Annotated in this window: 49 protein-coding genes and 1 pseudogene; 25 read left to right on the top strand and 25 right to left on the bottom strand. The window is 71.1% G+C overall.

Annotated elements, in window-relative coordinates; all coding sequences use genetic code 11:
• Positions 1–298 precede the first annotated feature (298 nt).
• Entirely contained in the window at positions 299–1,414 is a 1,116-nt protein-coding gene (locus ACFV6V_RS22895; RefSeq protein WP_385567964.1) for a serine hydrolase domain-containing protein, read from the top strand.
• Here ACFV6V_RS22895 and ACFV6V_RS22890 read toward each other — a convergent pair.
• From ACFV6V_RS22890 to ACFV6V_RS22880, 3 genes are all read right to left on the bottom strand, one after another.
• The gene (locus tag ACFV6V_RS22890; protein WP_385567962.1) at positions 1,396–1,656 is read right to left on the bottom strand and encodes a Tn3 family transposase; all 261 of its coding nucleotides are present in this window, start codon (positions 1,654–1,656) and stop codon (positions 1,396–1,398) included. The two genes, ACFV6V_RS22895 and ACFV6V_RS22890, sit on opposite strands and share 19 nt — an antisense overlap.
• Positions 1,646–3,988 carry a SpoIIE family protein phosphatase gene (locus tag ACFV6V_RS22885; RefSeq protein ID WP_385567959.1) on the bottom strand — a complete coding sequence of 781 codons (2,343 nt, stop codon included), beginning with the start codon at positions 3,986–3,988 and terminating at the stop codon, positions 1,646–1,648. The genes ACFV6V_RS22890 and ACFV6V_RS22885 overlap by 11 nt, the downstream gene beginning before the upstream one ends.
• Positions 3,989–4,089: 101 nt before the next feature.
• Positions 4,090–4,290 (bottom strand): DUF6381 family protein, encoded by a 201-nt coding sequence (locus ACFV6V_RS22880; protein WP_385567956.1) that lies wholly within the window; start codon positions 4,288–4,290, stop codon positions 4,090–4,092.
• A 207-nt stretch (positions 4,291–4,497) separates the two neighbouring features.
• Here ACFV6V_RS22880 and ACFV6V_RS22875 point away from each other — a divergent pair, with 207 nt between their 5' ends.
• Together ACFV6V_RS22875 and ACFV6V_RS22870 are read left to right on the top strand one after the other, a co-directional pair.
• The gene (locus ACFV6V_RS22875; RefSeq protein ID WP_385567954.1) at positions 4,498–4,923 is read left to right on the top strand and encodes a CBS domain-containing protein; all 426 of its coding nucleotides are present in this window, start codon (positions 4,498–4,500) and stop codon (positions 4,921–4,923) included.
• A 159-nt stretch (positions 4,924–5,082) separates the two neighbouring features.
• Positions 5,083–6,216: a hypothetical protein gene (locus tag ACFV6V_RS22870; protein WP_385567951.1), complete on the top strand. Its 1,134-nt coding sequence runs from the start codon at positions 5,083–5,085 to the stop codon at positions 6,214–6,216.
• A gap of 138 nt (positions 6,217–6,354) precedes the next feature.
• Here ACFV6V_RS22870 and ACFV6V_RS22865 read toward each other — a convergent pair.
• From ACFV6V_RS22865 to ACFV6V_RS22850, 4 genes and pseudogenes are all read right to left on the bottom strand, one after another.
• Positions 6,355–7,245 (bottom strand): annotated as a pseudogene (locus tag ACFV6V_RS22865) (SigB/SigF/SigG family RNA polymerase sigma factor); the annotation flags it as partial.
• Between the two features lie 160 nt (positions 7,246–7,405).
• The gene (locus ACFV6V_RS22860) at positions 7,406–7,600 is read right to left on the bottom strand and encodes a hypothetical protein (protein ID WP_385568008.1); all 195 of its coding nucleotides are present in this window, start codon (positions 7,598–7,600) and stop codon (positions 7,406–7,408) included.
• A gap of 186 nt (positions 7,601–7,786) precedes the next feature.
• Positions 7,787–8,209: a DUF350 domain-containing protein gene (locus ACFV6V_RS22855; protein ID WP_385567948.1), complete on the bottom strand. Its 423-nt coding sequence runs from the start codon at positions 8,207–8,209 to the stop codon at positions 7,787–7,789.
• A 70-nt stretch (positions 8,210–8,279) separates the two neighbouring features.
• Positions 8,280–8,957: a TetR/AcrR family transcriptional regulator gene (locus ACFV6V_RS22850; protein WP_385567946.1), complete on the bottom strand. Its 678-nt coding sequence runs from the start codon at positions 8,955–8,957 to the stop codon at positions 8,280–8,282.
• 150 nt (positions 8,958–9,107) lie between these two features.
• Between ACFV6V_RS22850 and ACFV6V_RS22845 the strand changes: the two genes are divergently transcribed.
• Positions 9,108–10,526 carry an aldehyde dehydrogenase family protein gene (locus tag ACFV6V_RS22845; protein WP_385567943.1) on the top strand — a complete coding sequence of 473 codons (1,419 nt, stop codon included), beginning with the start codon at positions 9,108–9,110 and terminating at the stop codon, positions 10,524–10,526.
• Positions 10,527–10,540: 14 nt separating this feature from the next.
• The gene (locus tag ACFV6V_RS22840; RefSeq protein ID WP_385567941.1) at positions 10,541–11,017 is read left to right on the top strand and encodes an SRPBCC family protein; all 477 of its coding nucleotides are present in this window, start codon (positions 10,541–10,543) and stop codon (positions 11,015–11,017) included.
• Positions 11,018–11,104: 87 nt separating this feature from the next.
• Here the strand turns inward: ACFV6V_RS22840 and ACFV6V_RS22835 are convergent, their stop codons facing one another.
• The 6 genes from ACFV6V_RS22835 to ACFV6V_RS22810 all read right to left on the bottom strand — a co-directional run bounded on the left by ACFV6V_RS22835 (position 11,105) and on the right by ACFV6V_RS22810 (position 19,691).
• Complete coding sequence (locus ACFV6V_RS22835) at positions 11,105–12,586, bottom strand: alpha/beta fold hydrolase (protein WP_385567938.1); 1,482 nt, start codon at positions 12,584–12,586, stop codon at positions 11,105–11,107.
• 336 nt (positions 12,587–12,922) lie between these two features.
• Positions 12,923–14,281, bottom strand: a complete 1,359-nt coding sequence (locus ACFV6V_RS22830; RefSeq protein ID WP_385567935.1) for a carotenoid oxygenase family protein — start codon at positions 14,279–14,281, stop codon at positions 12,923–12,925.
• 43 nt (positions 14,282–14,324) lie between these two features.
• The gene (locus ACFV6V_RS22825; RefSeq protein ID WP_385567933.1) at positions 14,325–14,693 is read right to left on the bottom strand and encodes an SRPBCC family protein; all 369 of its coding nucleotides are present in this window, start codon (positions 14,691–14,693) and stop codon (positions 14,325–14,327) included.
• Between the two features lie 127 nt (positions 14,694–14,820).
• Positions 14,821–16,299, bottom strand: a complete 1,479-nt coding sequence (locus ACFV6V_RS22820) for an MFS transporter (protein ID WP_385567930.1) — start codon at positions 16,297–16,299, stop codon at positions 14,821–14,823.
• A 119-nt stretch (positions 16,300–16,418) separates the two neighbouring features.
• Positions 16,419–18,419 carry an ATP-binding protein gene (locus tag ACFV6V_RS22815; RefSeq protein ID WP_385567927.1) on the bottom strand — a complete coding sequence of 667 codons (2,001 nt, stop codon included), beginning with the start codon at positions 18,417–18,419 and terminating at the stop codon, positions 16,419–16,421.
• Between the two features lie 42 nt (positions 18,420–18,461).
• A complete protein-coding gene (locus ACFV6V_RS22810; protein WP_385567925.1) occupies positions 18,462–19,691 on the bottom strand; it encodes a cytochrome P450, cyclodipeptide synthase-associated in 1,230 nt (409 codons plus the stop codon).
• 187 nt (positions 19,692–19,878) lie between these two features.
• Here ACFV6V_RS22810 and panD point away from each other — a divergent pair, with 187 nt between their 5' ends.
• Complete coding sequence (gene panD / locus ACFV6V_RS22805) at positions 19,879–20,313, top strand: aspartate 1-decarboxylase (RefSeq protein WP_385567923.1); 435 nt, start codon at positions 19,879–19,881, stop codon at positions 20,311–20,313.
• 17 nt (positions 20,314–20,330) lie between these two features.
• Entirely contained in the window at positions 20,331–20,675 is a 345-nt protein-coding gene (locus tag ACFV6V_RS22800) for a GNAT family N-acetyltransferase (RefSeq protein ID WP_385567920.1), read from the top strand.
• A 541-nt stretch (positions 20,676–21,216) separates the two neighbouring features.
• On the opposite strand, the gene gndA is transcribed toward ACFV6V_RS22800, so the two are convergent.
• Positions 21,217–22,659 carry an NADP-dependent phosphogluconate dehydrogenase gene (gene gndA / locus ACFV6V_RS22795; protein WP_385567918.1) on the bottom strand — a complete coding sequence of 481 codons (1,443 nt, stop codon included), beginning with the start codon at positions 22,657–22,659 and terminating at the stop codon, positions 21,217–21,219.
• A gap of 311 nt (positions 22,660–22,970) precedes the next feature.
• On the opposite strand from gndA, the gene ACFV6V_RS22790 reads away from it, so the two are divergent.
• The gene (locus ACFV6V_RS22790) at positions 22,971–24,221 is read left to right on the top strand and encodes a transglycosylase family protein (protein WP_385567915.1); all 1,251 of its coding nucleotides are present in this window, start codon (positions 22,971–22,973) and stop codon (positions 24,219–24,221) included.
• Here ACFV6V_RS22790 and ACFV6V_RS22785 read toward each other — a convergent pair.
• Positions 24,102–25,103, bottom strand: coding sequence for a DMT family transporter (locus tag ACFV6V_RS22785; protein WP_385567912.1), 1,002 nt, complete (start codon positions 25,101–25,103; stop codon positions 24,102–24,104). The genes ACFV6V_RS22790 and ACFV6V_RS22785 overlap by 120 nt on opposite strands.
• Positions 25,104–25,296: 193 nt before the next feature.
• On the opposite strand from ACFV6V_RS22785, the gene ACFV6V_RS22780 reads away from it, so the two are divergent.
• The 3 genes from ACFV6V_RS22780 to ACFV6V_RS22770 all read left to right on the top strand — a co-directional run bounded on the left by ACFV6V_RS22780 (position 25,297) and on the right by ACFV6V_RS22770 (position 28,122).
• Positions 25,297–26,001 (top strand): (2Fe-2S)-binding protein, encoded by a 705-nt coding sequence (locus tag ACFV6V_RS22780; protein WP_385567910.1) that lies wholly within the window; start codon positions 25,297–25,299, stop codon positions 25,999–26,001.
• Positions 26,002–26,100: 99 nt separating this feature from the next.
• A complete protein-coding gene (locus ACFV6V_RS22775) occupies positions 26,101–27,597 on the top strand; it encodes an SDR family NAD(P)-dependent oxidoreductase (protein ID WP_385567908.1) in 1,497 nt (498 codons plus the stop codon).
• 354 nt (positions 27,598–27,951) lie between these two features.
• The gene (locus tag ACFV6V_RS22770; RefSeq protein WP_385567905.1) at positions 27,952–28,122 is read left to right on the top strand and encodes a hypothetical protein; all 171 of its coding nucleotides are present in this window, start codon (positions 27,952–27,954) and stop codon (positions 28,120–28,122) included.
• A gap of 66 nt (positions 28,123–28,188) precedes the next feature.
• Here the strand turns inward: ACFV6V_RS22770 and ACFV6V_RS22765 are convergent, their stop codons facing one another.
• Positions 28,189–29,649: a lipase maturation factor family protein gene (locus ACFV6V_RS22765; protein WP_385567902.1), complete on the bottom strand. Its 1,461-nt coding sequence runs from the start codon at positions 29,647–29,649 to the stop codon at positions 28,189–28,191.
• A gap of 339 nt (positions 29,650–29,988) precedes the next feature.
• Between ACFV6V_RS22765 and ACFV6V_RS22760 the strand changes: the two genes are divergently transcribed.
• The 4 genes from ACFV6V_RS22760 to ACFV6V_RS22745 all read left to right on the top strand — a co-directional run bounded on the left by ACFV6V_RS22760 (position 29,989) and on the right by ACFV6V_RS22745 (position 36,108).
• Positions 29,989–31,413, top strand: a complete 1,425-nt coding sequence (locus ACFV6V_RS22760; RefSeq protein ID WP_385567900.1) for a DUF6777 domain-containing protein — start codon at positions 29,989–29,991, stop codon at positions 31,411–31,413.
• Between the two features lie 69 nt (positions 31,414–31,482).
• Positions 31,483–33,570: a SpoIIE family protein phosphatase gene (locus ACFV6V_RS22755; protein ID WP_385567897.1), complete on the top strand. Its 2,088-nt coding sequence runs from the start codon at positions 31,483–31,485 to the stop codon at positions 33,568–33,570.
• Between the two features lie 213 nt (positions 33,571–33,783).
• Positions 33,784–35,175 (top strand): wax ester/triacylglycerol synthase family O-acyltransferase, encoded by a 1,392-nt coding sequence (locus ACFV6V_RS22750; RefSeq protein WP_385567895.1) that lies wholly within the window; start codon positions 33,784–33,786, stop codon positions 35,173–35,175.
• Positions 35,176–35,244: 69 nt separating this feature from the next.
• Positions 35,245–36,108: an Fpg/Nei family DNA glycosylase gene (locus ACFV6V_RS22745; protein WP_385567892.1), complete on the top strand. Its 864-nt coding sequence runs from the start codon at positions 35,245–35,247 to the stop codon at positions 36,106–36,108.
• Positions 36,109–36,117: 9 nt separating this feature from the next.
• Here ACFV6V_RS22745 and ACFV6V_RS22740 read toward each other — a convergent pair whose 3' ends face one another.
• Positions 36,118–36,804 (bottom strand): zf-HC2 domain-containing protein, encoded by a 687-nt coding sequence (locus ACFV6V_RS22740; protein ID WP_385567890.1) that lies wholly within the window; start codon positions 36,802–36,804, stop codon positions 36,118–36,120.
• Positions 36,805–36,969: 165 nt separating this feature from the next.
• On the opposite strand from ACFV6V_RS22740, the gene ACFV6V_RS22735 reads away from it, so the two are divergent.
• Positions 36,970–37,755 carry a LytR/AlgR family response regulator transcription factor gene (locus tag ACFV6V_RS22735; RefSeq protein ID WP_385567887.1) on the top strand — a complete coding sequence of 262 codons (786 nt, stop codon included), beginning with the start codon at positions 36,970–36,972 and terminating at the stop codon, positions 37,753–37,755.
• Between the two features lie 331 nt (positions 37,756–38,086).
• Here the strand turns inward: ACFV6V_RS22735 and ACFV6V_RS22730 are convergent, their stop codons facing one another.
• Complete coding sequence (locus ACFV6V_RS22730; protein WP_385567884.1) at positions 38,087–38,620, bottom strand: MarR family winged helix-turn-helix transcriptional regulator; 534 nt, start codon at positions 38,618–38,620, stop codon at positions 38,087–38,089.
• Between the two features lie 249 nt (positions 38,621–38,869).
• Between ACFV6V_RS22730 and ACFV6V_RS22725 the strand changes: the two genes are divergently transcribed.
• The 3 genes from ACFV6V_RS22725 (at position 38,870) to ACFV6V_RS22715 (ending at position 42,164) form a co-directional block, all read left to right on the top strand.
• Positions 38,870–39,940, top strand: a complete 1,071-nt coding sequence (locus tag ACFV6V_RS22725; protein WP_385567881.1) for an alkene reductase — start codon at positions 38,870–38,872, stop codon at positions 39,938–39,940.
• Between the two features lie 40 nt (positions 39,941–39,980).
• Positions 39,981–40,886, top strand: a complete 906-nt coding sequence (locus ACFV6V_RS22720; RefSeq protein ID WP_385567879.1) for an NADP-dependent oxidoreductase — start codon at positions 39,981–39,983, stop codon at positions 40,884–40,886.
• 132 nt (positions 40,887–41,018) lie between these two features.
• On the top strand, positions 41,019–42,164 hold the full coding sequence (locus tag ACFV6V_RS22715; protein WP_385567876.1) for an alpha/beta fold hydrolase: 1,146 nt from the start codon (positions 41,019–41,021) through the stop codon (positions 42,162–42,164).
• Between the two features lie 119 nt (positions 42,165–42,283).
• Here the strand turns inward: ACFV6V_RS22715 and ACFV6V_RS22710 are convergent, their stop codons facing one another.
• Genes ACFV6V_RS22710 through ACFV6V_RS22695 form a run of 4 tightly spaced genes read right to left on the bottom strand, consistent with a single transcriptional unit; the run spans position 42,284 to position 44,359 of the window.
• A complete protein-coding gene (locus tag ACFV6V_RS22710; protein WP_385568001.1) occupies positions 42,284–42,757 on the bottom strand; it encodes a GNAT family N-acetyltransferase in 474 nt (157 codons plus the stop codon).
• A 32-nt stretch (positions 42,758–42,789) separates the two neighbouring features.
• The gene (locus ACFV6V_RS22705; protein WP_385567874.1) at positions 42,790–43,209 is read right to left on the bottom strand and encodes an arsenate reductase ArsC; all 420 of its coding nucleotides are present in this window, start codon (positions 43,207–43,209) and stop codon (positions 42,790–42,792) included.
• Positions 43,209–43,982 (bottom strand): aquaporin, encoded by a 774-nt coding sequence (locus ACFV6V_RS22700; RefSeq protein ID WP_385567871.1) that lies wholly within the window; start codon positions 43,980–43,982, stop codon positions 43,209–43,211. The genes ACFV6V_RS22705 and ACFV6V_RS22700 overlap by 1 nt, the downstream gene beginning before the upstream one ends.
• Positions 43,979–44,359 (bottom strand): ArsR/SmtB family transcription factor, encoded by a 381-nt coding sequence (locus tag ACFV6V_RS22695; protein ID WP_385567869.1) that lies wholly within the window; start codon positions 44,357–44,359, stop codon positions 43,979–43,981. The genes ACFV6V_RS22700 and ACFV6V_RS22695 overlap by 4 nt, the downstream gene beginning before the upstream one ends.
• 90 nt (positions 44,360–44,449) lie before the next feature.
• On the opposite strand from ACFV6V_RS22695, the gene ACFV6V_RS22690 reads away from it, so the two are divergent.
• From ACFV6V_RS22690 to ACFV6V_RS22675, 4 genes are all read left to right on the top strand, one after another.
• On the top strand, positions 44,450–44,956 hold the full coding sequence (locus ACFV6V_RS22690; RefSeq protein WP_385567868.1) for an ArsI/CadI family heavy metal resistance metalloenzyme: 507 nt from the start codon (positions 44,450–44,452) through the stop codon (positions 44,954–44,956).
• Between the two features lie 296 nt (positions 44,957–45,252).
• Positions 45,253–45,642 (top strand): hypothetical protein, encoded by a 390-nt coding sequence (locus ACFV6V_RS22685; protein WP_385567866.1) that lies wholly within the window; start codon positions 45,253–45,255, stop codon positions 45,640–45,642.
• Positions 45,643–45,664: 22 nt separating this feature from the next.
• The gene (locus tag ACFV6V_RS22680) at positions 45,665–47,491 is read left to right on the top strand and encodes a cation acetate symporter (RefSeq protein ID WP_385567863.1); all 1,827 of its coding nucleotides are present in this window, start codon (positions 45,665–45,667) and stop codon (positions 47,489–47,491) included.
• Entirely contained in the window at positions 47,488–48,711 is a 1,224-nt protein-coding gene (locus ACFV6V_RS22675; RefSeq protein WP_385567998.1) for a histidine kinase, read from the top strand. Before ACFV6V_RS22680 ends, ACFV6V_RS22675 begins: the two co-directional genes overlap by 4 nt.
• A 115-nt stretch (positions 48,712–48,826) precedes the next feature.
• Here the strand turns inward: ACFV6V_RS22675 and ACFV6V_RS22670 are convergent, their stop codons facing one another.
• Both ACFV6V_RS22670 and ACFV6V_RS22665 read right to left on the bottom strand, forming a co-directional pair.
• Positions 48,827–49,351 (bottom strand): hypothetical protein, encoded by a 525-nt coding sequence (locus tag ACFV6V_RS22670; protein WP_385567861.1) that lies wholly within the window; start codon positions 49,349–49,351, stop codon positions 48,827–48,829.
• Between the two features lie 216 nt (positions 49,352–49,567).
• Positions 49,568–50,110, bottom strand: coding sequence for a sigma-70 family RNA polymerase sigma factor (locus ACFV6V_RS22665; protein ID WP_385567858.1), 543 nt, complete (start codon positions 50,108–50,110; stop codon positions 49,568–49,570).
• Between the two features lie 385 nt (positions 50,111–50,495).
• Between ACFV6V_RS22665 and lysX the strand changes: the two genes are divergently transcribed.
• A complete protein-coding gene (gene lysX / locus ACFV6V_RS22660) occupies positions 50,496–53,819 on the top strand; it encodes a bifunctional lysylphosphatidylglycerol synthetase/lysine--tRNA ligase LysX (protein ID WP_385567855.1) in 3,324 nt (1,107 codons plus the stop codon).
• 89 nt (positions 53,820–53,908) lie between these two features.
• On the opposite strand, the gene ACFV6V_RS22655 is transcribed toward lysX, so the two are convergent.
• Positions 53,909–54,568, bottom strand: coding sequence for a class F sortase (locus ACFV6V_RS22655; protein ID WP_385567853.1), 660 nt, complete (start codon positions 54,566–54,568; stop codon positions 53,909–53,911).
• A gap of 307 nt (positions 54,569–54,875) precedes the next feature.
• Here ACFV6V_RS22655 and ACFV6V_RS22650 point away from each other — a divergent pair, with 307 nt between their 5' ends.
• A complete protein-coding gene (locus tag ACFV6V_RS22650) occupies positions 54,876–56,102 on the top strand; it encodes a hypothetical protein (protein WP_385567850.1) in 1,227 nt (408 codons plus the stop codon).
• Positions 56,103–56,240 lie beyond the last annotated feature (138 nt).

Raw genomic sequence — 56,240 nt, 5'->3', positions numbered from 1 at the left:
CGGTGTCCTGCCGGCCGGCCGCGCGGCGTGAAGTGTCTCGGCACCCAGGATCCTCAGCCGTAATCGGTTGCCTCGGCGTTGCCCAGACTCCTGCGCTGTTCGAATCGCAGCCGTCCGCAGACACGGCTCAAACCGGTGAACAACCGCTGCTGGTACTCGTGAACAGAGCCAGGCTGCCCGACCGCGCGCCGTCAGGCCGCCTTGCTGGAGCAGAGAAGATTTGACCGCGCCCCGCCCGACAAAACCAGTGCGGGAATTGTTGGGCAGGAAGCCCTGGCGTTGCATGAGGCTTACGCCCATGACTGATGTTGAGGGCTTTTGCGAGCCGCGGTTCAAGGCAGTCCGGGCGGCCCTTGCAGCTTTGCTCGGCAAGGACGACGTGGGTGCCTCGGCGGCCGTCTACGTCGACGGCGAGCCGGTGGTCGACATCTGGGGCGGGTACGCCGATGCGGACCGCTCCGTCAGCTGGGAGCGGGACACCCTCACCGGCGTGAACTCGACGACCAAGAACATGACGGCCCTGTGCGCGCTGATTCTGGCCGACCGGGGCGAGCTCGATCTGTCTGCGCCGGTCGCCGTCTACTGGCCCGAGTTCGCCGCGGCCGGTAAGGAGAACGCGTTGGTGCGGCACGTGCTGTCGCACACCGCGGGGCTGCCGGACCTGTCCGGGCCGACGACGGTCGAGGAGCTCTACGACTGGGGGAGCGTGACGTCAGGGCTGGCTGCCCAGGCGCCCGAATGGGAGCCGGGAACGGCCGCCGGCTATCACGCGCTCACCTTCGGCTTCCTGGTGGGCGAGATCGTCCGCCGCATCACCGGCCGCGGTCTCGGCGAGTTCTTCGCCGAAGAGGTGGCCAAACCGCTCGGCGCGGACTTCCACATCGGCCTCTCCACCGAACACGACCACCTCGTCGCACCGCTCATCCCGCCGCCGTCACTGACCGACGAGTACGCCGCCAGCGCACCGCTCGGACCGGATGGCACACGCCGGGAGAGTGCCGGTGTGGCGATCCGGGTCAAGGACGCCAACTCCATGGCCTGGCGCCGTGCGCAGGTCCCCGCGGTGAACGGTTTCGGTAACGCTCGCTCTGTCGCCCTTGTGCAGTCGGTATTGGCGAACCAGGGTTCGGCCGGCGGCGTGCGACTGCTGTCCCCCCAGGGTTGCGAGCCCGCGTGGCAGGAAGTGTTCCGCGGTGACGACCGAGTGCTGGGCACCCCGATGTGCTGGACGGTGGGTTTCGGCAAGTTCGGCGACACCTTCGGCTGGGGCGGCTGGGGCGGCTCGCTGGTCGTGAGCGATCCCGGTTCACGCATGACGGTGGCCTATGTCATGAACCAGATGATCGACCGGGACCGGCAGGAGGACAACCGCGGCATGGAGATCGTGATGGCCGCCTACAGCGGACTGCGCTGACAGGCAACGGGGCGGCCTGGGCCCGGACAGGCAACGGGGCGGCCTGGGCCCGGACAGGCTGCCCACTCCTTGTCGGAGCCGGTCAGGTCGCCGTCCTTGCCGTAGAACAGGTCGTGGTTGGCGGAGTTCCGGTTCTCCACGGCCTGGAGCCCGTCGTCGAACTCGCGCCGCAGTTCCGCGTCGGCGAGGTAGTCGCAGATGAACGCCGCCCGCACCGCCCGCCGGGCTGCCTCAGGCGACACCGACGACCACCAGGCTCGTGTCGTCGTCGGTGTCGCCGGTGACCGACCCCAGCAGTCGATCCGTGCGGGTGTCCAGGCTGCCGGGCCCGAGCCGTTCCGCCGCGCGGCGCAGGCCCGCCAGGCTCTCGTCGAGTCCTGTGTGGCGACGCTCCACGAGCCCGTCCGTGTACAGCACCAGGGTGTCCCCGGGCGCGAGTGCCGTGACCTGGTCCGTGTAACGCGCCGACGGCATGGCACCCAGCAGGATGTTGCGCGGCGGATCGAGAAAGCGCGCCCGGCCCTCGCGCAGCAGCAGCAGCGGGAGGTGACCGGCGCTGGCCCAGTGCAAGGAGCGGTCGGCCGGATCGTAGAGGGCACACACCGCGGTGGCCGTCGGATTCCCGTGGGTGTGCATCGTGACCTCGTTCAGCAGGGCCATCAGCCGCGCTGGTGAGTGTCCGGTGAACGCCAGCCCCCGTAGCGCGTTGCGCAGCGCGACCATGCCCGTCACCGAGTCGATGCCATGGCCCGCGATGTCGCCGACGGCCACCAGCACCCGGCCGCTCGGCAGCGGCAGCACGTCGTACCAGTCACCGCCCACCCGGAACTCCTCGGCCGCCGGCCGGTAGCGTGCGGCGACCTGCAAGCCGGGCAGCCGCTGCAGGACCGGCACCTCGGGGACGATCGCCTGCTGCAGCTGCAGTACCAGTTGGTGGCGCACCGCCGCCTCGCGCTGGGTGACGGTCAGCCGGTCGTAGGTCGCACTGAGCGCGATCTCGGTGTGGTGCTGCGCCGAGACGTCCTGGTACACGCCCGTGATCCCGGTGAGCGCACCACCCGTGAGCAGCGGCTCGGCGGCGATCCTGACGTGCCGGAGGCCACCGTCCTCACGCAGCGCCCGCACCACGGTGTGCGCGCCCTGGTGGCGTTGCGTGAGCTCGGTGAGCAGATCCTCCAGCTTCCCTGCCTCGTCCCGGGCCAGCTGGGGTGCGAGCCGGCGCAGCGGCACCGCGGGTGCAGCGGGATCGAGCCCGAAGATCCGGTACGCCTGTTCGCTCCACCGCGAGGTCCCGGCGATCAGATCGTCCTCGAACGCGGCCAGGTTCTCCAGCCTGCCCAGCACCCGGGTCAGTGACATGCCCGGGTCCGTGGAGCCGTGCCAGAGCACCACCGTCCGGTCCGGGCCGACCGGAAGCACCCGTACGTCGTGCAGCGGGTCGGGATCACCGGCCCGGTGCAGCACCGGAAGCCGTGCGGCACGCTGGGGCGCGGCGGTCTCGCGCGCCTCGCGGGCCAGCTGCCCGATACTGGCCTCGACGGCGGGGAACACCTGCGCCAGCGGCCGTCCGGCCGACCCGTGCACGCGCCCGGCCCAGTCCAGCGCGGGTCGGTTGAGGTGTTCGATGTGCAGGGCACCGGTCGACGGTTCGGTGCGCAGGGCCATCCCCGGCAGAGTGAGCTGGTCGAGCAGCGGGGCCAGTACGGCCGGATCGGCCGGGTCGCCGGCTCCGGCGTCGAGGATGCGTGCCACCGGTACCGAGAGATCCGTGAGCGTACGCTGCATCGCGTCGTCCAGCTCGCGTGGACCCGGCCAGTCCACGACCGCGAGGCCCGTGACCGTGCCGCGGCGGCGCAATGGCAGCAGGGCGCGTGCACCACCCGGGGCGGATCCCGGGAGACGCTCGCCACCGGACGGCCCGGCCGGCAGCCAGACCGGAGCGGCATCGGCCAGCGCACGGTGCAGCGGGCTGCTGGTCCCGGGCGGCACCCACTGCCAGTGTGTGGCCTCCAGGGGGCTGATCCCGGCCTGCCCGGCCAGCTCGAGGCAGTCCGTCTCGGTACGCCGGAACAGCCACAGACCGCGCACGCCGAGCGGGCGCAGTCCGCCGTCCAGCAGGGTTTCGGCCACTTCGTCCGCGGAGCCGCCCGTCTTGGCGGCGGCATCGACGGCGGCCTCGGTGCGCCGGGTCCGGCGTGCCCGCTCCCTGCTGTCCGGATCCTGGGCCTGGGCCTGGGCCTGGGCCTGGGCCTGGTCCAGGTCGCGGTCGTGGCCGTCGCCGCCGCCGGGCCGTGCCAGGTCCGTGCCCCGCACAGCCGCCGTACCCGAGGCGCCGTTGACGATGTCCGCGGCCAGGTCCTCCACGGAGGTCCCGGTGGACCCGGCGAGCCGGGCGAGGTGTTCCATGGCTTCGGCGGGGGAGAGGGCGAGCTGCGCCACCACGACGCCCGACGCCAGATCGAGCAGATGACTGCGCCCGAGATCGCGTCGCAGGTCCGCGAGTTCAGCGGTGAGCTGTGTGACCGTGCTGATCAGCCGGTCCGGCTCCGGTGCGTCCCGCCCGTGATCGGGCATGGCCACGTCCTCTCCCACAGGGACGCACCGGATTTTACTCGCGCGTCAGGCGGCGCGCTTCCGGTCGGCCGCCGCGCTTCCGGTCAGGTGCCGGCCTGCCCTCAGGGCTGCTCGTGCGCCGGAGCCACCGGGGAACGGCCCCCGTCGCCGTAACCATCGCACTGGTCACGCAGTCGCGCGGCCTTGCGACGCAGCCGCGCCCGGTGCTCGGGGTCGGTGCAGCGCTCGGCGCCGCGAGCGAGCTCGTCCGCCATCAGACGAAGCTCGTCGGGCGTCCTGACGGGTTCACCTGCTGTGGTCATGGCTCCTCCTTCCGGGGCCATGAGCCAGGCAAACACGCCGCGGTCACCCTCGCATCCGTTCGGGTGACGCATGGTGACGATCATGCCTTCGGCCTGCGGGTATCTCCCATGGTTCGGGACGGCGCCGCTTCGCCCGCGCCGGCTCCGGATAACGGGCTCCTATCGGGGCAGACGCCGTATATCAGTCAACCGAAGAGGGCGGGCGTCATGGCACACCTGGTGAAGGACGTGATGGCGACGGATCCACTGACGCTGTCGCCGGAGGCCACCCTCTTCGAGGCGGCGCGGCTGATGCGGGACCGGGACGTGGGGGATGTGCTGGTCACGGTCGCTGACCGGCTTCTCGGCATCCTGACGGACCGTGACATCACTGTGCGCGCAGTCGCGATGGGCCACGATCCGTACCGGACGCCGCTGCGTTCGGTGTGCACCCCGGATGTCCGTACCGTCCGGCCCGACCAGGACACCGCGGAAGCCGCGCGGTTGATGCGCTCCGCCATGGTGCGCAGGCTCGCCGTCGTCGAGGACGGGTGCCTGAGGGGTGTCGTCACCCTCGGGGACATCGCGAAGGCGGATGACCCTCGCTCCTCCCTCGCGGACATCAGCGCAGCCCCGCCGAACAGCGGTGCATGACGGCCGGAGTGGCATTCTGCCGCCGAATGGGGCAGGGATCGCGCGGTACGCGATGGGTGCCCGGGGACCGTGGTACGTGTCCAACCGTCCGCTGAACGCGACCAGAGGGAACCCATGCGTGAACCCAGGCGCGAAACCATGTGCGTGAGAGCGGCCTTCATGACGGCCGCGGTCGGAGCGGTCGGCGCCATGGCCGTGCCGCCGGTCCTGGCCGTGCCCGCGGCCGTTCCGCTCAGCGGCCCGGCAACGGGCCCCGTCGACCTGGTGGTTGCCGCGCGCGCCGCCCGGGAGCCCGACTCCTCCCGGGACCCCTTCGCGATCCGGCTGGCAGACACGCCCGTCGCCGGCCGGGTGCCGGATGCCCGGGCGCTGCGGAGCGTCGTCGACCACCTCAAGCCCGGAGCGACCGTCGAGCACCAGGTCGAGGTCGCCAACAACACGCGGCAGCGCCGTGCGGTGGAGCTGTACCCCGCTGATGCGAGGATCAAGGGAAATCGCTTCGTCTTCAGTCCGGGCCGAAGCGCGAACGAGCTGACCGGCTGGGTGACCGTCACTCCGTCCACCCTCACCCTGGCACCCGGTCAGAAGGCCAAGGCCAAGGTCAAACTGGTCGTGCCGGCGACGGCGTCGACCGGGGAGCGGTACGCGGAGCTCTGGGCCCAGGCCAAGGAGCCCGCTCGTGCCGCGGCTGCCTCCGCCGCGCCCGCTGCCTCCGCCCTCTCCTCCGCGTCTGCTGCGTCTGCCGTGTCCGCCGAAGGGAGCGGCGAGCGCGTCGGCGTCCGTATGTACGTCCACGTCGGCAAGGGCGCGGAGCCGCCGTCGGCATTCCGGGTCGGCGCCTACCGGGTCCACCGGACGGAGTCCGGGATGCCCGTCCTCACCGCTCAGGTCCGCAACACCGGTGGGCGGGCCCTGGACCTGAGCGGCGCGCTGGAGCTGACGGAAGGCCCCGGACTGATGAATGCGGGTCCGTTTCCGATCAGACCCGGGACGACGCTGCCCCCGGGCGGCATCGGCACCGTGACTGCCGGTCTCGACCCCTTGCTGCCCGACGGCCCGTGGGACGTCACCCTGGGTCTGGAGAGCGGCAAGGCGAAGCAGCAGGTCTCGGCGAACCTGACCCTGCCCCGCAACCGCGACCCATGGCTTGCGCAGCTCGGCAGGCTCCCTGATCCGATGACGATGTTCGCGGGCACCGCCGTGCTGATCGTCGCCTCGGGCCTGGGCTCCTTCGCCCTCGGGCTCCGCAGGGCCCAGCGGGCGAAGTCAGCCAAGTCGACGGAAGGGGTGTGAGCCGCGCGGGAACGCGAGAGCATCACCCGTCGTCACACAGGCTGTGACTCCGGTGCTCCGGCGTAATAAGGACCGCGGCTCCGCCTGGTGCTCGTCGGCCCGCCGGTGCGGGCGGCGCCGTGGCTCTTCGGCCTGCGCCTGGTCCGTCAGCAGACCTGCCCGCAGCTTGTCCAGCACCCGAGCGAGCAATCGCGACACATGCATCTGCGAGATTCCCAGCCGCTCGCCGATCTCCGACTGCGTCAGCTCCTCGCCGAACCGCAGCGACAGGATCGTGCGCTCCCGCTCGGACAACCCGGCGATCAGCGGCTTCAGGCACTCCAGGCACTCGACGATGTCGAGCGCCGGGTCCTCGGCCCCCAGCCTGCGCGCGAGCGGGCTGACGGTTTCGTCGTCCTCGAGCGGTTCCAGCGAATGGGCCGCGTAGCCGTTGGCGGCCAGTTCCCCCTCCATGACCTCCGCCTCGCTGAGCTCAAGCCGGTCGGCGAGCTCCGCCGTGGTGGGAGCACGTCCGCTCTCCTGCTCCAGCGCGTCGAACGCCTTGGCCAGGTCCAGCCGCAGCTCCTGGAGCCGCCGGGGGACGCGCACCGCCCAGCTCGTGTCGCGGAAGAAGCGCTTGATCTCACCGGCGATCGTGGGCAGCGCGAAGGAGGTGAACTCGACCTCGCGCTCGACGTCGAAGCGGTTGATGGCCTTGATCAGCCCGATGGTGCCGACCTGGACGATGTCCTCCATGGGCTCGCAGCGACCGCGGAAGCGGCCCGCCGCGAACTTCACGAGGCTCAGGTTGAGTTCCACCAGTGTGTTGCGTACGTATGCGAACTGCGCCGTGCCCTCTTCCAGCGTGCGCAGACGCCGGAACAGGATCAGGGACAGCGCCCGTGCGTCCGCCGTGCTGATGGTCCTGGCGTCGGGGATTTCGGGGATGCCGGCAATATCAGCAAGAGGATCCGGTACGTCCGGTGCCGTCAGGTGCGGTGACCCGGCGGCCCGGACGCCGGTATGTCGGGCCATTAGCGAGGGGGACATCAAGGCTCCTTCGACGGGGCATGGCCTGCGCCGCCGGGTGCGGCGCACGATCGCCGGTCGAGCTTCAACCCTCTTGATACCCATTTGTTGCGTTTTGACGCTTCGCGATTCCCACCCGTCCGAGCGTCGGCTCCTCAGGGTGATGCGTCTCCACCGCGCGTCAGGGCAGATAACGCTCAAGCGCCGCTGCACCCTTCTCGGCTATCTCCTTGCGGGCACGTTCGACGTTCGCGGGCGTGCATTCACGTCCCGACGCCATCACCAGATCCTCGGGATCAAAAGGGCGCTCCGATCCGGTCCAGATCCGCATCGGCGCCTTCGCGCTCTTCGGCTCTTCGGTCTTGTCCTTTGCCATTGGTGCCTCCGGGTGGCTCCCGTCGTGAGTGGCTGAATACCAGCATCACGCCGGATGGCCTGAAATGCAGCCCGGATGCAGTGACAAACACGGCCGGTGCGCACGCGAACACGGGCCGGATATCGCGTACCGCGTGACACCTGGCCCGTGCTGCGGGATCGGTTCCCGTGGGGGGAGGGGGGCGGATCAGGCGATCGACGCCGAAACGATCGCCGCCACCGCCAGATTGCAGGAAGCCGTCACCCATACCGCCGGGTGCGGCTCGGACTCGACCAGCGTCGCTCCCAGCTTGCCCGGGGTGACCAGGTCCACGATCAGGAACGCCACGGCCATCAGCACCAGGCCGAGCAGCCCGAACGCGGCTGTCGACACAAGGCCCTTCGCGAAGTCGTCGTATGTCGTCCAGATCGAGGTGAAGACGATCCCGCCGATTCCCAGGAGGGCGGAGCTCAGCAGCACCGCCGCGTTGCGGTTGCGCTCCTCCCAGATCTGCCGGCCGAGCTTGCCGGGCGTCAGCACATCCACCAGGACGATGCCGAGGATGAGCAGCACCACACCGAGGGCACCGTAAGCGGTGGCCCGGCCAAGTCCGTTGACTATGTCGGTCATTGGGAAGCCGTCTTTCGTGTCTGGAAATCGTTAGTGGTCAGAGCGCGGCAAAATGTATCGCAGGCGACGATCAGGAACCCTGGCGGGCGTCGGTGCGCGTACCGGAGGCGCCGGCCGGCCCGTCCGCACCGCCGGAGTGGAAACGGGGCGGGGACGCCAGTGTGGCGTCCACGATCCGGTTCAGGGCCGCGTCGTCGTACCCCTCGTCGTAGAACACGCCGCGGAACATCATCGCTCCCGCCCACATCTCCAGGGCCAGGCGGATATCGGTGTCCTCGGGGAGGTCTCCGCGGCCGATCGCCCGCTCCAGTACGGTTCGTGACTGTTCCCGGCGCGGCTCCAGCACCTCGTCGCGCAGGCGCCGCCGCAGTTCGGGATCCTGTGCCGTGTCGGCGATCAGCGCGGGAAGGATGGCCCGCACCTGCGGGGAGCCGAAGAATCCGGCAAGGGCGTGCTTCGCCACACTCAGCAGTTCCTCGCGGGTGTCCCCGGTCTCCTCGGTGGGCACCTCCCTGAGCTGGCTGCGGACGGCGTCGAGGACCAGTGCCGCCTTGTTGGGCCACGACCGGTACAGGGTCGCCTTGCCGACCTTGGCGCTGACGGCCACCTGCTCGATGGTCATCCTGGCGTACCCGCGCTGCTCCAGCAGATCCAGGACGGCGGCGAGAATGCGCCTGCGGGCCTCCAGATCCCGGCGATGGGGGCCGTCCGCGTCCACAACGCTCTGCAAGGTGCGCTTGGTCCCCATGCGCTGATCCTCCGAAGTGTGCTCGGTGCGCCGGTCGGAACGAGCCGGCTCGTCCTCATTATGGGCCGTGGATCTTCGACCCTCTGTTCAGAACGGATCGTATCGTTCTAGAGTGAAGGCGCCGAGACACCGACTGATCAGGACGCCGCCATGGACATGGTTTCCACCGCTGAACCGGATCCGCTGGATTCACTCGATACGAAGGTCACCCGGGCCAGGGCGTCGGGTGCCTGGTGGCGGGAGATCGGGCATCACGGCCGCCGCACGCGTCTGCTGGAGTGGCGCCGGGTGATGGCACGGCGGCTGCCGGAGATCCTGGACCTCCTCCAGCGCGAGAACGGCAAGGTGCGGGCTGACGCGGTCGTCGAGATGACGGCGGCCCTGACCCATGTGGACTGGTCGGCCCGCAATGCGCGCAGGGTGCTGTCCCGGCGCCGCGTGCCCTCCGGGCCGCTCATGCTGAACCACCTGGCCACCGTGGAGTACCGGCCCTACGGGGTGATCGGGGTGATCGGCCCCTGGAACTATCCGGTGCACACACCCGTCGGATCCATCGCCTACGCCCTGGCGGCGGGCAACACGGTGGTGTTCAAACCCAGCGAGTACACCCCCGCCGCCGGGCAGTGGCTGCTCGACACCTTCGAGGAGGCGGTGCCGGGACGCTCCGTGCTCCAGCTCGCCCCGGGAGACGGAGCCGTCGGAGCCGCCCTGTGCACCGCGGGCGTGGACAAGGTCGCGTTCACCGGCTCGCCGGCCACCGGAGCCCGCGTGCTGGCCGCCTGCGCGGCTTCACTGACGCCGGTCCTCCTCGAACTCGGCGGCAAGGACGCCATGGTGGTGGCCGCAGACGCGGATGTCCCGGCCGCCGTCGAAGCCGCCCTGTGGGGCGGATGCAGCAACACGGGCCAGTCCTGCGCGGGCATCGAACGGGTCTACGTGGCCGACCCCGTGTACGACCGGTTCCTCGACCTGCTCGCCCGGCGGGCCCGCGAGGTGCGGTCCGGCACGGACTTCGGCCGTATCACCATGCCCGGCCAGCTCGATGTCATCCGCCGCCACATCGAGGATGCCCTGGCCCGCGGGGGACGAGCCGTGGTCGGAGGCCCCGATTCCGTCCGACCGCCTCATGTGACCGGCCCGGTGATCCTGGCCGATGTCCCGGAGGACGCCGCCGCGATGCGCGAGGAGACCTTCGGCCCGGTGCTGGTGGTCAACCGGGTCGCCGACGCGGCGGAGGGCGTCGAACGGGCCAACGACTCCGACTACGCTCTCGGCGCCGCGGTGTTCGCCCGTCGCCGCGCCGGTGCGTTGGCGGACGGGATGCGCGCGGGCATGATCAGCGTCAACGATGTGCTGTCGTTCCCGGCCGTGGGCGCCCTTCCGTTCGGCGGGCGGGGCAGATCCGGATTCGGGCGGATCCACGGCGCAGACGGACTCAGGGAGTTCACGGTGCCGACGGCACGTACCCGCAAACTGTTCGACGTACCCCTGGCCGTCTCCACGTACGCTCGGGGCGGGCGTGACATCACCCGGCTGGAGCGGCTGGTCACGCGGCTGTACTCCCGATGAGCACCGGAGGATCGATGAAGCGCGTGTGGAGTGTCGAGGAGAGCGTGCTGGTCGGCGCCTCCGCCGACGATGTGTACGCCGTGCTCTCCCGGGTGCGGGACATGGGGAAGTGGAGCCCGGAGTGCTTCGCCGTGTGGCATCGCGGCCGGGTGGCCCGGACGGGAACCAGATTCGTCGGGTTCAACCGGAAGGGGCTCCTGGTCTGGTTCACCACCTGCCGGGTGACACGGGCCGAGCGGCCGTCCGCGTTCGCCTTCCGTGTCACGGTGTTCGGGCTTCCGGTGGCCCAGTGGGGATACCGCTGTGAACCCGAGGGCTCGGGCACCAGGATCACCGAGTACTGGCAGGACCTCAGGACAGGCCGAGGCGCCCGGTTGGCGGAGTTCCTCGGACGGGTGTTCACCGGCACGCGCCCCGCCGACCGTGCGGAGGTCAACCGCGCCGGGATGCGCACCACGCTGGGGAGGATCAGGACCGCGGTGGAGGGCTGACGCGGCTCATGCGCGCGGGCCCGCCCTGACGTTCCGGCAGGGCGGACCCACGGGCGCTCGGCCCCAGGAGGTGGAGGGCGGTCAGGCTCAGTCCGTGCAGATGGTGCCGGGCGCGGGCAGCGCGCGGGTGGTCAGGTACCGGTTGGTGGCCGCCTGGACGCACTCGGAGGCCAGGAACATGCTGTAGTCGTCGCCTTCCCTGCTGAGGACGACGCTGCCGGGCAGTTGGGCGGCCATGACCGCACCCGCCCGGTGCCGGGCCAGAGCCTGGTGGGTCGACTGGAGGACCAGCGCGGGCGGTGCGCCGTGGACCGGGGCACCGGCCGTGACGGGCTTGGCCGGAAGCGGCCAGCCGAGGCAGCCGGCGACCGCCTTGTACGAGCGCACGGCGCCGCCCAGATGCGGGGAGACGCGGGCGAGTTCCTTCTGCAACCGGGCGAGCCCGGCGAAGGTCCGCACCGGGCGCGCGTTGTCGAGGCAGGCGGGCACCTGCACCTGGACGGGATCGAGGGTGTTGTCGGGGTCGAGGGTGAAGGCTGTGGCGTCGCCGTCCCGGGCGGCGACGATCGCCTTCGCCAGCTCAGGCCAGGTGGTGCCTGCCAGGGTCAGGTAGTCCTGGGTGGCCTCGCGGATGTCCTCACCGGTCAGCGGCTGGTGGGCCACACCCCCGGTCCGGATCGGCGCGCGGTCGGCGCGGGTGATGAGCGCGTCGTACTCGGCGGCTACGTCCTCGCCCTTCAGCACGCACTTCTCGGACGTGGCGCACCAGTCGGCGAACCGGTTGAACGCCTTCTCGGCAGTGGCAGCCTCCTGGACGACGCGCGCACGCGGTGAGCCGGTGTCGTCGAGCGCGGTGTCCAGCACCATGGTGCGCAGCCTGCCGGGGTAGAGCTCGGCATAGGTGCGTCCGAGCAACGTGCTGTAGTGGATCCCGTACCAGTTCAACTGCCGCTCGCCCAGCCCGGCCCGGACTGCCTCGAAGTCCCGCGCGCTGCTGGTCAGATCGACGTGGGCGGTGAGCCGGCCGTTGCGGCGCAGGCAGTCATCGGCGAAGGCCCGGTTGTTGGCGACCAGTTTGTCGTAAGCGGCCCGTGTCCGGGGGAAGTGGCTGACTCCCGCGGGCTTGGGCTGTTCTCCGCAGACGAGGGGCGTGCTGTGTCCCACTCCGCGCGGATCCACCGCGACGACGTCGAACTGCTTGGTCATCGCGCCGGCGAAGTCCGGCAGGCCGATGCGCATCGCCAGCCGAAGCTGCTCGATCGACGAGCCACCCGCGCCGTCGTTCAGGAGCAAGGTGCCCTTGCGGTGGGCGGTGTCGTCGGCGGGTCTGCGTACCAGGGCGAGTGTGAGGCTGCCGGCGCTCGGACGGGACCAGTCCACGGGCACCTGTATCGACCCGCACTGCATGTTCCTGAAGTCGGTGTCGGCGCAGGCGTGCCAGGCGATGGCGCTGACCGGGGTCCGGCGGTCGCTCTGTTCCGGGTCCGCGAGCGCCGGTACGGCGAGGGCGGTCACGAGCGTGCCCGTGGAGGCGGCGATCCAGCCGGCGTACTTCCGGGTTACTGCCATGAAAGTGCTCATTGGTGTTCCTGGTGCTTTCTTGGTGGTACGCCTCGGCTCGTGCGGAACCGGGGCTCGAAGGGGGTGCCGCGGGCGCTTCGTGCGCCCGCGGCGGTGGATGCGGGGCCTCGCGTGTGCCAGCCCTGGGCCGTGTTGGAGAACTGGCGTCGTCCGCCCGGAGGGCGGGGCTCGCGGCGTCTGGTGCGTGCGGTCGCGAGGCGGTGGGGGTTCCCCGCCGGAGGCAGGGGGAGGTCGTCCTCGTACGGGGCGTACTCGGTCGATCCGACAACGCAGCGAGTGTGCGTGCCAGGCGTCGCGAGCCAGGCGGGAGTTCTCAAATACGGCCTAGGCGCCGTTCAGGGCGGCGTCGGGGATCCAGGAGCCGTGGATGCCTGCGGTCACCCGGCGCGGCAGGTGGACGGTGGCGATCCGGTCGAGGCCGGAGGCGTCGAGGACCAGCAGCTGCGAGGCGTCCTGCTTGAGGTCCGAGACGACGGTGAGCAGATAGCCGTCGTCCTCGCGGGTGGCTCCGGCGGCGGGGACGAAGACGGCCTCGCTCGGCAGCCGGGCGTCGCCGGCCTGATGGATGCGGCGGGCGCCGGTGGTGCGGTCGTACTTGACGATGCCGTAGCCGCCGAAGCCCTTCTCGTCGGGGAAGGAGATGGCGTACTGGTAGCGGTTCTCCGAGCCCAGGTAGTCCTCGTTGAGGGTGGGGAATTCCACCGCCAGATCGTCGATGATCTGCTCGTCGACGGTGCCGGCCGCCAGGTCGACCACCCAGCGGCGGGTGTAGGAGCGGGCGTTGGGCTCGCTCCCGCGACCGGGGGCGCCGACCCACCAGTCCCAGGAGAGATGGAAGCCCTCGCGGTCCACGGTGGGGCCTTCCAGGACGATACGGCCCTGGCCGTCCTCGTAGGCATTGGCGACGTGCAGCATGTTGCCCGGCTCGATGGAGAACCAGCGGATGTGCCGGGCACCGTCGTCTCCGCGTGGCATCACACCGATACGGGCGGGCTGCTCGTCGCTCCAGCCGTAGGGGATTCCGGACTGCTCGGTGGGATCGAAGGTGACGTTTCCCTCGACGAAGACCACATGCCGGCGTGTGACGGTGAAGTCGTGCTTGAGCGAGGCGGTGGCGCCCGGGATCTCGGCACTGTGGACGATCTGGCCCTTGGCGTCGGAGACGTAGTACGTGAGGAACGGCGGGAACGGCGAGGATCCGAAGAAGTGGAGCTCCCCGGTCAACGGGTCCTCCTTGGGGTGCGCGGTCATCGCGGTGCGCAGTTTCCCGTCGAAGTCATGGGCGCCGAGAGTTTCCAGCTCCGGGCTCAGTTCGAAGGGGAGGTTCGCCTCGCACAGTGCGAGCAGCCGTCCGGCGTGCTCGATGACGTGCGTGCCGGCGACGCTCGCGGTGAGGTCGGGCCCGTGCTCCGTCATGTAAGGAGCTCCGTCGAGGGCGGGGGTGTGCACCCAGCGGTTGCGGTACCACTCGGCACGCCCCTCGCGGAGCCGGATACCGTGCACCATGCCACTGCCCTTGAACCAGTGGGTGGGGGTCACGCCGGGCTTGGGGTTGTGGCCGTTGCGGAGCAGACGGCCGGTCAGCTCCGGGGGCAGACTGCCCTCGACGGTGAGTTCGGTGGCGGTGATCTCGTCGGCGACGGGGGTGTAGTGACCAGTCAGGTAGGGCTTGGCGGCGGTCATTCGGGAACCTCTCTGCTTTGTCTGATGAATGAGTGATGGGTCGTCAGGCGCATTGTTCGGCACGGGCCTTGAGGTGCCGCAGCCAGCTCGCCAGCGAGTCGCTGAGGGCTTTGCCGAGGTCGTCGGCCGCGGCCTCGACCGGGGCGCCGCTCCAGGACTCCTCGGTGCGGACGATGACGTGGTCGCCGTTCTGCTCGAACGTCCATACGTGGATGCCGGTGATGCCGTCGGCGGGGCCGCCCCACACGATCCGCTCGTTGGGTACCAGTTCGCTCACGGTGGAGGTGATGTCCAGGCCGTGGGTCCGCCAGCTGAAGGAACTGCCGTTCTCCAGCGGGCCGTTGAACTGGACCTGGTCGATGTCCGGGTTCCAGCCGGGCCAGGCCGCGATGTCGGTGTGGAGCTCCCACACCGTGGCGAGGGGGGGCGTCGATCACGGTGCTCAGACGGGCGATGGCAGGGGCGGTCTCATCGATGGTGACCATGGTTGTGGTTCCCTTCTTGGCGGGCAGTGCAGGTGGTGCGGCTGACCCGACGGGTCAGCCGACGCGGGACGTTGACGGGATCTCGGAGGGGCGCCGCTCGGGGACAGCGCCGGTGGGACTGGCCACGGTCGGCCGCCGGCCGGCGCGGCGGGTGAGGAGCAGCGCGAGGAACGCGGTGGCGGCGAGGACCCCGGCCGACACGGTGAAGGCGGCCCGGTACCCGGCGGTGAGGGCTTCCAGACGGGGCCCCTGAGTGGTGGCCCGGGCGGTGACGGAGCCGGCCAGGGTGGCCAGAGCGGCCAGGCCGACGGCGCCGCCTGCCTGGCGGGTGGTGTTGACCAGCCCGCCGGCCAGACCCGCGTCCTGGGGCGGCACACCGTCCACGGAGAGTGCGGTGAGCTGGACGAAGGCGGAGCTCAGGCCGAGGCCGATCAGAACGCTCGGGCCCAGGACGTGGACGAGATAGCTGCCGTCGGCGCTGATCCGGGCCAGCCACAGCATGCCTGCGGCCGTGGTGAGCAGGGCCGCGGTCACCGTCGCGGATTCCCCGATCCGTCGGGAGACGCGCGGAGCCACCCAGGCGCCGAGCATGTTGGCCGCAGCGAGGGGAAGCTGGCCCGCCCCAGTGGCCAAGGGGCTCATACCGAGAACTTGTTGCTGATGAAGAGGCAGGAAGAAGAAGAGGGCGATCCACACCGACCCCAGCAGCGCCATCAGCAGATTGCCTGCCGCGACCCTGCCGGTGGCGAACAGCTTCGGTGGTACCAGTGCGTTGGGCCGGCGGCGCTCGATCACCACGAAGGCGCCGAGCAGCACGGCGGCGCCGAGGATGGCGCCCAGCACACGGGCATCCGTCCAGCCTGTCCCGCGTGCGGTGGTCAGTCCCCAGACCAGGCAGGTCAGGGCAAGGGTGACGGTGACCGTGCCCAGCAGGTCGAACTGCCTGGCCGCGCGGCCGGGCGCCCGCGGGACGAGGGCCGCCACGGCGACCAGGACCAGCACGGTCCCGAGCGCGACGGAGTGGAAGATCCACGGCCAGCCCCACGCCTGGGTGAGGACACCGCCCAGCAGGACACCGCCCGCCCCTCCCGCGCCCGAGACCGCACCCCACACCCCCAACGCTCTGCCGCGCCCGGGACCGGACGGGAACACGTCCATGGCCAGGGCGAGCGCGGCAGGGGCGATCGCGGCGGCGCCGAGGCCCTGAGCGGCACGCGCGGCGATCAGCACATCCGAGGAGCCGGCCAGTCCCGCGGCCAGCGACGATACGGCGAACACCCCGAGGCCGGCGATCAGCACCCGGTGGCGGCCGAGCAGGTCGGCGGCGCGTCCACCCGCCAGCAGCAGCGCCCCGAACGCCAGGCCGTAGGCGTTGACCACCCAGGTGGTGCCGCCGTCCGACAAGCCCACCCCGGCGCGGATCTGCGGGAGCGCCACGTTCACGATCGATGTGGCGAGCATGACCGTGAACTGAGCCGCGGCCAGCGCCGCGAGCACGGCTCCCGGCCTCGGCGGTGTGCGTTGGAGGTTCATGCCGCACAGATTCGTGCGGAACGCTGTCCACTATCCAGACCGAACGGGGGCTGGGGCTGTCCAGTCCTGTCCGCACCTGTCCACCGGTGGTGTCACGGCCGTGCCATGGCCGTGCGCCGCTACGAGGACGTGGCGGGGCCGTGCAGTTCACACTGCCACAGGGCCTCGCACAGGAGGTCAAGCCCCTGGCGCAGGTGGCGGCGGTAGGTGCCGAACGGAAGGCCGATGCGGCGGGCGGCGGCCTCCTGGGTGGGCGCACCGGAGAAGTAGCCCGCCGTCAGGGCTTCACGGGCCTTCGCCCCGCGCGGGTCCTGGGCGAGGTCGTCGACGGCCTGGCGCAGCAGGCCGCGCAACTCCTCGACGGGGTCGCTGAAGTCAGCCGCGAGTCGGGCGCGCATCAGGGCGCAGGCGGCGAAGGCACCCGCGTCGCGCCAGTGCGTCAGCGCTTCGCGTACGGACTGGTCGAACACGGTACGCGACACGGGCGACGGACCCGACCGCACGGGCGCGTTGGTGGCGGATATGAAACGGCGGAGCCAGATCTCCACGGGCTCCTGACGCCAGTCGACGCCGAACAGCCCGTAGGTGTGCTCGCCGACCCGCGGTCGCGCCCCGGTGTCGCTGAGGGTGCCCTTGACGCGCTCGGCCCATGTCTCGGCGTCCCGGAAGACGGCGAAGCCGTAGGCGCGTCCGCGGGCGCGGGCGGACTCCGCCTGGGCGCGGGAACTGCTCAGGTCGATGACACGCGAGGGGACCTGGTAGCGCTCCGGGTAGACCGAGAAGCGGCTGATGCCGATGTGGTCGCCGGGGCTCACCGGCCCGTTGGCGTTGGTGTATTCCCACGCCGCGGCGACGACGGGATCGGTGGCCAGGTCCTGAGGGTCGGGCGGGGCCGGCAGAGCGAGCCGGGCGGTGAACGCCACGATGCGGCCCGTGCTCACGAGGCGGTAGACGCTGAAGGCCTCCGGCTGGCGTTGTGTCCAGTAACGGACCAGCTCCGCGGATGCGGCTCCCTCCGTCTCCTCCGCCATGCGCAGTACGACATCGATGTCTTCCGGGTGCAAGGGACGGTCGTGCACCTCGTCCTCGCGGGACCAGGTGCGCAGTCGCGCCAGGGTCTCTCCCTCCCGGAAGAGGTAGAAGAGTTCGTCGGTGACGGTCCACACCCGTTCCGCGGACGACTCGCGCAGCAGGCGAAGGTACTCGTCCGCCAGGCTCTGACGTATCGTCACAAAGGCGTTGGGGGCTCGCCAGCGCAGGTCGGCGGCCAGTGTCTCGCGTGCGGCGTCGTGGGGGTGGAGCCCCTGATGCGTGCACTCCATGAAGGGCAGGTCCCTCAACCAGGAGAACAGCAGATGGGCGTCCTCCTCGGGCAGCACGGCGGAGAGCAGTTCCTCGGACGTCGAGTAGGCCTGCGCAGCGACCTCCAGGGCGCGGCGGTGGGCAGCCGTGGGCACCTCACCGATCAGGCCCGTCAACAGGGTTCGCAGGACGTCGGCCGAGGGGGACCAGATCTCCTCCCTGCCGCAGCCCGCCGATCCCGCGGCCGCCGCGAGTGACAGCGCCAGCGGATTGCCTCCCGCGAAACGGAGCACCCGGTCCCGCAGCTCGGGCCGGATCTGCGCCAGGGCCAGGAGGCTCCGGGCCTGGTCCTCGGAGAACGGCTCCAGTTCGGTCACGTGCAGAAGCCCGGCCCAGGCGGGGTCGGCGGTCCACTGCGGTTGCGGAGCGATCCGGCCGGCCAGGACGACCAGGGTGCTGTCCGCCGCGCGGGGCAGGAAGTGGTGCCACAGCCAGCTCTCCAGCCACTGGCAGTGCTCGAAGGAGTCCACGACGAGGACCGTGCCGGGTACGTCCAGGAAGGGGCCGGCCGCGCGCTCGAACTCGGCCGGGTCCCTGCTGACGAAACGGCCGTCGAGTTCGACGAGGAGCCGTCCCGACGTGCGGGCGTGATCCCCCAGCCGACGCAGCAGCGTCGACTTCCCGATGCCCCCGGGACCGAACACGTAGAAGGCGAACGGTGCCTGGGGATCGCCGCTCAAGGCCTGGTCGAAGCGATCGAGTTGCTCGTCCCGGCCGATGAAGGCCCGGACTCTCGCGCTGCTCAGTCTGTCTCCCACGGACGCCATCGCGGTTCCCCATCCCCTGATTTGTTAGGGATCCTAACAAGGTCGGACAGGGGTGAAGTCCAGGGACAGGGCGGCGGGACCGCGGGTGTACAGGCCGGTCTCCCGGTAGTGGAAGCCGGGGGTGTAGCGGACCTGCCCGAGCAGGGGGAGGAGCATCGCCGCGACGGTCTCGATCTCGGCGCGAGCGAAGGCCGCGCCGACGCACTGGTGGAGTCCGGTGCCGAAGGCCAGATGCTGGGCGGCGGCCGTGAAGGAGCGGGCGGTGCCCAGGTCCGGGCGGTGGATGTCGAAGGCGTCGGGGTCGGTGAAGGCCTCGGGGTCGCGGTTGGCCGCGCCGATCATGCAGAAGACGGTGGCACCGGCGGGGACGGTGGTACCACCGGCGAACTCGGCGTCCTGCTCCGTCTGGCGGGGGATGAGCTGAACGGGCGGGGTGTAGCGCAGGGTCTCGGCGATCGCGGCGGGCAGCAGCTCCGGATCCCGGCGGACCTCTGCCAACTGCTCGGGGTGGTCGATCAGATGCTTGAAGAGCAGGGCGAGGGTCTTGTCGGCGGGCTCGGTGGAGGCGGCCAGGACATTGATGACCAGCGCGGTGACCTCGCGGTCGCTCATGGCGATGCCGTCGAACTCGGCGGTGCACAGCCGCGATATGAGGTCCTCACCGGGGTGGCGCCGCCGGCGCTGGATGACCGGGGCGAGGTAGGCCTCCAACTGCTCGGCGTGGTCCAGGCAGTGCCGGCGGCGTTCGGGCGTGAGTGTGATGCTGGTGATGAACTCGGCGACCCCGCTGTGCCAGGCGGCCACCTGCCGCCAGTCCTTCTTGTCCAGACCGAGCACGTCGAGCGTCACGTTCACGGCGAACGGCTTGCCGAAGTCGTTGACGAGGTCCATCCGGCCCCGGGCGAGGAAGGGAGCCATGAGTTCGGCGGCGTTGGTGTGGATGGCGCGTATCTGTTCCTGCAGAGCCTGGCCGGTGAAGCCGCGGACGACGATCTTCCGCTTCGCTGTGTGCTCGGCCCCCGTCATCTGGGCGAGCACCGGCCCCCGCATCACCGGCTCGGCGCGCACCTGAAGCGTCTCGGTGGTGAACGCCTCATGGTCGGTCAGCACCCGTTTCACATCCTGGTAGCGGGAGAGGAAGTAGCTGTCGATCTCCGGTTCGTAGTGCACCGGCGCCTGCTCCCTCAGCCATGCGAAGAAGCGGTACGGGGCGGCCGCGAAGTCCTCGGACAGGATGCTGAAGCCGGATCTGGACAGGGTCATGGCGGAAAATCTCCCTGGTGGGCGGGACCACCAAGACGGCGCGATGACCCCGTGGGTTGTGCGGGTCCGCCTGAGTGCTCGGAAACCCTTGGGGCGGCTGCCCCGGGAATGCGAATCGTTGTAGGCTCCGGCCAACGCCCTTGACCTGCACGAAGCAGGCAGGGAGCAGACAATCCGGGAGTTCCTCGTGCTTCGTACCATGTTCAAGTCCAAGATCCACCGGGCCACCGTCACCCAGGCCGACCTGCACTACGTCGGTTCCGTCACGATCGACGCGGACCTCTTGGAGGCCGCCGATCTGCTCCCCGGTGAGCTGGTGCACATAGTCGACATCACCAACGGCGCACGGCTGGAGACGTACGTCATCGAAGGGGAGCGCGGGTCCGGTGTCATCGGCATCAACGGTGCCGCGGCACATCTGGTGCACCCCGGCGATCTGGTGATCCTCATCAGCTACGCCCAGGTGGACGACGCCGAGGCGCGGACCCTGGTGCCCCGGGTCGTGCACGTCGACGCCGGCAACCGCGTCGTCGAACTCGGCTCCGACCCCTCCCGGCCCGTTCCCGGCAGCGACACCCAGGCCAGCCCGCACGCGGTCGCGTCAGCAGCCGCGCGCGTCTGAGACACAAGGAGTGTGCGATGGCTGATCGCGAGATCCGCGACGACCGGGACAAGGGCAGGCTGGAAGCGTTCGAGGACGGCCGGTTCGCCGGGCATGTCGCCTACTTCACCATGCAGGGCGAGCCGCCCGCGCTCGTCGCGGTGCACACCGTGGTGAGGCCCGAGCACGAGGGCAAGGGCGTGGCGGGTTCGCTGGTGCGTGCGTTCTACGCGATGGCCGCCCGCGAGGGCGTCCCGGTCGTGCCCCTGTGCCCGTACGCCGCGTCGTGGGCCGAACGGCACCCGGACGAGGCGCCGGCGCCGGCTGCCGAGTTGGTGGACGAGGCGGTGCGTCAGCTCAAGGAGAGCCATCCCGGCCTCTGAGGCGGGTTCACGCGGTGGCGGTCGCCCTCGCGCCTGAGGGGGAGGGCGACCACGCCGGCGGCGGGTGCGCCTGATTCAGCCCGGCACGTCTACTGCGACAAGAGCTCATCTGGGCGATACTTCCGCCTCCGGCGGTGGCCGGGTCCAACGGCGCATGCAGGTGCACCACCACTGTGCGGCCGGCGGCCGGTCGGGTGCCGCCTGCGCGGTCCCTCCGCGCCGGGGGCGCGGCCGGCCCCGCATGCGTGGCGCCGCCGTGCCTGGGCAGTCGCAACGATGGAACCTGGAGCCATACGCCCCGCACCCCAGGAGTCAGTGATGACGCACCCGAACCCGCACCCCGACCCCGTACCCCCGATGCCGGACCCCGCACCCGGGCCTGTGCCACCGCCGAGCCCGGTGCCACCGCCCGGCCCGGCGCCCGACCCGGTTCCCTCTCCGGATCCGATTCCCAAGCCGCCCGGCCCCGACCCTGTGCCCGATCCGGAGCCCGCGCCAGGCCCGATGCGATGAGCGGGCCGGGCGCGGGAGCCCGGTCGGATCAGGCGGTGCGTTCCTCCGAGCGGTCGCCGCCCCAGAGGGTGTGGTAGGAGCCGTCCCGGTCCGTACGCCGGTAGGTGTGCGCGCCGAAGAAGTCGCGCTGGCCCTGGGTCAGCGCCGCGGGCAGCCGCGGCGCGCGCAGCGCGTCGTAGTAGGACAGTGACGCGGAGAAGCCGGGCGTGGGCACACCCTGCTGCGCCGCCGTGGCGACCACGGCACGCCAGTCGTCCTGTGCCGCGCCGATCTCCTGGGCGAACTGCTTGTCCGAGAGCAGGCTGGGCAGGTCCGGCTGGGCGTCGTACGCCGCGCGGATCCGGTCCAGGAAGGCGGCCCGGATGATGCAACCCGCGCGCCAGATCGCCGCCACCGCGCCCAGGTCGATGTCCCAGTCGTAGGAGTCGCTGCCCGCCTGGACCTGGTGGAAGCCCTGGGTGTACGACACGATCTTCGACGCGTACAGCGCCTGCTCGACCTGTGCGGCGAAACGGGCCGCGTCCTGCTCGCCGAGCGGCTGCGGCACCGGCCCCGGCAGCTGCTGCGAGGCCGCGCGCAGATCGGCATGGCCGGACACCGACCGGGCGAACACGGCTTCGGCGATTCCGGAGACCGGCACCCCGAGGTCGAGCGCGATCTGCACGGTCCAGCGGCCGGTGCCCTTCTGCTCGGCCTGGTCCGCCACGATGTCCACGAACGGCTTGCCGGTCGCGGCGTCCGTGTGTGCCAGCACCTCGGCCGTGATCTCGATCAGGTAGGAGTCGAGGCGCCCGGTGTTCCAGCCGCGGAACGTCTCGGCGATCTTGGCGGGGGAGTATCCGGCGACCTCGCGCAGGAGGTGGTACGCCTCGGCGATCAGCTGCATGTCCGCGTACTCGATGCCGTTGTGCACCATCTTCACGAAGTGGCCCGCGCCGTCGGGGCCGACGTGCGTCACGCAGGGCGTGCCGTCCTTCGCCTTCGCGGCGATCTTCTCCAGCAGCGGCCCGAGTGAGGCGTACGACTCGCGCGAGCCGCCCGGCATGATGCTCGGCCCGTGCAGGGCGCCTTCCTCGCCCCCGGAGATACCCACGCCCACGAAGTGGATCCCGCGCTCGCGCAGTTCGCGCTCCCGGCGGCGCGTGTCGGCGAAGTGCGCGTTGCCGCCGTCGATGATGACGTCACCCGGTTCCAGGAGCGGGGCGAACTCCTCGATCACGGCATCCGTCGGCTCACCCGCCTTGACCATGATGACCAGCCGGCGCGGGCGTTCCAGTGCGGCGACGAACTCCTCGGCCGTCTCCGCGGGCACGAACGCACCCTCGTGGCCGAACCCCTCGACCAGCTCGCGCATCCTGCTCGCGGTCCTGTTGTGCACGGCGACCGTGAGGCCGTTGCGTGCGAAGTTGCGGGCGAGATTGCGGCCCATCACCGCGAGCCCGGTGACGCCGATCTGGGCGGTACCACTCATACGTGTGCTCCTGGAATCTGAAGAGTGCGTCGAGTCCATCGGTCATCGGGACCGTACCTCCGGGCCCTCGGTCCGCCGGTCCATGCCCCCGGCGACCCTGAGCCGTCGGCCGTGCCCCTCCCCTGGCCAGTATGAATACGCTGCTCGAGAGCGGGGCGTTCATGGGGGTGCGAGTCGCCCGGGCGGCGCAGGAATCCCGGATTCCGCCGCCGGGACGGACGTTCGTGCGACCTCACGCCCGTTCGCGCCCCTTGTCAGTGCTGTTGGCAGCGCTTAGCTTTGCGGCTGCTGATGCGTTCGAGGGGGGACCCATGGCCTTACGCGGGCGGCACCGCCGCTACCAGCCGAGCCGAATCAACCGGGCGTCGTTGACCGTCACCGCGAGCGGTGCGGGGATCGCGCTCCCACTGATCGGCGCGGGCACGGCGAGTGCCGCGTCGGTGGAAGTCTGGGAGAAGGTCGCGGCCTGCGAGTCCACCAGCAACTGGCAGATCAACACGGGCAACGGCTACTACGGCGGGTTGCAGTTCAGCCAGTCGACCTGGGAGGCCTACGGGGGCAGGGCCTACGCCCCGCGCGCCGACCTCGCCTCCAGGGACCAGCAGATCGCGGTCGCCGAGAAGGTGCTCGAAGGGCAGGGCCCCGGCGCCTGGCCGACCTGCTCCACCCACGCGGGGCTGGCGCGCGGCGGAGCGGATCCCGCCATCACGCCGGAGCGCCGACGTTCCGTCGAGGCGAAGGCCGCGGTCACGACCCAGGCCGCACCGGCCCGGGCCTCGCGCCAGCAGCAGGCCGCGCCGACCACCGTGCCGGGGCAGCGCGAGATGTACACCGTGGCGACGGGTGACTCGCTCTCGGGAATCGCCCAGGCCCACGCGGTCAGGGGCGGCTGGCAGGCGCTCTACGCAACCAACCGCGCCGTCGTCGGTGACGATCCCGACCTCATCCTCCCGGGCCAGCGGCTGCGTATGCAGACCACCGCGCAGCGCCCCGCCACGAAGGAACGCCCGCAGTCCCGGCAGCACGAGCGCTCCACGGCGTCGCCGAAGCCCGCCGCCAAGCCCGCCCCCGAGAAGAAGCGGGAGCAGCAGCGGCCGCAGCACGCCGAGCGCGCCCAGCGCCACACCGGCCAGAGCAGCCAGGCCGGCCGGACCGGCCAGGCGCACTTCAGCGCCCCCGTCACGGCGGGCACCGGCACCCCCTACCGCAAGGCCGGTGCCTGGGCCAGCGGGTACCACACCGGTGTGGACTTCCCGGTGCCCACGGGCACCTCCGTGAAGGCCGTCGCTCCCGGCCGTGTGGTGTCCGCCGGCTGGGCCGGTGCGTATGGATACGAGATCGTCATCCGGCACTCCGACGGCAAGTACAGCCAGTACGCGCATCTCTCGGCGCTCAGTGTCCGTACGGGCCAGCAGGTCGGCGGGGGGCAGCGGATCGCCCGCTCAGGGTCCACCGGCAACAGCACGGGTCCCCATCTCCACTTCGAGGTGCGCACGGGGCCGGGGTATGGCTCCGATATCGATCCCCTCGCCTACCTCAGGGCGCACGGGATCACGGTCTGAGGCGGCATGGCCCTCGGGCGCCGGGCCGGTCGGCTCGGCGCCGGCGCCGGTCCCGCGTTGCGCCGACAGCAGGACCAGGCCCGTCCCCGCCACACCCGCGCACACCAGCGCGGCGACGGCGCCCGCCGTGCCGTACCGGAAGCGCTCGCCGAACAGCAGCAGCCCGGCCACCGCCGCGATCACCGGATTGACCACGGTCACCGTCGCCAGCGGCGCCGCCAGACCGGCGCCGCGATACGAGACCTGGGACAGCAGTAGTCCGGCCACCGCGAGACCGGCGACCACCATCAGAATCGGCACAAGCCCGGTCATGCTCCCACCGGCCGCGTCGACCGATCCCGCAGTGGCGATCTTGGTGAAGCAGGACGCGGCTCCGAAGGCCACCCCCGCCCCACCGGCCAGCACCACACCCCGCAGCACCGGGCGCCGCCGCACCCGCCGACCGGCCAGGAACAGCAGCACCACAGCCCCGAAGGCCACGGCGGCAGCCGCCTGCCGGGCCGCACCTCCCGGCACACCCGTCTGTCCGGGCCCGATGAGTGCCAGCAGCCCGGCAAGCCCGGCCGATGCCAGCAGAGTGCCCCGCCAGGCGGCCCGCCCCACCTTCCGGCTGCCCAGAACCGCCGCCAGGGGCAGGGCGAAAACGATGGTCAGCGCGCCGAGCGGCTGCACCAGGCTCAGTGGCCCGCAGGCGAGTGCCCCCACGTGCAGCAGCGCCCCCAGCGCGTTCAGGCCGACGGAGGCCCACCACTGGGCGCTGCACACCAAGGCGGAAGGCCCGTCGGCCGCACCGGCCGCCACACTCTCCTGCACGATTGCCGCCGACGCGTATGCCGCCGCGGAAACCAGCGACAGCAGCACGGACAGCGCGAGGGAACTCATGGGCAACACGATCTCCCTTGTGAGCCGCCGGGTCGTCGTTCCTGAGCAGGGAATGGTCCGTACTACTGGCGTAGTACACGACAGCGGGTGTACCCCCGTGGTTGTGGTCCCCGTGGCGGAGCGTGCAGCCGTACAAGCCCAGTTCGCCGCTGTGCTTCGATGGGCGCGGGCGCCGACGGAATCGGGGGAGCGTGTGAATCTGGACGAGCCGTCCTCCATCGGAGGATTCTTCGCGCTGCGCACCGGTGCCCCCGGCAGCGGGCACACCGCGCTCAGCCGGATCCACGGCGGGGACCTCACCGCACTGACCGCCCGTGTCGACCGGGTGGCCTCCCGCCTCGGTACGCCCGAGCGACGCGTCGCCGCCTCCATCGCGCATCTGGGTCTCGCGGCGAGGATCTGGTCCACCGCGCTCGGACCGGCCGTGCTCTGCGGCGAGTTCCCCGATCCGGTACCGGGCACCCTGTACTGGGACCCGGAGCTGACCGCGCCGGACGACCTGTGCTGGTCCGGCAGGCAGACCCGGCCGGCGGCCGTCGACACCCTGCGCGAAGCCGTACTGGAGGGGCAGCTCGTTCCGCTCGCCGAGGCGCTCCGTACCGAGGCGCGTATCTCACCCCGGCTGCTGCGGGGCAACACGGGATCCGCCCTCGCGGGCGCCCTGCGCGAGCTCACCCGCTGGGCCCGGGCCCACGGGCGCCCCGACGTGGCCAGACGGGCCGCTCACCTGGTCACCGGCCTGCTGGAGCACCCGGAACTGTCCGGGACGGTGCACGGCCCCGCGCTGCGCCGGACGACCTGCTGCCTCTACTACCGCAGCCCCGGGGGCGGGCTGTGCGGCGACTGCGTCTTCGACCGGGCTCCGAGCGCCGGGCCGGACAGCCGTCGCGGCCTGTGACGTGAGTCCCTGGCCGGGTTTGGCGTACGTACGCCCGACTGACGTAAAGTTCCGCTTTTGGAATCCCCAGGGTGCTCACAGGACGGAACGGCAGCGGCGATGACGGTGACACAGGACGGCCCCGGCCAGGACATCGGGCTGGTCCAGGAGGTCCAGGACTACGGTCCGGGCATCGACCCGGAGCGCCTGGCCGTCTGCCTGAGCGTGCTCGAGGAGCTCGACCGGATCGACGTCGACCACCCCGACGCGATCACGGTCCGCCGTGCGACGGCCGGTATCTACCGGACCGTGAAGCAGCGCCGCCGCCAGGAGCGCCGGGCCTCGAAGACCGCCCACGACAAGACCGTCACCGAGGCCACCGCGACCGGCTCGGCCGAGCGGATCGACGACGAGACACAGGGCGTGCTGCCGAGCTCGTCCGTGGTGGGCGAGATCGCCGGAATCCTCCAGCGTCCGCGGTCCTGCTACGTCTGCAAGGCCCGGTACGTCGAGGTGGACGCCTTCTACCACCAGCTCTGCCAGAAGTGCGCGGCCGAGAACCGGGCCCGGCGCGACGCACGCACCGACCTCAGTGGACGCCGGGCGCTGCTGACCGGCGGCAGGGCCAAGATCGGTATGTACATCGCGCTGCGGCTGCTGCGCGACGGCGCCCACACCACCATCACCACCCGCTTCCCCAACGACGCGATCCGCCGCTTCAAGGCGATGCCGGACAGCGAAGAGTGGATACACCGCCTCAAGGTCGTCGGCATCGATCTGCGCGACCCGGCCCAGGTGGTCGCGCTCGCCGACTCGGTCGCCGCAGCCGGCCCACTGGACATCCTGATCAACAACGCGGCGCAGACCGTACGCCGCTCCCCGCAGGCGTACAGCGAGCTGGTCACGGCCGAGAGCGCCCCGCTGCCGTCGGGCGAGCTGCCCACCGCCGAGGTGATCGGCACCTTCGGCAGTGGCGGCGTGGACCGGATGGCGGCGCTGCCCGCACCGCGCGCCGAGGGGCTCACGGCCCAGGACGTCACCGAGCTGGCGCTGGTCTCCGGCTCCGCCTCGCTCGCCCGGATCGAGGCGGGCACCGCCATCGACGCGGGCGGGCTCGTCCCCGATCTCCATGACACCAACAGCTGGATCCAGACGGTCTCCGAGGTCGACCCGGTCGAGCTGCTCGAAGTCCAGCTGTGCAACTCCACCGCGCCGTTCATCCTCATCAGCCGACTGCGCCCGGCCATGGCCGCCGCGGCGGCGAAGCGCAGGTACGTGGTGAACGTGTCGGCGATGGAGGGGGTCTTCAGCCGGGGCTACAAGGGCGCGGGCCATCCGCACACCAACATGGCCAAGGCGGCGCTCAACATGCTCACCCGCACCAGCGCCCAGGAGATGTTCGAGGCGGACCGCATCCTGATGACCGCCGTCGACACCGGCTGGATCACCGACGAGCGTCCGCACCCCGACAAGATCCGGCTCGCGGCTGCGGGCTTCCACGCGCCGCTCGACCTGGTCGACGGGGCCGCCAGGGTCTATGACCCGATCGTGCGCGGCGAGTCGGGCGAGGACCTCTACGGCTGCTTCCTGAAGGACTACGCTCCGTCGAACTGGTGAGGCCGACGCCGTCATCACGTCACCCGTACGTCACCCCTTCGAGGCGGCTGCCGTAACCCGTTCGGCCGTCACCCCCGGGCGCCTTGGGCCGCCCGGGGGTTTCCTATACCCGATGGGCCGTCATCTCCGTACGTTTTTCTGTACAGAACCCTCGATGTGACGCGCCCCATCGAGCGTAAGGGTGCTCATTTGGTTAAGCTGGGGCGCACGGATGGCCAACAGGGGCCCACGAACCCCCCCCACGGCCGCCCCGGGACAGGCCCGAAACCACGGCCGCGATCCCGCCAGAGAACGGCGCCACCGCGACCGAAGAGACCCTAGTCCCCCTGTTGCGCGACACACGAGGAGTGCGCGGTGACAACTGAAGTGAAGCAGGAGAAGCGGCCGGCCGAACGAGGCGAGCGGGTCGGACGGCGCGGCGACGAACTCGGCAGCCTGGAAGTCTGGGCCCGGTCGGCGCCCATCCGACTCGCTGGCTACGAGGACGATCTCGAAGAGCCGCACATCCTGCCCGGCATCGACTGAGACGTCGGGCGAACATCGCCTGATCCGTACCCCCTGGGCGGCATCCGCCTCGGGGGTACGGGCTTTTTACCCTCTTTGGTGTCCTTTTTCTTTTTCCTCGTGTCCGCCGGGATCGCTTTCCGTGCTCAACCGGGTTGGCGGCAGGAAGTCCCGCAGATAGCGGCGCTGCCAGCAGGCGCCGGTCGCGCGCAGTCGCCGCCAGCTGGTGAACTCGTAGTGGTAGAGCCTGGCGCGGATGAACAGGGGTGGCTGGTCGGGGAACGGATTGCGGCGCAGCAGCTTCAGGGTGTCCCGGTCCTGGTCGAGCAGCCGTTCCACGAAGGGGCCGAACCATGGGCGGGCATACGCGGGGGAGAGCCCGGCGAACCACATCAGCCAGTCCAGGCGCAGATGGTAAGGGGCGAACTGGCGCGGCCAGTGCCGGATATCCCCTGGTTTGCCGTGGAACTCGTACTCCTGCCACACCGTGCCCGGATGCACGACCCGCTCGTCCGTGCCCTCCACCACGACCTCGAAGCGCACCCGGCCCACGGTGCCGAAGGCTCCGTAGGTGTTGACCAGGTGCAGCGGGTCGAACGAGCGGTTCATCGCCTGGCGCCGGGACAGCAGATTGCGCACCGGACGGTGGCTGAGCACGAGCACCAGCACCGTGACGGCGATGACGGCGATCGCGTACCACAGCGGCGGTCGCTGGAGCGGATGCGGCCCGGTGACGAGCGAGCCGTCGATGGCGGACAAGGCCAGAGCCACCGTCAGCCAGTTGAGCCAGGCGAAGTTGCCGGACAGGATCAACCAGAGCTGGGTCAGCGCGATCATGACGGCCGCGGCGCTCGCGATCGGCTGCGGGGTGAACAGCAGAAACGGGACGAGCAACTGGGTGATGTGGTTGGCCGCCGCCTCCATGCGGTGGACCGGCCCCGGCAGGTGGTGGAAGAACCAGCTCAGGGGGCCCGGCATCGGCTGGGTCTCATGGTGGTAGTAGAGGCAGGTCAGCCTGCGCCAGCACTCGTCCCCGCGGATCTTGATCAGGCCCGCGCCGAACTCCACCCTGAACAGCAGCCAGCGCAGCAGCCACAGCACCAGCACCGGCGGCGCGACGCGTTCGTTCCCCAGGAAGATCGCGAGGAAGCCCGTCTCCAGCAGCAGTGACTCCCAGCCGAACGCGTACCAGGTCTGCCCCACGTTGACGATGGACAGATACAGGGCCCACAGCACCGCCCACCACAGCATCGCGGTCCACAGGGGCAGCCGGTCGGCGGCCCCGCCCACGAGACCGGCCGCCAGCACTGCCCCGGCCCAGGCGCAGCAGGCGAAGAACCGGTCCGAGTAGTGCAGCTGGAAGATGCTCGGCGCCCGCCGCATCGGCGTCACACGGAGGTAGCCCGGCACCGGGAGCATCCCCCGTTCCCCGATCAGCGCGCGGAACTGCATGGCAGCGGCGAGGAACGCCACGAGATACAAGGCCGCCAGCGCCCGCTGGAAGACCAGCCTGCTGAGCCAGTAGTCGGGTGCCGTGAACCACTCCATGGCGGACCTCGCGGACCTCGCGGACGTGCCTTGCCCTCACAGACCCGGCGGTGGCTCCAGTATCGGACGGGTGGCCGTGAGGCGGTACGTGCGCAGCGCCATGGGCCACGAGGTGCCACCGGAACGGACGCGCCGGGCGTGCGGAATCCGCGGATACACCGTTCGGCGCTGGTTGTCCCCGCATCCGGGCAGGTCAGCGCGGCCGGGGCAGGGCCCGAAGGGCTCGGAGCCCCCGCGCCGCGCCGAGCGGTCCGGTCGCGCGCCGCGGCGCCATACGGCAAGACAAGGAGTGATCACTCCAGATTTTTGTATGACATAACAGCTGGGAGATGGCGGGTCATGTACGTGTGCTCACCGACACATCGCCGGTACGCCAGGCTCGCCGCGCAGTCGGCGGTCCTGTCGGCGGCACTGCTGGTCACCGGTTGCAGCAAGCTCACCGGTTCCGGTCAAGGGGGAACGGAGGCGCGGCAGCAGGTCCAGTTGCAGCCCGCCTCGGAGCTGGGGCCGGATCCCTTCACCCCTTCCACGGCCACCCTGGCCGGCGCGGCGGGGCCCCCCTCCTCGCCCCGTGCCGCCGCCTCGGCATCGCCCGCTCCGGGGTCATCGCAGCTCGGGGCCGTACGCACGGTGCTGGGCTCCACGCCCGGTCTCTACGGCGGCACCCGCTCCATCGCGAGCTGCGATGTCGAGCAGCAGATCCGCTTTCTGACCGCCGACGCCAACAAGGGCCGTGCCTTCGCCCATGGCGCCGGGGTCAGCCAGGAGGACCTTCCGGAGTTCCTGCGCGGCCTCACCCCGGTGGTGCTGCGCGCCGACGCGCGGGTGACCGGCCACAGCTACCGCGCCGGGTCGGCCCAGCGCTTCCAGTCCGTCCTCCAGAGCGGCACCGCCGTGCTGGTCGACGAGCACGGCTCGCCCAGGGTCCGGTGTGCCTCGGGCAGCCCGCTGGCCTCACCGGTGATCGAGTCGGGTGCGACGGAGGAGCAGGGCAGGGAATGGCCGGGCTACGATCCCGACCGCGTCGTGGTCATCACCAGGTCCGCGGATGTGATCAAGACCCTGGTCATCGCCGATGTCGCGGGCAACGCCTGGCTGGCGCGGTCGAGCGGCACGGACGGGGAGGCCGACCGCAAGCCGGGCGTGCTGCCGCCGTACGCGCCCGGACTCCATGTCACCGAGGTCCCGGCCATCCGGCCCGGAGGGCCGGCGGACACATCGAGCCCACGGCCCATCCTGCCCGACGCCAGCGCCAGCGCCAGCCCGAGCGCGAGCCCGGGCACGAAGGCGAAGGAGGGAGCGGGGGCCGTGTCCCCACCCCGGCCGCAACCTGACGTGCCCCAGGGTGTCCCGGTGCCCGACGCGGGGAACGACCCCGGGATGACCGGACAGGGGATGCCGATCCCCGACACGGGGAGCGACCCCGGCATGGCCCCCGACGGCGGGGGCACCCTCCAGCCGCCGTTCGACACCGACTCAGGGGTGCTGTTCGGCCCTGCCGCAGGTCCTGGCGCAGCGCCGTCCGGCGCGAAAGGCGCGCCGCAGGGCGCCGCGCAGGACGGAGCGGGCCGGGACGGAGCGGGCCGGAGCAGTGCCGGCCAGGGCTCGGCCCAGGACGGCGCGGGTCAGAATCACGCCGGTCATGCCGGCCAGGGCTCCGTCGGCCATGGCGCGGGTGGCGCACTGAACGCCCGCGGTGGTGCGATGGTGCCCGGCGGAGTGAGCAACCAGGCGCCGGGCACCACCGGTGCGCCCCGGGGCTGAGCGGCTGGGTGCGGCCAAGCGGGCACCCATTCGCTCGAAAATTCGGACAAACAATGGCAGAGTGTCACCATGGCTGATCGGGCAGCGGGTGCCATGTCGCTTCCCGACGACTGGCCGGCCCACCCGGATCTCAGGCTGTCCCTCAACCACATGGGCACCTTCGACTGGGATCTCGACAAGGGGCTGCTGCACCTGGACCAGTCGGCGCTCGACGTGTTCGACGTGACGGCGGAGGAGTTCGATGGGCGCCCCCAGTCGCTGGCCCTTCGCGTCCCGCACGGCGAGGCGGCGCGGCTGGACGGGCTGGTGACCCAGGCGCTCAGAAGCGGCAGCAGCAGCTACGGCGCGTACTTCCGGATCCGCTGCCGCGACGGCAGCCTGCGCTGGACGCATACCCAGGGGGCGGTCAGGCGTGACTCCAGGGGCCGGCCCCACCGGATCATCGGGATCGTCCGCGACGCCACCCAGGAGCTCGCCGACTCGTCAGCCCGTGTCGAGCTCGACGCCGAACGCCGCCGCCAGACCAGCGTGGTCGAGAGCACCACGGCGGCGCTGGCCCATGCCAGGACGGTCCAGGACGTCATCGACGTACTGAAGGACTCGCACGGCCTCGAACGCCTCGGCGCCACCAGCATGGTCATGGGACTGCTGGAGGCGGGCCGCATCCACCTGGTGGCGGAGGGTCCCGAGGGCTCGTTCGTGCCCGGCACGCGGTACACCCGGGTCGACGAGCAGTACCCGATGAGCGAGGTGATCCGCACCCTCGCTCCCCGGTTCATCGAGTCCAAGGAGGACTTCGCCGAGTCGTACCCCAGGCTGTGGCCCCATGTCCGCGGTCTCGGCATCACCTCCGCCGCGTATATGCCGCTCATCGCCCAGGCCCGTCCGATCGGCGCCCTCGGACTGCTCTACAGCGACAAGACGGGCTTCACCTCGGAAGAGCGCAACCTGCTGGTGGCACTCGGCAGCAGCATCGCCCAGAGCCTTCAGCGGGCCGTGCTCTTCGAGCAGGAGCACGATCTCGCGGAAGGGCTCCAGCAGGCGATGCTGCCCCGGCGCATCCCCTCCGTACCGGGTGCGCAGATCGCGGTCCGCTACCGCTCGGCCCGGCTCGGGCGCGACATCGGAGGGGACTGGTACGACGTCATCCCGCTGCCGGGCGGCCGGGTCGGCGCCGTCATCGGCGACGTCCAGGGCCACGACACGCATGCGGCGGCGGTCATGGGGCAGCTGCGCATCGTGCTGCGCGCCTACGCGGCGGAGGGGCACACCCCGGCGACCGTCATGGCCCGTGCCTCCGTCTTCCTCCATGAGCTCGACACCGACCGCTTCGCCACCTGCGTCTACGCCGAGGCCGACCCGACGACCGGCGTCGTGCAGGTGGTGCGTGCCGGTCATATGGACCCGCTGCGACTGAGTGCCGACGGCGAAACCCGCCGGGTGACCGTGAGCGGCGGGATGCCGCTCGGGCTCTCCGCCGAGTTCGGCCGGCTCGAGTACCCCGTGGCCACCATCGAGCTGGACCCCGGGGAGACCCTGCTGCTCTACACCGACGGCCTCGTGGAGCGGCCGGGCACCGATCTCGACGACGGTCTGCGGGCGCTCACCGGGCTGATCCGCAACGGTCCGCGCAACCTTCAGCTGCTCGCCGACCGGCTGTGCGAGGAGTCCGACGAGCGGGCGGGCGAGGACGATGTGGCCCTCCTGCTGCTGCGTCGCCATGGCGTTGCCGCCGCCCATGCGGGCGGGCGGCTCCAGCAGCACGTCGCCCAGAACGACCCCGAGGCGCTCGCGTCCGCCCGCCATATGATCTTGGCCGCGGTGCGGGCGTGGGGCGCGGGGGAGCGGGCCGACGAGATCGAGCTCGCCGCGGACGAGCTGGTCACCAACGCCCTGATGCACACCGACGGCGGGGCGATCGTGACGGCGCGGGTGCTGCCCGGAGTGGAGCGACGGTTGCGGGTCGAGGTGGAGGACCGGTCGACCGCTCTGCCGCGGCGCCGGGACGCCGGGGAGTCGGGGGTCTCGGGCCGGGGGCTGATGCTGGTGGACCGGCTGGCGGACGTCTGGGGTGTGGAGTCGCGGGGCAGCGGCAAGTGTGTGTGGTGCGAGTTCGCCGTGCCTGATCCGGTCGCCGCCGAGCGGGCACCCGCCTGACCCATGCGAACCCACCTGTGCGCACCGATACCGTGCGAGCCGCCGTGCCGGCCGCTGCGCGTCAGCGCGGTCAGCATGCCGCATGCGGACCGAACTCCTACCGACTAGTAACCGTATGCAACTTGACGGTACTTGACCGTAACCGATCGCGGGCGATTGACTTGTCTCTCCCCGTGCTCCGGGTTTTCCGGCCTTCTAGGACATGAGGACCCCTTGAGTACTGAGCTACTGGCCCCTCTGGATCTGGCGTTCTGGCATCTCGAAACCGCCGGCCACCCCATGCACCTCGGTGCGCTCGCCTGCTTTTCCCAGCCCGCCTCCGGTGAGCGCGACAGCGTGGACATCCTCGAACTGCTCGCCAACCGTGCCTGCGCCATCCCCCGGCTGAGAATGCGGGTGCGCGACGTCCTGCTGCCGGTCGGCGGGGCTGCCTGGGCCGTGGACGAGGACTTCGACGTACGGCGGCATCTGCGTCATGTGCGGCTTCCCGCGGGGGACTTCGCCGCCGGGGTCACGGGGCTCGCCGGGGAGCTGATGGAGCGTCCGCTGGAACGGGGCCTGCCGCCCTGGGAGATGTACCTGCTCACCGGTGGACCGGGAGACCCGTTCGGAGTGCTCGTGAAACTGCACCACGCCCTCGCCGACGGGATGCGCGCCGTGGCCATCGGCGCCGGGATCTTCGACGAGGTCGCCGACGCCCGTGGCGCCCGGTCGGGCCGCGGTGTGCTCGGCCGGATGAACGGCGCGCGCGGCAGCCGCCCCGCCCGATCCGGCTCCTGGCTGCCGGGCCCCTGGGAGATGGCGGGTATGGCGCGCGGCCGGATCGAGGACCTGGGGCGGGCCGTCGGAGTCGGCGCCTCCCTCGTCGGTGCCTCACTCGCGCGGGCCGGGCGACTCGACCCGCGCGGCGCCGCCGCGCTGAGCGCCACCTCGAGCGGTACGCGCCGGCTCGCCACGGCCGTTCTGGGCCTGGACGAGGTGCACGAGGTGCGCAGGGCGGCGGGCGGCACCGCCAATGACGTGCTGCTCGCCGTCGTGGCCGGAGGCCTGCGCCGCTGGATGACCGCACGGGGCGACGCACTGCCGCTGAGCGATCCCCGGGCCCTCGTACCCGTCTCCCGGAGACGGCCCGGCAGCGCGGCCGGGACGGGCAACAGACTCTCGGCCTATCTGCTCGGGCTTCCCGTGACGGAGTCCAACCCCTGGACGCGGCTCTACACGGTCCGCACCGGCATGGACCGCAACAAGGCAGCCGGCCCCCTGCGCGGTGCGGGTGCGGTCGCCGTGCTGGCCGACCAACTCCCCGCGCTGGCGCATCGTTTCGGCGCACCGATCGCCGGGAACGCCGCCCGGATGCTCTTCGACGTGCTCGTGACGAGTGTGCCGCTGCCACGCTCCGCGCTGTCCCTCGGCGGCTGCCCGTTGCGGGAGGTGTACCCCATGGCACCGCTCGCCCGGGGCCAGTCGCTCGCGGTCGCGATGTCCACGTACGGCGGCAAGGTGCACATCGGACTGGTCGCCGACGGCAAGGCGCTCCCGGACGTGGACACGCTGGCCCGCTGCATGGGGGACGAGCTCACCGAACTGCTGTCGCTGGTCCGCTGAGCCTCCTTGCCTGCCGCCTCGTGTGCGGCGTGGCCTGCGCCTGCCCGGGCGATACGGCAGTCTGGTCCCATGCCGGAACTGCCCGAGGTCGAAGCGCTGCGAGACTTTCTCGACGAGCATCTGCTGGGCAAGGAGATCGCCAAGGTGCTGCCCGTGGCGATCAGCGTGCTCAAGACCTACGACCCTCCGCTCACCGCACTCGAAGGCACCGAGGTCACCGCCGTGGACCGGCACGGCAAGTTCCTCGACATCACGACGGCGGACGGGCTCCATCTGGTCTTCCACCTCGCCCGGGCGGGCTGGCTCCAGTGGAAGGACGTGCTGCCCTCCGGAGTGCCCAGGCCCGGCAAGGGGCCGCTCGCCCTGCGCACCGCGCTCACCGGTGGGGACGGCTTCGACCTGACGGAGGCGGGTACCACGAAGCGGCTCGCCGTCCATCTGGTGCACGACCCGGCACAGGTCTCCGGCATTGCCCGGCTGGGGCCCGACCCGCTCGCCGACGGCTTCGGCCGGGAGGACTTCGCCGCCCTCCTCGCGGACGAACGCCGCCAGATCAAGGGCGCGCTGCGCGATCAGAGCCTGATCGCCGGGATCGGCAACGCCTACAGCGACGAGATCCTGCACGCGGCCAGGATGTCGCCGTACAAACTCACCTCGAAGCTCACCGGCGACGAGATCACGGGCCTCTACGAGGCGATGCGCACCACGCTCACCGACGCCGTGCGGCGCTCGCGAGGGTTGGCCGCGGGAAACCTCAAGTCCGAGAAGAAGAGCGGACTCAGGGTGCACGGCCGCACCGGCCAGCCGTGTCCCGTGTGTGGCGACACCATCCGCGAGGTGTCCTTCCACGATTCGTCGTTGCAGTACTGCCCGACATGCCAGACGGGCGGCAAGCCGCTCGCCGACCGGCGGATGTCACGTCTGCTCAAGTGACGCAGTGCTTCAGCGGCCCAGCGAGATGAGCCGCTCACCCGTCTCGCTACGGATCTCGAAGTGGCCGATCTCGTCCAGCGTCAGCGCCGTAGCCACCTCGATGTCCAGCGGCTTGCCGTTCCCGGCCGCCCCGGGAAGACCGTAGCCGTCCTGCGGCACCGACCAGGTGGAGACCGGGTGTTCCGTGCCGTCCTTGCCGATGACCACGAGCTCGCAGGTGCGCGGTCCGGTCAGTTTCGCGAGACGCAGCGCCACCGCGGTGCCCCACGCCTTCCGGTGCAGATCGACCGCGCCGTCCAGCCCGCTCGCGGCGTCCGTCGCGGCGAGCCGCGCCACCCCGTCACCGGCGCCGCCACCGTCCCTGACCAGACCGAGTACGATCACGGGCATCGCCATGATCAGGGCCGCCGCGGCGGCCACCAGCCGCAGCCTGCGACGCGAACCGCGCCGGCGGTCCACCGCGACCTCGGTGAGCAGCCGGTCGAGCAGCCCGGGAGACGGCCGGGTCACCGGCGGCCCCGGTTCGCCGGGCCCCCCGAGACCGGCCAGTGCCGACGCGATCGGGGCGAAGTCCGTCAGCCGCACCGCACACAGCACACACTCCGACAGATGCTCCTCGAAGCGGAAGGCGTCCGAAGGGTCGAGGACGCCCAGCGCATAGGCAGCCACATCCCTGTGCCGCTCCCGCAGATTCATGGACCAATCCTTCGGCTCGTCCGCTACGAACGGTCCATACAAGTCGTACGTACCGTGGTGTCGGCATGGAATACGCACGACAGCCCCGCGCTGCTCATTGGCACGCGTAAAAGCACGACTGAGCTCGGTGGTCCGGTGCCGGGGACCCGGCCTAGGATCCGCATCATGCTGCGCGTACTGGCTGTGGACGACGAGAAACCGGCGCTCGAAGAGCTGCTCTTCCTGCTGCGCTCCGACCCACGGGTGCTCAGCGCCGAAGGCGCGACCGACGCCACCGAGGCGCTGCGCCGCATCAACCTGGCACTGGACGCGGGGCCCGACGGCGACGACGCCATCGATGTGGTGTTCCTCGACATCCATATGGCCGGGCTGACCGGACTCGACGTCGCCCGACTGCTCGCCGGCTTCGCCAGGCCCCCGCTGATCGTGTTCGTCACCGCCCACGAGGGCTTCGCCGTCCAGGCCTTCGACCTCGAGGCCGTCGACTACGTACTCAAGCCGGTACGCCGGGAGCGGCTCGCCGAGGCGGTACGCCGGGCCAGCGAGCTGGCGCACACGGCGCGCGACCCCCGGCTGGCGGCGGCCCCGAGCGCGCCCGCCACGCGGCCCGTGCCCGCGGCCGACCAGATACCGGTCGAACTCGGGGGTGTCACCCGCTTCGTCGCGATCGACGACATCACCTACGTCGAGGCCCAGGGGGACTATGCGCGGCTGCACACCGCCGAGGGCAGCCATCTGGTCCGGATATCCCTGTCGGCCCTGGAAGAGCGCTGGGCCGCCCGCGGATTCGTCCGCATCCACCGCAGCCACCTGGTGGCCCTCAGCCGGATCGACGAATTGCGCCTTGACGCCGGAACCACCACGGTCCGGGTCGGCACCGCCGAACTCCCGGTCAGCCGCAGGCACGCACGCCAGCTCCGCGATCTGCTGATGCGGCACGCACGCGGCTGACGGGCTCGTGGCGGAGAACAAGGCCTGCCACCCACGCCGTAGCCGGCTGACCGATGGACGGGGGAGTCCCCGACTTCGAGGTTCCCGTGTCCATGTTCCAGGGCCAGGAAGACCTCGAGCCGAGGTCTGTCGCCGCTCGCGGCGCCGGCAAGCTGGAGTGCCTGGTGCTGACACCCTGCGGGAGCTGGGCGGGTCCCACGGGCCGGGCCCGTTCGCAAGTGCACCAAGGGCGAGTACCCGGTCTGCGCCGTTTCGGCTCACCAAGCGCGTTGGCGATGCGTTCGCGGAACTCAGCACCCGGGACCTCGAGTGGCGCTGTACCTCGCGGCTGCTAATGCTCCGCGTTTGGCTCTGTGGCCTGGGCGGCGGCTCGTACGAGGTTCTGCTCCAGGCGTTCCAGGGTGGCGAGGGCGCCGGCGCGCTCGGCGTCCGAGAGGTCCGTGGTCGAGATGTCCTCGAGTTGGCTCCAGACCCGCTCCACCTCCCGGCGCAGGGCGTGGCTGGCCGCTGTCGGTTCGATGAGTGAGGCGCGCTTGTCGGTGGGTGAGGGGCGGCGGCGGACGAAGCCGGCCTGTTCGAGGCGGCGGACGGTGCGGGTCATCGTGGCGGCGTCGGAGTCCATCAGGCGCACCAGGTCGATCTGGCGCTGGGGGCCGAGTTCCCAGAGGTGCATCATGACCAGCTCCTGGCCCGGGTGCAGGCCGATGCGGCGTAGTAGCTGACCCGCGAACATGCGGTGCAGCCGGGCCAGCCGGAAGATCGCGTGACTGATCGGTCCGCTGCTGGCCGCGCCGGGGACGGGCACGGTGGCTTCCCGTTCCGTCACTCCGGCACCCTGCCCGGCTTCGGGTGTGGACTCGGCCATCTCTTCCCCGCTCTCCTGTTTGGACAGGAGAACTCTACCCTCCCTTGATGCCTGTCTGTAGTCGCTCTGTCTGTCGAGTGTCACATATGGACAGGTAGATGCATGTTGGTTACCTCACTTCTGATCCCTGGCGGCAGGTCTCGATGGTGTTTACTGTTCGGACAAGTGATTTACTTGTTCGGACAGTAAACGGCTGACGTGGGCCCGGTGCGCCCGGCCCGCAGAGCGCCACTTATCCGAGGAGCGACCTTGACCACTGCTTTCGATCCGATAGTCCTCGGCGGCACGCGCCTCGCGAACCGAGTCGTGATGGCGCCGATGACACGCAGCCGCGCCCACGGCCCGGGCGCGGAGCCGACCGAGCTCATGGCGACCTACTACGCGCAGCGAGCCAGCGCCGGGCTGATCGTCACCGAGGGTGTCCAGCCCTCGCCCGGCGGCCAGGGCTACCCCGACACCCCCGGCCTGCACTCGCCGGGTCAGGTGCGGGCGTGGCGGGCGGTGACCGACGCCGTGCACCGCGAGGGAGGGGTGATCTTCGCGCAGCTGATGCACACCGGGCGGATCGGTCACCCCAGCCTGCTGCCCGACGGCCTGACGCCTGTGGGGCCCTCTGCGGTCGCCGCCCAGGGCCGGGTTTACACCCATCAGGGGCCGCAGGACTTCGTCACGCCGAGGGAGCTGACCGAGGCGGAGATCCGGCAGACCGTCGCCGACTTCGCGAACGCGGCGCACAACGCCATCGAGGCCGGATTCGACGGTGTGGAGATCCACGGCGCCAATGGCTATCTGGTCCACCAGTTCCTCGCGGACAACACGAACCACCGCACCGACGCCTGGGGCGGTTCCACCGAGGGCCGGATCCACTTCGCCGTCGAGGTCGTCACGGCCGTGGCCGAGGCGATCGGCGGGCGGCGGGTCGGTCTGCGGATCTCGCCCGGTAACCAGTACAACGACATCGTCGAGGACAACCCGGGCGAGGTCTACGGGGCACTGCTGGACCGGCTCGCGGGCCTGGATCTTGCCTATCTGCACCTGATGGAGGGCCCTGACTCCGAGCTGACCCCGCAGCTGCGCAAGGAATGGCCCGGCACGTTCGTCCTCAACCCGTTCACCCACCCCGACGTCACCGGCCCCGACGCGCTCAAGCTGATCGAGGACGGGAGCGCGGACATGGTGGCCTACGGGGCGTTGTTCCTCGCCAACCCCGACCTGCCCCGGCGTCTCGCCGCCGGCGGTCCGTTCAACGCCCCGGACCAGTCCGCCTTCTACGGCGGCGACCACCGCGGCTACACCGACTACCCCACCCTCACCGTTTGAGCGACGGCTCCGTCAATGGGCCCTTACCTGGGAGTTTCTGATGTCCAAAGCGATCACCTTTTCCGAGTACGGCACGCCCGAGGTGCTGCGGCTGTCGGAGGTCACCGCGCCTGAGCCCGGCCCGGGCCAGGTCCGGATCCGAGTGCGGGCCGCCTCCGTGAACCCACTCGACATGAAGATCCGCTCCGGCCTGATGGCCGGCGCCATCCCGGCCCGCTTCCCCGTGGTCCCCGGACTGGACGCGGCGGGTGTCGTCGACGCGGTCGGTGAAGGAGCCGGCGCGGCCGTAGGCGATGAGGTCCTCGGCGCCACGGTGGGCGGCAGCTACAGCGAGTACGCGCTGCTGGAGCGGCCGGTCGCCAAGCCCGCGGCCCTGTCCTGGGAGGTGGCCGCATCGCTGGTCACCGTCGGCCGGACCGCGTTCCGTGTCCTCGCCCAGCTGGGCGTTCGCAAGGGGCAGACCCTGCTCGTCCACGGTGCCGGCGGCAGCGTGGGCGTCATCGCGGCGCAGCTGGCCGTCACCCGCGGCATCACCGTCATCGCAACGGTCGGCGAGCACGACATCGAGCGGGTCACCGCGCTCGGAGCCACCGCCGTCCACTACGGCGACGGGTGGGTGCAGCGGGTGAGGACCGCGGCGCCCCAGGGAGTCGACTTCGTCTTCGACGCCTCCGGCGCCGGCGTCCTCGCCGACTCCGTCGCCCTGACCGGCGACAGCGCACACGTCATCACCATCGCCGACATGTCCGCCGCGCAGCACGGCGTCCGCTTCAGCGCCGGCAGCGCCGACCAGGCCGAGGAAGCTCTGCCGCAGCTGGCCCAGTTGGCCGCCGCCGGCGGGCTCACCCTGCCCATCTGGCGGACCTACCCGCTCGAGGAGGCCGCCACCGCGCACGCCGACCTGGAAGCCCACCGCAACCGGGGCAAGGCCGTCCTGCTGCCCTGACTTCCCCTGCTGCCGCCGCATGCTGTTCGCGCGGGTGAGGCAGCCCCCCGGGGCCGCAGTCGGTCATCCCTGGGCCGACTGCGGCCCACCCACCGCATGCCGCACTACCAAGAGCGAAGGACTCACGAGCCGATGGCAGCATGGCCGACCCTCGCGCCGCTCACGGCCGATGCGGACCTCACCGCCGCGTTCGAGGTCCTCGGCCAGAAGTGGAACGGCATCATCCTCCACACCCTGGCCACCCGATCCACCCGCTTCGGCGAACTGCGCACCGCCGTAGGCCGCATCAGCACCAAGATGCTTGCCGACCGGCTGCGCGGACTGCTCGACGCTGGGCTCGTCACCCACGACCAGCTCCCGCCCGGACCCGCCACCTACACACTCACCCCCGACGGCCGGGCCCTGCTGCCTGCACTGGAGCAGATCCGCCGCTGGGCCAAGCACCGCACGCCCCGATCCCCACACCCGCAGATGGGAATACCCATGTCCGCACACACCTTGTCCGATGCCACCTTCGCCCGCACCGTTCTTGGCTCCGGCCCCGGCCTCGCGCTCGCCCACGGCGCCGGCAGCAGCGTGGCCGGCACCTACGGGCCGATACTGGAGGGCCTGGCCGCCCACCACACCGTCGTCGGCGTCGACTACCCCGGCAGCGGCGACACCCCCCGCTCCACCACGCCGCTGTCGCTGGACGACCTGGCCGACCAGCTCGTCGCCGCCGCCGTCGCCGAAGGCCTGGACACCTTCGCAGTGTCCGGTTACTCCCTCGGCGGCCCCGTCGCCATCCGAGCGGCAGCCCGCCACCCCGAGCGCGTCACCGCTCTCGTGCTGACCGCGACCTTCCCCTACCGGGACAACCGCCTCGCTCTCGCCCTGCCGGTCTGGCGCAGGCTGGCCGAGTCGGGGGGCCGCGAAGTGCTGGCCGAGTACCTGACGATGATGGCCCTGGGCGCCGACGCACTGGAGGCAATGCCGGCCGCGCAGCTCCAGCAGGCGATCGGATTCACCGCCGCCAGCGTCGCCGACGGCACCCCCGAGCACGCCGAGCTGGCCCCCCGGGCCGACGTCCGCGACGACCTGCCGCACATCAAGGCACCCACCCTGGTCATCTCCACCACCCAGGACTGGTTCACCTCCACCCGCCTGCACCACCAGCTCGCCGACACCATCCCCGGCGCCCGGCTCGTGGAGATCCGCACCGGCCACCTGCCCATGGTGGAACGCCCTGAGGAATGGCAGCGGCTCATCACGACCTTCCTCGCCGAGCACAGCGCCTGAGGGTTTCGAGAGGACTTTCGCGAACGGCGACCTGGGGAAACGAGATCACCGCGGGGCGTGTCGCAGAACGCTCACAGATGAGCATTCGTGAGAATCACGGTCCGCGACGGCTGTGACGCTCAGTTCACGGTGGGGCTGCGGCGTTCGACGAGGACGACGTCGCGCCATGTGCCGTGGTGGCGGCCGATGCGCGCGCGGGTGCCGATGACGCGGAACCCCGCCCGCCGGTGCAGGGCCAGGCTGGCGGTGTTCTCCGGGAAGATGCCGGACTGCACCGTCCAGATCCCGGCGGCGTCGGTGGACGCGAGCAGGGCGGTCAGCAGGGCCAGGCCCGCCCCGCGGCCCCGGGCGTCGGGGTGCACGTAGACGGAGTGCTCGACGACGCCGGCGTACGCGCACCTGTCGGAGACCGGAACCACGGCGGCCCACCCCAGAGCCTGGCCGCCCTCTCCCAGGGCGACCAGGCGGTGGTCGGGCAGCTTCGCGGCGTCGAACGCCTCCCACGCCGGGGCGGTGGTCTCGAAGGTGGCGTCGCCCTCGTCGATGCCCAGCTGGTAGATCGCCAGGACCTGAGCGGCGTGCTCGGGTCGCATCGGCGCGATCCGCACGCCGGTCGCGACGGCACTCACGCCGCGGCCTCGATGCCGAGTTCGGCGAGCAGACCGCGGATGCGCCGCCCGATCTCATCGCGGATCGGGCGGACGGCTGCGACGCCCTGCCCGGCGGGGTCGTCCAGTGTCCAGTCGAGGTACCGCTTGCCGGGGAAGTACGGGCAGGCGTCGCCACAGCCCATGGTGATCACCACGTCGGAGGACTGCACCGCCTCCACGGTGAGGACCTTGGGCGTCTCGGCGGAGATGTCGATGCCGACCTCCCGCATGGCCTCGACCACGGCCGGGTTCACCGCGTCGGCCGGGGCCGACCCGGCCGAGCGGACCTGCACGCGACCTGCGCCGAGATGAGTAAGGAAGGCGGCGCCCATCTGGGACCGGCCGGCGTTGTGCACGCAGACGAACAGCACGGAGGGAACGGCGGAAGTGCTCATCAGGTCAGGGCGCTTTCTTCGGTGAGACGGGGTGGACCTGCGGGCTGCTGCCCGCCATGGGGAACGGCGACGTCGCCCTCGTCCACGGCGGCCGGGCGGCCGAAACAGGCGGCGGCCAGGCCCAGACCGGCGGCTGCGCCGACGAGTTGGGCGACGAGGAACGGTGCCACGGACACGGGGGCGATACCGGCGAAGGTGTCGGTGAACGCCCGGCCGATCGTGACGGCCGGGTTGGCGAAGGAAGTGGAGGAGGTGAACCAGTACGCCGCCCCGATGTAGGAGGCGACCGCGACCGGCGCCAGGTGCGCGCGGCCCGCGCGGGCCAGGCCGAAGACGAGCCAGACCAGCCCCGCGGTCGCCACCACCTCTCCGAGCCACAGGTGGCCGGCGGACCGGTCGTGGGTGGAGAAGCGCACCAGCGGCATGCCGAACATGGCGTCGGCCAGCACCGCGCCCGTAATCGCCCCGGCGATCTGGGCGGGCACGTACGCTGTGACGTCACGCAGGGTGGGGGCGTCGCCGGTCCGGCGGCCGGTGAACCAGGCGGCGAGGGTGACCGCCGGGTTGAAGTGCGCCCCCGACACCGGGCCGAGCAGTGCGATCAGCACGCCGAGGCCGAATACGGTGGCCAGGGAGTTGGCCAGCAGCTGCACACCGACGTCGCGGGTCAGTTCGGTGGCCTGGATACCGGAGCCGACCACTACCGTGACCAGCGCGGCCGTGCCGATTCCTTCAACGGCCGCCCGGCGGGCCAGCGGCGCCGACGCGCTCACGCCGACGCCTTCGCGGACGTGGCAGGGGCCTGGAGCAGGACGGACAGCTTCGCCAGGGCTTCGGGGAGCACCCAGTAGTACACCCAGGTCGCGCGCCGCTCCGAGCCCACCAGCCCGGCTTCCCTGAGCACCTTCAGATGGTGGGAAATGGTGGGCTGGGAGACGTCGAACGGGCCGATGAGGTCGCACACGCACGCCTCGCCGCCCTCATACGAGGCGATCAGCGACAGCAGCCGCAGCCGGATGGGATCCGACAGCGCCTTGAACATCCGCGACAGCTCGACCGCGGCTTCCTCGCCCAGCGGCTCGCGGACCATCGGCGCACAGCACACGGCCACGTCCTGGCCGAGCACCGGCAGATCAGCTTGTTTCGACATTTCTCTATGTTGACATTCATCTAATCCGGCGGCAAGGTTTAGCTGTATCGACAAACGTCGAAACAGCCGCCCTTCGGATGGGAGACCGCCATGTCCCGCATTCAGCTCGCCCTGCACGTCGCCGACCTCGAAGCCTCGATCGCCTTCTACTCCAAGCTGTTCAACGCCCAGCCCGCCAAGCGCCGCGAGGGATACGCCAACTTCGCCATCACCGAGCCCCCGCTCAAGCTCGTCCTCATCGAGGGCGAGGCGGGCGAGGACACCCGCCTTGACCACCTCGGTGTCGAGGTCTCCTCCACTGAGGAGGTCACCGCAGCCACCGACCGGCTGAAGGAGGCGGGCCTGGCCACCTTCGAGGAGGCCGACACCACCTGCTGCTACGCCCTGCAGGACAAGGTGTGGGTCCACGGGCCCGGCAGGGAGCCCTGGGAGGTCTACGTGGTCAAGGCCGACGCCGACACCCTGGAAAAGGCCGAAACCTCACCCGACGCCTGCTGCGGCACCACAGCTTGCTGCACCCCCCACGAGCAGCCCGTGGACCCTGCCCGGACCCCCGCCGAGGCGAAGGCCGCCGCCGGGTGCGCCTGCGGCAGCTGAGCCGGCGCCCAGGTCAGTTCCTCGTCGAACACGCGAGGACGCGGTTCGACCCCTGACCGGAACTGGTCCGCGACCTGTCCGCGACCTGTCCGCGACCTGTCCGGGGCCGGTCCGGGGCCGGTCCGGAACTGGTCCGAGACCGATACGAGACTGCTCCGAGACCAGGACGAGAGCGCGACGAGACGTCACACGCCTGGGCTCCCCGGCGGCTCCTGCGTAGACTCCGTGGACCCGGATGGACCGGCCGGACGGCCGGGGTCTGCGGAGTCGCCGAGAGCTGCGGGGAGGAGCCGTTCGTGTCTGCGGAGCCTGCGAAGCAGCAGCCCCGCCGTGAAGTGGTCACGGGTGTGCCCCGTGCCGGGCGCAAGCCGCCGGGACACGCCCCCGCGCGCTCCGAGATCAGCGAGCAGACACCGATCGGAGGGGTGTACGTCCGCTCCCTGATGCGCAGCCAGCTGCGTGCCGCCCTCGCCGCGCTGGGCACACTCGCCCTGCTCGTCGGCACCCTGCCGCTGCTGTTCGCGCTGCCCACCGAAGTGCTGGGCTTTCTGCCCTCGCCCCTGCCGTTCGTCTGGGTGGCGCTCGGCGTGGTGGTGTACCCGGTGATGTGGGGCGTCGCCCGCTGGTACGTCCGCCGCGCGGAGCGCAACGAGCGCGACTTCGCCGGACTGGTCGAAGGCCGCTGAGCACGCCAGGGGAGACCGGACGGTGAATCAGACCTACGCGGTGGTGGCAGTCGCCTTCGTCGTCCTCGCCACCGTCCTCATCGGCGCGCTCGGGCTGCGGATATCCCGCACCACCTCGGACTTCTACGTCGCCTCACGTACCGTCAGACCCGCGCTCAACGCCGCTGCCATCAGCGGCGAGTACCTCTCCGCCGCCTCCTTCCTCGGCATCGCGGGGCTGGTGCTGCTCCAGGGTCCCGGCATGCTCTGGTACCCGGTCGGCTACACCGCCGGTTATCTCGTCCTGCTGGTTCTCGTGGCCGCCCCGCTGCGCCGCTCGGGTGCGTACACGCTCTCCGACTTCGCCGAAGCCCGGCTCGAATCGGCGACCGTGCGACGGCTCGCCAGCCTCTTCGTCGCCGGTATCGGCTGGCTCTATCTGCTCCCGCAGCTCCAGGGGGCGGGGCTCACCCTCGAGATACTCACCGGCGCGCCCGACTGGGTGGGCGGGCTCGTCGTCGCCTTCGTCGTCACGGGGGCGGTCGCCGCGGGTGGGATGCGGTCCATCACCTTCGTCCAGGCCTTCCAGTACTGGCTCAAGCTGACCGCGCTGTTGGTCCCCGCGCTGTTCCTGGCCGCTGCCTGGGCGGGTGATGACGCGCCACGCGCACGCTTCGACGCACCCGCTGTGTTCCACGAGCACACCGTCGTACAAATCGACGACACCGTACGGGTCGATCTCGGGCAGCCGCTCAGCCTCGATGTCACGGGAACCGTCGACGGCGCCCGGTACGACGGCGAGCGGCTCGCCCTCGGCGAGGGCACGCACCGGATCGAGGCCGGAACCGAGCTGGGCTTCCCGCGCGGAGCCGAAGTCCCCGAGCGGGCCACCAGCGGCACCGACCCGGCGAGCTGGTCCCAGCCGCTCGCGGGCGGGCGGGACGGCTACCAGCTCTACGCCACCTACGGGCTGATCCTCGCCACCTTCCTCGGCACCATGGGGCTCCCGCATGTCGCCGTGCGCTTCTACACCAGCCCCAACGGACGCGCCGCCCGGCGCACCACACTCGTCGTGCTCGGACTGATCGGCGCCTTCTATCTGCTGCCGCCCGTCTACGGTGCTCTCGGCCGGATCTACGCCCCCGAACTGGCCCTCACCGGTGCGGCCGACGCCGCCGTGCTCGTGCTCCCCGACCGGATGCTCGGGGGCGTGGCCGGGGACCTGCTCGGTGCGCTGCTCGCGGGCGGTGCCTTCGCCGCGTTCCTGTCCACCGCGTCCGGGCTGACCATGTCCGTGGCCGGGGTCCTCACCCAGGACGTGCTCCCCTCACGCGGCGTACGGCATTTCCGGCTGGCCACGGTCGCGGCCATGGCCGTGCCGCTCGCCGTCAGCGTCTTCGCGTCCCATGTGCCGGTCGCCGATGCCGTCGGACTCGCCTTCGCCGTCTCCGCCTCCTCCCTCTGCCCCTTGCTGGTGCTCGGCATCTGGTGGCGGCGGCTCACCCCGCCGGGAGCGGCGGCGGGACTTGTCGCGGGAGGCGGGGCCGCACTGACCGCCGTGATGGCCACCCGCGCCGGGCTCGCCCCCGAAGGCTGGGCGCACACCCTGATGGCCTGGCCCGCGGTCTGGTCGGTGCCCCTGGGCTTTCTCACGATGGTCCTGGTGTCACTGGCGACGCCCCGGTACATACCGTCCGGGGCCGACGCGATCCTGGCGCGTCTGCACCTGCCGGAGGACCTCGTGGCAGGGCCGAAGCCGCACGGGACGACGGGACACGGGCCCGAAGGCCCGAAGCCCCCCGCGACCCAGCGGCAGGGGACGACCGAATCGGCTGAAGCGACCTCAGGGAGACCGCCGTGGCAGCCATGACCGGGATGGCACTGGCGGCACTCGGGGCAGCCGCGGCCGTCCTGCTCGCGGCGGGCTTCGGGCTCGGCCGCCTCACCGCGCGACGAGGCACCCGCACCGGCACCGATCCCGGCCTCGGCACCCCGGTCGAGCGGGCCACCTTCCACACGCTGCACACCGCGTCGCTCGCCGCCCCGCCCCTGCGGGCCGGACTCACCGAGGAGACCGCCCGCAAGGCCGCCCGCAGACTGCGCCCCCTGCTGGGCACCGAGGTGCTCTGCCTGACCGACCGCGAACGGGTTCTGGCCTGGGACGGACCAGGCGGTGAGCACCACGAGGAGTGGGCGATGGCGCGCGTGACGGAGGTGCTGGACTCCGGCCGAAGCCAGAGTGTGCGCACCGGGTGCGAAGCACCGGACTGCCCCCTGCGCTGGGCGGTCATCGCCCCGCTCACGGGCGAGGAGGGAGTACTCGGCACCCTCGTCGCCTACGGCTCCCGGGAGTCCGCGGTGCTGGTACGGGCCGCCGCCGAGGTCGCCCGCTGGGTGTCCGTCCAACTGGAACTGGCCGAACTCGACCGCTCCCGCACCCGGCTGATCGAGGCGGAGATCCGCGCCCTGCGGGCCCAGATCTCACCGCATTTCATCTTCAACTCACTCGCCGCCATCGCCTCCTTCGTCCGCACCGATCCCGGGAGGGCCCGTGAGCTCCTGCTGGAGTTCGCCGACTTCACCCGCTACTCGTTCCGCAGACACGGCGACTTCACCCAGCTCGCCGACGAACTGCGCTGTATCGAGCAGTATCTGGCGCTGGCCGGGGCCCGCTTCGGGGACCGGCTCAAGCTGACCCTCCAGATCGCCCCCGAAGTGCTCCCGGTCGCCCTGCCCTTCCTGTGCCTTCAGCCGTTGGTCGAGAACGCCGTCAAGCACGGCCTGGAGGACTCGGGGCAGGAGTGCCGTATCTCGATCTCCGCCAGGGACGCGGGCGCCGAGGCCGTGGTCGTGATCGAGGACGACGGCGTCGGCATGGACCCGGCCGAGCTGCGCCGGATCCTCGCGGGGGAGCCGGCCCGTTCGTCGGGCATCGGGCTGTGCAATGTGGACGACCGGCTACGGCAGGTCTACGGAGACGACTACGGCCTGGTCATCGAGACGGGCATCGGGGCGGGCATGAAGATCACGGCCCGGATCCCCAAGTACCACGCGGGCGTGCACAAGAGTGCGAGCGCAGGCGTGTCCTGAGCCGGGGGCCCGGTGCACCGGTATCCGCGTGCAGCGCGGTACCTCCGCGCCGCTCGGTGCGTCAGTCCCCGTGCAGGTGCATCGAGTGCTCATATGCGTCGGCCGCTCCGGTACCTCAGTACAGATGCATCGCCAGGTGCCCGAGCGGCAGTCCCAGGCACCACGCGGGCGTCCATACCTGCTCCGACTCGTCCACGGCCGGATCCTGCGGCAGCGCCGGGGGCCAGAGCCCCGACTCGTCGCCGAGGTCGGCGGCGAGCACCTCGGTGTGCTCCAGCCACCGCCAGGCGCTCCTGGCGAGCTCCAGGTCCGGGTCGGGGCCGGTGATGTCGCACTCGAAAGCCTCGCGCACGGCGATCCGTTCACGTACCCACTGGGGCCAGGGATGCCCGTACGCCGTGCGGGACAGCCACTCGTCCAGCCGGGCCACGGTGCGGACGCCGGTGGCCGGCTCGTCGGGGCCACCGCACAGATAGATCGTCAGGGCCAGCGTCGCCCGGCCCGCTCTGAACTCGAGCGAACCTGTCTCCACCAGGCCCCCGGTGCGCAGCACCTCATCGGCCACGTACTCGGCACACAGCCAGGCCATGGGCACCGCCAGACCGCCTCCGCTGGTGCCGTTCGTACCCTCGGGCAGCACTCTCTCCACCTTCTCCCGGTCGTGCTCGGCGCGGGTCTCGAGGACGAGCCTCCACCGAGAGACACGCGGCAGGGCCGCTCTTTGCTCAACTCGAGCAGTGGATTCCGAATCCCGTCGGCATGGACCGTTGCCCCAGGGAGAGCAGATCTGCGAAGGGGCGACCGGGGCTGGAGTGAATCGACTGAGCCGCCCGCCTAGGCCGCGCAGGCCCGCCCGTCAGGCGACAGCGGCCGGTGCGAGGGCCGCGCGGTGGTAGCCGGGCAGCGACCTGGCGAGCTGACGCAGGGCGTAGTGGGAGCGCGACTTGACCGTCCCGGCGGGAATCCCGAGAGCCTGGGCGGCTTCCGCCACGCTGCGCCCCTGGAAGTAGATCTGCACCAGCACCGCACGGTGCTCGGGGCTCAGCGACCGGACCGCGGCGCGGACGTCCAGTGCGGCGACCGCCCGTTCGGCCGGATCAGCGGGATCCGGAGTGCCGGCGAGGGCGCCGTCGCCGATCTCGGCGGGTCTGGCCAGCCGGGAGCGGCGGGCGTCGATCGCCAGCCGTCGGCCCACGGTGAACAGCCACGGCCGCATCGACTCGTAGGGCGCGGCGAACGCCTCGGGATGCTGCCAGGCCCGCACCAGGGTCTCCTGGAGAAGGTCCTCGGCGCGCTGGCGGTCCCCGTACGTCAGACCGAGGAGGAAGTTCAGCAGGGCGGGGCCGTGTTCACGCTTCAGCTTCACCAGGGCCCGCTCGTCGGTCGTCGCGGTACCCATCGTCGCCGTCCCCATCGTCGCTTCCCGCTTCCCGCTGGTGTGTCCGGTGGTGCCCGGACCGTCCGGTCCGCGTCCGAGCGTTCGGTGCCGTTCGGTGCCGTTCGGTGCGTATCCGAACGCATCGGTGTCCAGAACGACAGGCGACGCACGCCGATGTGCGCCGAGTGGTCCGCACGGGGCGGCGAATGGTGCGCCAAGCGGTCGACCGGACGATACCGGCCGGTCGGCAGGTCACCGTGCTGCTCCTGGTCCCGGCGTACGTCCGCGGCGCTTCCTAGAAGCCGCCTCCCGCGAATCCCACCCCCGCCCCCGGGAACCCGCCCGCGTCATCCCGGACACCGCCGCCGACAGGCGGCCCGCCGCAGCTCTCCCTAGAGTGCGGAGCATGAGTGTCAGCGCGGCGGAGCGCTCGGCCTTCACCCGGAGCGGCTTCACGGCCAAGGTGCCGGGCGGCTTCGCGATGTTCTTCGCCCTGCTCGGAGTGTTCTGCGCGCTGCTCGCGCTGATCGCCCCGCTCCGCAGGCTGCTGCTGCCCATGGTCAGGTTCCTCGACCAGAACGTCGTGCCCGTCAGCGCCAACCTCGCCTACGCGGTCTTCCTGCTGCTGCTCGCCGGAGCCATCGGGGCCCGCAAGAAGGTGGCCTGGTGGCTGGTCGTCCTCTACCTGGCGCTGATCGTCGTCGCCGACGTCCTGACCGTCGCGCTCGGCCGCTACTGGGAAGTGATCCCCAATCTGCTGGTGTGCCTGGCCGCGTTCCTGCTGCTGGTCGTCGCCCGGCACGAGTTCTACGCCGAGACCCGGCGGGGGGCGCTGTGGCGCGCCATCGCCGTGCTGGTCGTCGGGCTCGTCGCGGGTGTGCTGGTCGGCTGGGGGCTCGTCGAGCTCTTCCCCGGCACCCTCGTGGCCGGGCAGCGTCTGCCGTGGTCGGCCAACCGGGTGCTCGGCGGACTCGTCTCCGGTGAGCAGTTCGACGGCGCACCGCCCAGGGCGCTCTTCTTCATCCTCGGGCTCTTCGGCGCTCTGGCACTGCTGAACTCCGCCGCGACCCTCTTCCGGTCCCAGCGCATGGAAGCCGCGCTGCACGGTGACGAGGAGCCCCGTATCCGGGCGCTGCTCGGGGCCTACGGCTCCCAGGACTCGCTCGGCTACTTCGCCACCCGCCGTGACAAGGCCGTCGTCTTCGCACCGAACGGCAAGGCGGCCGTCACCTACCGGGTCGAGGCAGGGGTCGCCCTGGCCAGCGGTGATCCGGTCGGCGACAAGGAGGCGTGGGCTCCGGCGATCCAGGGCTGGCTGGAGGTCGCCCGCCGCTACGCCTGGGTACCCGCCGTGATGGGTGCGTCCGAGGGGGGCGCCAAGGCGTACGCCCGGGCGGGGCTCGGCGCCATCCAGCTCGGTGACGAGGCGATCCTGTACGTCGACCGCTTCGACCTCGACGGACGTGACATGCGGGTCACCCGGCAGGCCGTGCACCGCGTCCGGAGATCCGGCGCCACCGTGCGGGTGCGGCGCCACTCCGCGCTGAGCGACGAGGAGATGGAGCGGGTCATCGACCGGGCCGACGCCTGGCGGGACACCGAGACGGAACGCGGCTTCTCCATGGCGCTCGACCGGCTCGGCGATCCCGCGGACGGGGACTGCCTGCTCGTCGAGGCCTTCGACGGCGACCCGGCGGCCGGTGCCAGGCTCATCGCGCTGCTCTCCTTCGTACCGTGGGGGCGCGACGGCATCTCCCTCGACGTGATGCGCCGCGATCGCGACCACGCCCCGAACGGCATCATGGAGTTCATGGTCGCCGAGGTCTGCGCCCAGGCGGCGCAGTCCGGCGTCCGCCGTATCTCCCTGAACTTCGCCGTCTTCCGCGCGGCCTTCGAGGAAGGCGCCCGGATCGGCGCGGGACCCGTGCTGCGGGCCTGGCGCAGGCTGCTGCTCTTCTTCTCCCGTTGGTGGCAGCTCGAGGCCCTCTACCGTTCCAACGTCAAGTACCAGCCGTCGTGGTACCCGCGGTTCCTCTGCTACGGGGACGCGGGCGCCCTCGCCCGTATCGGCCTCGCATCGGCGATCGCCGAAGGCTTCGTCTCCGTGCCGAGTCTGCGCAAACTCCGGGGCAACGGGCGGCCGCACGGGGTCACCGGACCCGTGGCGGGGACGGCGGGGCTGCCCGCCATCGACGCGCTGGAGCTGGCCGGGCCCGACACCGTGCGCCCGATGGGGGAGAGCCGGCTGCCGGAGCAGACCCGCATCCGCCACCGCAAGCTGGAGCGGCTGCGTGCGCGGGGCATCGACCCCTACCCCGTCGGGGTCGCTGGGCCCACCGCCACCCTCGCCGCGATCCGCGCGGCCCACCCCTCGCCGGCCGTACCCGGGACGCACACCGGTGAGCAGGCCACCGTGGCGGGGCGCGTCATGGCCGTACGCGACTTCGGCGGCATCGTCTTCGCCGTGCTCCGTGACTGGTCGGGCGACCTCCAGGTGGCCTTCACCCGCCGAGGTTCCGGAGCCGGGGTCATCGACGGCTTCCGTGCGGAAGCCGACCTGGGCGACCACATCACCGCCACCGGCGAGATCGGCGCCAGCGACCGCGGTGAGCTCACCCTCTTCGCCACCTCCTGGCAGCTCACCGCCAAGTGCCTGCGCCCGCTGCCCGACAAGCGCCTCGGCCTCGCCGACCCCGAGGCCCGGGTCCGCCGCCGTTATCTCGACCTTGTCGCGCGGCCCGACGCCCGCGCCGTCGTACGGGCCAGGTCGGCCGCGGTCCAGGCACTGCGCCAGGGGCTGCTGGAGCGCGGCTACCTCGAGGTCGAGACCCCGATGCTCCAGCAGATCCACGGCGGGGCCAACGCCCGTCCCTTCACCACGCATATCAACGCCTACGACCTGGACCTCTATCTGCGCATCGCGCCCGAGCTGTATCTGAAACGGCTGTGCGTCGGCGGGCTGGAGAAGGTGTTCGAACTGGGCCGCACCTTCCGCAACGAAGGCGTCTCGTACAAGCACAACCCCGAGTTCACGATGCTGGAGGCCTACCAGGCCTTCGCCGACTACGACGTGATGCTCGACCTCGCCCGCGAACTCATCCAGGGCGCGGCCACCGCGGCCTTCGGATCGCCTGTCGCCCACAAGGCGGGCCCCGACGGGAAGCTGGTCACCCACGACATCTCGGGGACCTGGCCGGTCAAGACGGTCTACGGCGCCCTGTCGGAGGCACTCGGCGAGCAGGTCGACGCGGACACCGAAGAGGACTCCCTGCGCAGGCTGTGCGACCTGGCGGGAGTCCCGCACACACCCGACGACACCCGGGGCGACGTGGTCCTGGAGATGTACGAGCGGCTGGTGGAGGAGAGGACCAAGCTGCCGACCTTCTACAAGGACTTCCCCACGGACGTCTCCCCCCTGACCCGCCAGCACCGCCAGGACCCGCGCCTCGCCGAGCGCTGGGACCTCGTCGCCTTCGGCACCGAGCTCGGCACCGCCTATTCGGAGCTGACCGACCCGGTCGAACAGCGCCGACGCCTCACCGCCCAGTCACTGCTGGCCGCGGGCGGCGACCCGGAGGCCATGGAACTCGACGAGGACTTCCTCGACGCGCTGGAGTACGCGATGCCGCCGACCGGAGGGCTCGGGATCGGAGTGGACCGGCTGGTGATGTTCCTGACCGGCCTCACCATCCGCGAGACCCTGCCGTTCCCGCTCGTACGCCGCCATTGAGAGGCGACCGTCGCCGCCGGATGCGGCCGCGGCCGGACACGCCGAGGGACCGCCGCGGCGGTGCCACGACGGTTGGTCTCCTCGCGCGTTCAGCGCGAGGAGATCATGCGGGCGAAGACGACGACATTGCCGTCGTAGCCGCCGGCTCGCGAGTAGCCTCCGCCGCAGGTGATCACCCGCAGCTCCGGGCTGCCGGTGTCCCCGTAGACGCGGGCGCCGGGGAAGTTCTGCTTCGAGAACACCTCGACCCCGTAGACCTCGAAGACCGCGACCCGGCCGTCATAGCGGGCCACCTCGATGTGCACGCCCTTCTGGAGCGCGCCGAGGCCGTAGAACACCGCGGGGCCCCCGGCGTTGTCGACATGGCCGACGATCACGGCGGTGCCCTGCGAACCGGGGGCGATGCCGTTCTGGTACCAGCCGGCGAGGTTGGTGTCCTGGGGCGGCGGTGCCTCGATCCAGCCATTGGGGTCGAGGCCGACGTCGACGATCGGTGCGTCGACCCGGATGGCGGGGATGGCGATCCGCGACGCGGGCGCGTACATCAGTGGCACCACCGCTCCGTTCGCGGCGAGTGAGTTTACCTTGCCACCATCGTTGTCGAGCGAGGCGGCGACGGCCGGCTGGGGCGGCCCCATTCCCACGTCAACGCCGTTGCGCACCAGCGCGAGGCCGGTGAGCATGACGAGAGCCAGTACGCCCCAGGGTGAGCGCCTCCTCGACTCCGAGCCGGTGTGGTCCTGGCCCATGGTTCTCCCATCTCATCGTGTGCAGGCACGTTAAGCACCCCGTGGCGGGGCCGCGACTTGGGAGAGGCGAACGGGTGGTACGGCCACACGGGGTGACCCAAACGAGTATTTACCCATACAAGATGTCTTGTGTCCGTGACCTGCGGCTCCGTCAGATCCGGGCTGCTCCTACCGGCGTGTCGGCTCACTGGGGTGGACCAGTCCCGAAATGCGGCGAAAGTGCATTCCGGTGAGTGTTCGTCATGGAGGGCGTTGTCATCGAACTCCGGAGCACCGTTCCGGGGCGCCGTCCACTGGAGGTTCAACCATGCGTGCTTCACGCGCCATCGCGGTGAGCGTCACCGCTTGCGCGGCCATGGGGCTCACGGGGCCCGTGGTCGCCGCCACCAGCAACGGCAATGGCACCGGCCCGGGGAACATCACCCTATCGCCATCGGCGGTCCACCAGGGCGGGACCATGCACATCCAGGTCGACGGCTGCGGACGGGGCGGCGTCGTCACGTCCAACGCCTTTCCCACTGCCAACCTGACCACGGACCGCGACCGGGGCGGGTACTACGGCCCCAACCGCGACCAGGGCGGGAGCACCGCCGCGAACCCCAACGGGAGCACTCCCGCCGTCCCCAACAGGAACAGCGGGAACGTCAGCGGCAACAGCACTGGCAACACGACCGGGAACACGACCGGGAACACCAGTGGCAACGCCAGCGGGAACGCCGCCGGTGACTCGGCCGGCAACACCGCCGTGAACGGCACCGGGAGCACCACCGCGGTCCCCAACGGCAACGCCACCCCCAACGCCAATGTGAACGTCAACGGCAATGCCAACGCGAACGGCAACGATGACGCCCGCGACCACGGCACGACCAACGGCCGTGGCACCGGCAACGCGAACGGCACGGGCGCCGACGCCGAAGGTGCCGGGAACGGCAACGCCAACGGGAACGCGTCCGTCAACGGCCACGACGACGCGGACGACAACGGGACCGGGAACAACAACGGGACCGGGGACGGCTCGGGCAACGGCAACGGTAACGGCAACGGGAACGGCAACTTCAACTTCAACTTCAATCAGAACGAGAACAGCAACGCGAACGCCAATGCCAACGCCGACGCCAACGGCAGGCGTGACCCGTTCTTCAACGACCGCGGCCGTAATAACAACTTCAACGACCGTGGCCGGGGTAACAACAACAACCACCACCGGAACAACTTCAACGACCGCGGTCGGGGCGGCAACTTCGATGACCGCTTGTTCCGGGTGGGCAGCGGTGTCGCCGACGCCACGGCCCGTATCTACGACAACGCCACACCGGGGCAGTACAACCTCGCCGTCCGGTGCAATGACAACAACAGGATCGCCACCCGTACGTTCACCGTGCTGTCCGCCCGCGGCGCACAGGGCGGTATCGGTGGTTCGCACCGTCCTTCCACCGCCGAGATGGCCGTGGGCGGTGGACTCGTCGTCGTCGCGGCTGCGGGCGGTGTCTTCTTCTTCGCCCGCCGCCGGCGTATGAGCAGCGGAAGGGTGTGACCGGTCGAACCTCCCGGTCGCCCCGAACCGCCCGTCGCCCCCGGCACCAGAGCCCCAAGCCGGGCGAACCGGGCGGGGGGGGGGGGTGGGGGACAAGCAAACAAAACGCCCCAAAAGCCGCCGCGGAAAAATAAAAAA

Origin of the sequence: Streptomyces sp. NPDC059828 (genome assembly GCF_042731955.1) — a bacterium.
Taxonomy (GTDB): Bacteria; Actinomycetota; Actinomycetes; order Streptomycetales; family Streptomycetaceae; genus Streptomyces.
The sequence above is the reverse complement of the archived record's forward strand: the minus strand, read 5'-3'. Positions and strand labels throughout refer to the sequence as shown.

Excerpts from the sequence above, each read along its gene's own strand:
- ACFV6V_RS22790 (WP_385567915.1), top strand. The coding sequence starts at position 22,971 with ATGGCCTTACGCGGGCGGCACCGCCGCTACCAGCCGAGCCGAATCAAC.
- ACFV6V_RS22895 (WP_385567964.1), top strand. The coding sequence starts at position 299 with ATGACTGATGTTGAGGGCTTTTGCGAGCCGCGGTTCAAGGCAGTCCGG.
- ACFV6V_RS22690 (WP_385567868.1), top strand. The coding sequence starts at position 44,450 with ATGTCCCGCATTCAGCTCGCCCTGCACGTCGCCGACCTCGAAGCCTCG.
- ACFV6V_RS22880 (WP_385567956.1), bottom strand. The coding sequence starts at position 4,290 with ATGACCACAGCAGGTGAACCCGTCAGGACGCCCGACGAGCTTCGTCTG.
- lysX (WP_385567855.1), top strand. The coding sequence starts at position 50,496 with ATGAGTGTCAGCGCGGCGGAGCGCTCGGCCTTCACCCGGAGCGGCTTC.
- ACFV6V_RS22710 (WP_385568001.1), bottom strand. The coding sequence starts at position 42,757 with ATGCGACCCGAGCACGCCGCTCAGGTCCTGGCGATCTACCAGCTGGGC.
- ACFV6V_RS22720 (WP_385567879.1), top strand. The coding sequence starts at position 39,981 with ATGTCCAAAGCGATCACCTTTTCCGAGTACGGCACGCCCGAGGTGCTG.
- ACFV6V_RS22820 (WP_385567930.1), bottom strand. The coding sequence starts at position 16,299 with ATGAACCTCCAACGCACACCGCCGAGGCCGGGAGCCGTGCTCGCGGCG.
- gndA (WP_385567918.1), bottom strand. The coding sequence starts at position 22,659 with ATGAGTGGTACCGCCCAGATCGGCGTCACCGGGCTCGCGGTGATGGGC.
- ACFV6V_RS22755 (WP_385567897.1), top strand. The coding sequence starts at position 31,483 with ATGGCTGATCGGGCAGCGGGTGCCATGTCGCTTCCCGACGACTGGCCG.
- ACFV6V_RS22655 (WP_385567853.1), bottom strand. The coding sequence starts at position 54,568 with ATGGGCCAGGACCACACCGGCTCGGAGTCGAGGAGGCGCTCACCCTGG.
- ACFV6V_RS22765 (WP_385567902.1), bottom strand. The coding sequence starts at position 29,649 with ATGGAGTGGTTCACGGCACCCGACTACTGGCTCAGCAGGCTGGTCTTC.
- ACFV6V_RS22830 (WP_385567935.1), bottom strand. The coding sequence starts at position 14,281 with ATGACCGCCGCCAAGCCCTACCTGACTGGTCACTACACCCCCGTCGCC.
- ACFV6V_RS22705 (WP_385567874.1), bottom strand. The coding sequence starts at position 43,209 with ATGAGCACTTCCGCCGTTCCCTCCGTGCTGTTCGTCTGCGTGCACAAC.
- ACFV6V_RS22810 (WP_385567925.1), bottom strand. The coding sequence starts at position 19,691 with ATGACCCTGTCCAGATCCGGCTTCAGCATCCTGTCCGAGGACTTCGCG.
- ACFV6V_RS22860 (WP_385568008.1), bottom strand. The coding sequence starts at position 7,600 with ATGGCAAAGGACAAGACCGAAGAGCCGAAGAGCGCGAAGGCGCCGATG.
- ACFV6V_RS22760 (WP_385567900.1), top strand. The coding sequence starts at position 29,989 with ATGTACGTGTGCTCACCGACACATCGCCGGTACGCCAGGCTCGCCGCG.
- ACFV6V_RS22715 (WP_385567876.1), top strand. The coding sequence starts at position 41,019 with ATGGCAGCATGGCCGACCCTCGCGCCGCTCACGGCCGATGCGGACCTC.
- ACFV6V_RS22735 (WP_385567887.1), top strand. The coding sequence starts at position 36,970 with ATGCTGCGCGTACTGGCTGTGGACGACGAGAAACCGGCGCTCGAAGAG.
- ACFV6V_RS22870 (WP_385567951.1), top strand. The coding sequence starts at position 5,083 with ATGACGGCCGCGGTCGGAGCGGTCGGCGCCATGGCCGTGCCGCCGGTC.
- ACFV6V_RS22885 (WP_385567959.1), bottom strand. The coding sequence starts at position 3,988 with ATGCCCGATCACGGGCGGGACGCACCGGAGCCGGACCGGCTGATCAGC.
- ACFV6V_RS22840 (WP_385567941.1), top strand. The coding sequence starts at position 10,541 with ATGAAGCGCGTGTGGAGTGTCGAGGAGAGCGTGCTGGTCGGCGCCTCC.
- ACFV6V_RS22775 (WP_385567908.1), top strand. The coding sequence starts at position 26,101 with ATGACGGTGACACAGGACGGCCCCGGCCAGGACATCGGGCTGGTCCAG.
- ACFV6V_RS22835 (WP_385567938.1), bottom strand. The coding sequence starts at position 12,586 with ATGGCAGTAACCCGGAAGTACGCCGGCTGGATCGCCGCCTCCACGGGC.
- ACFV6V_RS22745 (WP_385567892.1), top strand. The coding sequence starts at position 35,245 with ATGCCGGAACTGCCCGAGGTCGAAGCGCTGCGAGACTTTCTCGACGAG.
- ACFV6V_RS22695 (WP_385567869.1), bottom strand. The coding sequence starts at position 44,359 with ATGTCGAAACAAGCTGATCTGCCGGTGCTCGGCCAGGACGTGGCCGTG.
- ACFV6V_RS22665 (WP_385567858.1), bottom strand. The coding sequence starts at position 50,110 with ATGGGTACCGCGACGACCGACGAGCGGGCCCTGGTGAAGCTGAAGCGT.
- ACFV6V_RS22785 (WP_385567912.1), bottom strand. The coding sequence starts at position 25,103 with ATGAGTTCCCTCGCGCTGTCCGTGCTGCTGTCGCTGGTTTCCGCGGCG.
- ACFV6V_RS22855 (WP_385567948.1), bottom strand. The coding sequence starts at position 8,209 with ATGACCGACATAGTCAACGGACTTGGCCGGGCCACCGCTTACGGTGCC.
- ACFV6V_RS22730 (WP_385567884.1), bottom strand. The coding sequence starts at position 38,620 with ATGGCCGAGTCCACACCCGAAGCCGGGCAGGGTGCCGGAGTGACGGAA.
- ACFV6V_RS22875 (WP_385567954.1), top strand. The coding sequence starts at position 4,498 with ATGGCACACCTGGTGAAGGACGTGATGGCGACGGATCCACTGACGCTG.
- ACFV6V_RS22740 (WP_385567890.1), bottom strand. The coding sequence starts at position 36,804 with ATGAATCTGCGGGAGCGGCACAGGGATGTGGCTGCCTATGCGCTGGGC.
- ACFV6V_RS22650 (WP_385567850.1), top strand. The coding sequence starts at position 54,876 with ATGCGTGCTTCACGCGCCATCGCGGTGAGCGTCACCGCTTGCGCGGCC.
- ACFV6V_RS22675 (WP_385567998.1), top strand. The coding sequence starts at position 47,488 with ATGACCGGGATGGCACTGGCGGCACTCGGGGCAGCCGCGGCCGTCCTG.
- ACFV6V_RS22845 (WP_385567943.1), top strand. The coding sequence starts at position 9,108 with ATGGACATGGTTTCCACCGCTGAACCGGATCCGCTGGATTCACTCGAT.
- ACFV6V_RS22800 (WP_385567920.1), top strand. The coding sequence starts at position 20,331 with ATGGCTGATCGCGAGATCCGCGACGACCGGGACAAGGGCAGGCTGGAA.
- ACFV6V_RS22850 (WP_385567946.1), bottom strand. The coding sequence starts at position 8,957 with ATGGGGACCAAGCGCACCTTGCAGAGCGTTGTGGACGCGGACGGCCCC.